This is a genomic window from Caloramator sp. mosi_1, assembly GCF_028622835.1.
In the GTDB taxonomy this organism is placed as follows: Bacteria; Bacillota; Clostridia; order Clostridiales; family Caloramatoraceae; genus Thermobrachium.
Map to the genome: position 1 here is coordinate 284907 of NZ_CP117677.1, position 57671 is coordinate 342577.

The 57671-nt window shown below is 31.3% G+C and carries 63 protein-coding genes, 1 tRNA gene, 26 pseudogenes and 1 riboswitch (1 of these 91 only partly in view); of the genes and pseudogenes, 17 read left to right on the forward strand and 73 right to left on the reverse strand.

Annotated elements, in window-relative coordinates; translation table 11 throughout:
- Positions 1-275: 275 nt before the first annotated feature.
- From PL321_RS01985 to larE, 16 genes and pseudogenes are all read right to left on the reverse strand, one after another.
- Positions 276-983 (reverse strand): response regulator, encoded by a 708-nt coding sequence (locus PL321_RS01985; protein WP_273963282.1) that lies wholly within the window; start codon positions 981-983, stop codon positions 276-278.
- 288 nt (positions 984-1271) lie between these two features.
- Positions 1272-1400: a hypothetical protein gene (locus PL321_RS01990; protein WP_273963283.1), complete on the reverse strand. Its 129-nt coding sequence runs from the start codon at positions 1398-1400 to the stop codon at positions 1272-1274.
- Between the two features lie 23 nt (positions 1401-1423).
- Entirely contained in the window at positions 1424-1891 is a 468-nt protein-coding gene (gene cpaB, locus PL321_RS01995) for a Flp pilus assembly protein CpaB (protein WP_273963284.1), read from the reverse strand.
- A gap of 9 nt (positions 1892-1900) precedes the next feature.
- Positions 1901-2512: a hypothetical protein gene (locus PL321_RS02000; protein ID WP_273963285.1), complete on the reverse strand. Its 612-nt coding sequence runs from the start codon at positions 2510-2512 to the stop codon at positions 1901-1903.
- Entirely contained in the window at positions 2460-2783 is a 324-nt protein-coding gene (locus tag PL321_RS02005; protein ID WP_273963287.1) for a TadE/TadG family type IV pilus assembly protein, read from the reverse strand. Before PL321_RS02005 ends, PL321_RS02000 begins: the two co-directional genes overlap by 53 nt.
- A 10-nt stretch (positions 2784-2793) precedes the next feature.
- The gene (locus PL321_RS02010) at positions 2794-3207 is read right to left on the reverse strand and encodes a TadE family protein (RefSeq protein ID WP_273963288.1); all 414 of its coding nucleotides are present in this window, start codon (positions 3205-3207) and stop codon (positions 2794-2796) included.
- A 106-nt stretch (positions 3208-3313) separates the two neighbouring features.
- The gene (locus PL321_RS02015; protein ID WP_273964342.1) at positions 3314-3484 is read right to left on the reverse strand and encodes a Flp family type IVb pilin; all 171 of its coding nucleotides are present in this window, start codon (positions 3482-3484) and stop codon (positions 3314-3316) included.
- 104 nt (positions 3485-3588) lie between these two features.
- Complete coding sequence (locus PL321_RS02020) at positions 3589-3822, reverse strand: response regulator transcription factor (RefSeq protein ID WP_273964343.1); 234 nt, start codon at positions 3820-3822, stop codon at positions 3589-3591.
- 228 nt (positions 3823-4050) lie between these two features.
- Positions 4051-4260, reverse strand: coding sequence for a response regulator transcription factor (locus PL321_RS02025; protein WP_273963289.1), 210 nt, complete (start codon positions 4258-4260; stop codon positions 4051-4053).
- Between the two features lie 34 nt (positions 4261-4294).
- Positions 4295-4690, reverse strand: a complete 396-nt coding sequence (locus PL321_RS02030) for a sensor histidine kinase (protein ID WP_273963290.1) — start codon at positions 4688-4690, stop codon at positions 4295-4297.
- Positions 4691-4794: 104 nt separating this feature from the next.
- Positions 4795-5004 (reverse strand): histidine kinase, encoded by a 210-nt coding sequence (locus tag PL321_RS02035; RefSeq protein ID WP_273963291.1) that lies wholly within the window; start codon positions 5002-5004, stop codon positions 4795-4797.
- Between the two features lie 49 nt (positions 5005-5053).
- Positions 5054-5296 carry a hypothetical protein gene (locus PL321_RS02040; RefSeq protein WP_337961033.1) on the reverse strand — a complete coding sequence of 81 codons (243 nt, stop codon included), beginning with the start codon at positions 5294-5296 and terminating at the stop codon, positions 5054-5056.
- The gene (locus tag PL321_RS02045; RefSeq protein WP_273963292.1) at positions 5293-5415 is read right to left on the reverse strand and encodes a hypothetical protein; all 123 of its coding nucleotides are present in this window, start codon (positions 5413-5415) and stop codon (positions 5293-5295) included. Before PL321_RS02045 ends, PL321_RS02040 begins: the two co-directional genes overlap by 4 nt.
- 163 nt (positions 5416-5578) lie before the next feature.
- Positions 5579-6718: pseudogene (larC, locus tag PL321_RS02050) on the reverse strand (nickel pincer cofactor biosynthesis protein LarC).
- 2 nt (positions 6719-6720) lie between these two features.
- Complete coding sequence (gene larB, locus PL321_RS02055; RefSeq protein WP_273963293.1) at positions 6721-7482, reverse strand: nickel pincer cofactor biosynthesis protein LarB; 762 nt, start codon at positions 7480-7482, stop codon at positions 6721-6723.
- Positions 7475-8288, reverse strand: a pseudogene (gene larE, locus PL321_RS02060) (ATP-dependent sacrificial sulfur transferase LarE). Before larE ends, larB begins: the two are co-directional and overlap by 8 nt.
- Positions 8289-8517: 229 nt before the next feature.
- Here larE and PL321_RS02065 point away from each other — a divergent pair.
- Positions 8518-9737, forward strand: a pseudogene (locus tag PL321_RS02065) (NupC/NupG family nucleoside CNT transporter).
- 78 nt (positions 9738-9815) lie between these two features.
- Here PL321_RS02065 and groL read toward each other — a convergent pair.
- The 12 genes and pseudogenes from groL to PL321_RS20735 form a co-directional block, all read right to left on the reverse strand.
- Positions 9816-11441, reverse strand: a complete 1626-nt coding sequence (gene groL, locus PL321_RS02070) for a chaperonin GroEL (protein WP_073249484.1) — start codon at positions 11439-11441, stop codon at positions 9816-9818.
- Positions 11442-11461: 20 nt separating this feature from the next.
- Positions 11462-11745: pseudogene (gene groES, locus PL321_RS02075) on the reverse strand (co-chaperone GroES).
- 665 nt (positions 11746-12410) lie between these two features.
- Entirely contained in the window at positions 12411-12710 is a 300-nt protein-coding gene (locus tag PL321_RS02080; RefSeq protein ID WP_273964345.1) for a hypothetical protein, read from the reverse strand.
- Between the two features lie 141 nt (positions 12711-12851).
- Positions 12852-13725: pseudogene (locus PL321_RS02085) on the reverse strand (DNA-3-methyladenine glycosylase family protein).
- A 12-nt stretch (positions 13726-13737) separates the two neighbouring features.
- On the reverse strand, positions 13738-14067 hold the full coding sequence (locus PL321_RS02090) for a hypothetical protein (RefSeq protein WP_273963295.1): 330 nt from the start codon (positions 14065-14067) through the stop codon (positions 13738-13740).
- Positions 14068-14078: 11 nt separating this feature from the next.
- Positions 14079-14381: a hypothetical protein gene (locus PL321_RS02095; protein ID WP_273963296.1), complete on the reverse strand. Its 303-nt coding sequence runs from the start codon at positions 14379-14381 to the stop codon at positions 14079-14081.
- Complete coding sequence (locus tag PL321_RS02100; RefSeq protein WP_273963297.1) at positions 14368-14541, reverse strand: hypothetical protein; 174 nt, start codon at positions 14539-14541, stop codon at positions 14368-14370. Before PL321_RS02100 ends, PL321_RS02095 begins: the two co-directional genes overlap by 14 nt.
- 101 nt (positions 14542-14642) lie before the next feature.
- Positions 14643-15611: a glycosyl hydrolase family 18 protein gene (locus PL321_RS02105; protein ID WP_273963298.1), complete on the reverse strand. Its 969-nt coding sequence runs from the start codon at positions 15609-15611 to the stop codon at positions 14643-14645.
- Positions 15612-15874: 263 nt separating this feature from the next.
- Entirely contained in the window at positions 15875-16033 is a 159-nt protein-coding gene (locus PL321_RS02110; RefSeq protein WP_273963299.1) for an SH3 domain-containing protein, read from the reverse strand.
- Positions 16034-16035: 2 nt separating this feature from the next.
- A complete protein-coding gene (locus tag PL321_RS02115) occupies positions 16036-16275 on the reverse strand; it encodes an SH3 domain-containing protein (protein ID WP_273963300.1) in 240 nt (79 codons plus the stop codon).
- A gap of 218 nt (positions 16276-16493) precedes the next feature.
- Entirely contained in the window at positions 16494-17432 is a 939-nt protein-coding gene (locus tag PL321_RS02120; RefSeq protein WP_337961026.1) for an ISL3 family transposase, read from the reverse strand.
- Positions 17405-17566, reverse strand: coding sequence for a transposase family protein (locus tag PL321_RS20735; protein ID WP_443110716.1), 162 nt, complete (start codon positions 17564-17566; stop codon positions 17405-17407). The genes PL321_RS02120 and PL321_RS20735 overlap by 28 nt, the downstream gene beginning before the upstream one ends.
- A gap of 429 nt (positions 17567-17995) precedes the next feature.
- Between PL321_RS20735 and trxA the strand changes: the two genes are divergently transcribed.
- Positions 17996-18319, forward strand: a complete 324-nt coding sequence (trxA, locus tag PL321_RS02130; protein WP_273963301.1) for a thioredoxin — start codon at positions 17996-17998, stop codon at positions 18317-18319.
- Positions 18319-19148, forward strand: a pseudogene (locus tag PL321_RS02135) (NAD(P)/FAD-dependent oxidoreductase). Before trxA ends, PL321_RS02135 begins: the two are co-directional and overlap by 1 nt.
- 77 nt (positions 19149-19225) lie before the next feature.
- Here the strand turns inward: PL321_RS02135 and PL321_RS02140 are convergent.
- The 6 genes and pseudogenes from PL321_RS02140 to PL321_RS02165 form a co-directional block, all read right to left on the reverse strand.
- A pseudogene (locus PL321_RS02140) lies at positions 19226-20066 on the reverse strand (3-hydroxybutyryl-CoA dehydrogenase).
- An 11-nt stretch (positions 20067-20077) separates the two neighbouring features.
- Positions 20078-21084 (reverse strand): annotated as a pseudogene (locus tag PL321_RS02145) (electron transfer flavoprotein subunit alpha/FixB family protein).
- A 12-nt stretch (positions 21085-21096) separates the two neighbouring features.
- Positions 21097-21876, reverse strand: a complete 780-nt coding sequence (locus PL321_RS02150) for an electron transfer flavoprotein subunit beta/FixA family protein (RefSeq protein WP_273963302.1) — start codon at positions 21874-21876, stop codon at positions 21097-21099.
- Between the two features lie 12 nt (positions 21877-21888).
- A pseudogene (locus PL321_RS02155) lies at positions 21889-23026 on the reverse strand (acyl-CoA dehydrogenase).
- 11 nt (positions 23027-23037) lie between these two features.
- Positions 23038-23766, reverse strand: a pseudogene (locus tag PL321_RS02160) (enoyl-CoA hydratase-related protein).
- Between the two features lie 213 nt (positions 23767-23979).
- Positions 23980-25884 (reverse strand): annotated as a pseudogene (locus PL321_RS02165) (ABC-F family ATP-binding cassette domain-containing protein).
- Positions 25885-26032: 148 nt separating this feature from the next.
- Here PL321_RS02165 and PL321_RS02170 point away from each other — a divergent pair.
- Positions 26033-26677: a redox-sensing transcriptional repressor Rex gene (locus PL321_RS02170; protein WP_273963303.1), complete on the forward strand. Its 645-nt coding sequence runs from the start codon at positions 26033-26035 to the stop codon at positions 26675-26677.
- On the opposite strand, the gene PL321_RS02175 is transcribed toward PL321_RS02170, so the two are convergent.
- From PL321_RS02175 to PL321_RS02220, 10 genes and pseudogenes are all read right to left on the reverse strand, one after another.
- A complete protein-coding gene (locus tag PL321_RS02175; RefSeq protein ID WP_337961034.1) occupies positions 26641-27168 on the reverse strand; it encodes a response regulator in 528 nt (175 codons plus the stop codon). The two genes, PL321_RS02170 and PL321_RS02175, sit on opposite strands and share 37 nt — an antisense overlap.
- Positions 27157-27272 (reverse strand): annotated as a pseudogene (locus PL321_RS19410) (ATP-binding protein); the annotation flags it as partial. The pseudogene PL321_RS19410 and the gene PL321_RS02175, both read right to left, overlap by 12 nt.
- 29 nt (positions 27273-27301) lie before the next feature.
- Positions 27302-27952, reverse strand: coding sequence for a sensor histidine kinase (locus PL321_RS02185; RefSeq protein WP_273963304.1), 651 nt, complete (start codon positions 27950-27952; stop codon positions 27302-27304).
- A gap of 346 nt (positions 27953-28298) precedes the next feature.
- A complete protein-coding gene (locus PL321_RS02190) occupies positions 28299-28691 on the reverse strand; it encodes an MEDS domain-containing protein (RefSeq protein ID WP_337961035.1) in 393 nt (130 codons plus the stop codon).
- Entirely contained in the window at positions 28670-28918 is a 249-nt protein-coding gene (locus tag PL321_RS02195) for a hypothetical protein (protein WP_273963305.1), read from the reverse strand. Before PL321_RS02195 ends, PL321_RS02190 begins: the two co-directional genes overlap by 22 nt.
- 343 nt (positions 28919-29261) lie before the next feature.
- Positions 29262-30283, reverse strand: a pseudogene (gene tsaD / locus PL321_RS02200) (tRNA (adenosine(37)-N6)-threonylcarbamoyltransferase complex transferase subunit TsaD).
- A 613-nt stretch (positions 30284-30896) separates the two neighbouring features.
- On the reverse strand, positions 30897-31457 hold the full coding sequence (locus PL321_RS02205; protein WP_273963306.1) for a glycerol-3-phosphate responsive antiterminator: 561 nt from the start codon (positions 31455-31457) through the stop codon (positions 30897-30899).
- The gene (locus PL321_RS02210) at positions 31432-31683 is read right to left on the reverse strand and encodes a (2Fe-2S)-binding protein (protein WP_273963307.1); all 252 of its coding nucleotides are present in this window, start codon (positions 31681-31683) and stop codon (positions 31432-31434) included. The genes PL321_RS02205 and PL321_RS02210 overlap by 26 nt, the downstream gene beginning before the upstream one ends.
- A gap of 67 nt (positions 31684-31750) precedes the next feature.
- Positions 31751-31957 (reverse strand): hypothetical protein, encoded by a 207-nt coding sequence (locus PL321_RS02215; RefSeq protein WP_273963308.1) that lies wholly within the window; start codon positions 31955-31957, stop codon positions 31751-31753.
- A gap of 2 nt (positions 31958-31959) precedes the next feature.
- Entirely contained in the window at positions 31960-32328 is a 369-nt protein-coding gene (locus PL321_RS02220; protein WP_273963309.1) for an HD domain-containing protein, read from the reverse strand.
- 359 nt (positions 32329-32687) lie between these two features.
- Between PL321_RS02220 and PL321_RS02225 the strand changes: the two are divergent.
- Positions 32688-34023 (forward strand): annotated as a pseudogene (locus tag PL321_RS02225) (IS1380 family transposase).
- Between the two features lie 354 nt (positions 34024-34377).
- Positions 34378-34473, reverse strand: a riboswitch (SAM riboswitch).
- Positions 34474-34825: 352 nt separating this feature from the next.
- Here the strand turns inward: PL321_RS02225 and PL321_RS02230 are convergent.
- Both PL321_RS02230 and PL321_RS02235 read right to left on the reverse strand, forming a co-directional pair.
- The gene (locus PL321_RS02230; RefSeq protein ID WP_273963310.1) at positions 34826-35017 is read right to left on the reverse strand and encodes a hypothetical protein; all 192 of its coding nucleotides are present in this window, start codon (positions 35015-35017) and stop codon (positions 34826-34828) included.
- A 317-nt stretch (positions 35018-35334) separates the two neighbouring features.
- Positions 35335-35694: a DUF5667 domain-containing protein gene (locus tag PL321_RS02235; RefSeq protein WP_273963311.1), complete on the reverse strand. Its 360-nt coding sequence runs from the start codon at positions 35692-35694 to the stop codon at positions 35335-35337.
- Between the two features lie 132 nt (positions 35695-35826).
- Between PL321_RS02235 and PL321_RS02240 the strand changes: the two genes are divergently transcribed.
- From PL321_RS02240 to PL321_RS02250, 4 genes are all read left to right on the forward strand, one after another.
- Positions 35827-36015 (forward strand): sigma factor, encoded by a 189-nt coding sequence (locus PL321_RS02240; RefSeq protein WP_273963312.1) that lies wholly within the window; start codon positions 35827-35829, stop codon positions 36013-36015.
- A gap of 34 nt (positions 36016-36049) precedes the next feature.
- Entirely contained in the window at positions 36050-36259 is a 210-nt protein-coding gene (locus PL321_RS02245; RefSeq protein WP_273963313.1) for a hypothetical protein, read from the forward strand.
- A 233-nt stretch (positions 36260-36492) separates the two neighbouring features.
- Positions 36493-36876 (forward strand): anti-sigma factor domain-containing protein, encoded by a 384-nt coding sequence (locus tag PL321_RS20740; protein WP_443110719.1) that lies wholly within the window; start codon positions 36493-36495, stop codon positions 36874-36876.
- A gap of 193 nt (positions 36877-37069) precedes the next feature.
- Complete coding sequence (locus PL321_RS02250; protein WP_273963314.1) at positions 37070-37312, forward strand: hypothetical protein; 243 nt, start codon at positions 37070-37072, stop codon at positions 37310-37312.
- Between the two features lie 97 nt (positions 37313-37409).
- Here PL321_RS02250 and PL321_RS02255 read toward each other — a convergent pair whose 3' ends face one another.
- Positions 37410-38075, reverse strand: a complete 666-nt coding sequence (locus PL321_RS02255; RefSeq protein ID WP_273963315.1) for a patatin-like phospholipase family protein — start codon at positions 38073-38075, stop codon at positions 37410-37412.
- Positions 38076-38277: 202 nt separating this feature from the next.
- Between PL321_RS02255 and PL321_RS02260 the strand changes: the two genes are divergently transcribed.
- Positions 38278-38532: a hypothetical protein gene (locus PL321_RS02260; protein WP_273963316.1), complete on the forward strand. Its 255-nt coding sequence runs from the start codon at positions 38278-38280 to the stop codon at positions 38530-38532.
- Positions 38533-38559: 27 nt separating this feature from the next.
- Here PL321_RS02260 and PL321_RS02265 read toward each other — a convergent pair whose 3' ends face one another.
- The 8 genes and pseudogenes from PL321_RS02265 to PL321_RS02305 form a co-directional block, all read right to left on the reverse strand.
- Positions 38560-39024: a Ger(x)C family spore germination C-terminal domain-containing protein gene (locus PL321_RS02265; RefSeq protein WP_337961036.1), complete on the reverse strand. Its 465-nt coding sequence runs from the start codon at positions 39022-39024 to the stop codon at positions 38560-38562.
- Positions 39025-39135: 111 nt separating this feature from the next.
- Positions 39136-39771, reverse strand: a complete 636-nt coding sequence (locus PL321_RS02270) for a Ger(x)C family spore germination protein (protein WP_273963317.1) — start codon at positions 39769-39771, stop codon at positions 39136-39138.
- 23 nt (positions 39772-39794) lie between these two features.
- Entirely contained in the window at positions 39795-40073 is a 279-nt protein-coding gene (locus PL321_RS20745; RefSeq protein WP_443110720.1) for a GerAB/ArcD/ProY family transporter, read from the reverse strand.
- Positions 40074-40113: 40 nt separating this feature from the next.
- Positions 40114-40605 (reverse strand): annotated as a pseudogene (locus PL321_RS02275) (GerAB/ArcD/ProY family transporter); the annotation flags it as partial.
- A gap of 101 nt (positions 40606-40706) precedes the next feature.
- Positions 40707-41952: pseudogene (locus PL321_RS20750) on the reverse strand (spore germination protein).
- Between the two features lie 405 nt (positions 41953-42357).
- On the reverse strand, positions 42358-42969 hold the full coding sequence (locus PL321_RS02295) for a hypothetical protein (RefSeq protein ID WP_273963320.1): 612 nt from the start codon (positions 42967-42969) through the stop codon (positions 42358-42360).
- Complete coding sequence (locus PL321_RS02300) at positions 42917-43573, reverse strand: transposase (protein ID WP_273963321.1); 657 nt, start codon at positions 43571-43573, stop codon at positions 42917-42919. Before PL321_RS02300 ends, PL321_RS02295 begins: the two co-directional genes overlap by 53 nt.
- Positions 43570-43749 (reverse strand): hypothetical protein, encoded by a 180-nt coding sequence (locus tag PL321_RS02305; protein ID WP_273962636.1) that lies wholly within the window; start codon positions 43747-43749, stop codon positions 43570-43572. The genes PL321_RS02300 and PL321_RS02305 overlap by 4 nt, the downstream gene beginning before the upstream one ends.
- A 180-nt stretch (positions 43750-43929) precedes the next feature.
- Here PL321_RS02305 and PL321_RS02310 point away from each other — a divergent pair, with 180 nt between their 5' ends.
- Positions 43930-44574, forward strand: a complete 645-nt coding sequence (locus tag PL321_RS02310; protein ID WP_273963322.1) for a BON domain-containing protein — start codon at positions 43930-43932, stop codon at positions 44572-44574.
- 51 nt (positions 44575-44625) lie between these two features.
- On the opposite strand, the pseudogene PL321_RS02315 reads toward PL321_RS02310, so the two are convergent.
- The 16 genes and pseudogenes from PL321_RS02315 to nth form a co-directional block, all read right to left on the reverse strand.
- A pseudogene (locus PL321_RS02315) lies at positions 44626-44975 on the reverse strand (GGDEF domain-containing protein).
- The gene (locus PL321_RS02325) at positions 44972-45634 is read right to left on the reverse strand and encodes a hypothetical protein (RefSeq protein WP_273963323.1); all 663 of its coding nucleotides are present in this window, start codon (positions 45632-45634) and stop codon (positions 44972-44974) included. The pseudogene PL321_RS02315 and the gene PL321_RS02325 overlap by 4 nt, the downstream one beginning before the upstream one ends.
- A 71-nt stretch (positions 45635-45705) precedes the next feature.
- Positions 45706-46227: a hypothetical protein gene (locus PL321_RS02330; protein WP_273963324.1), complete on the reverse strand. Its 522-nt coding sequence runs from the start codon at positions 46225-46227 to the stop codon at positions 45706-45708.
- Positions 46228-46433: 206 nt separating this feature from the next.
- Positions 46434-47328, reverse strand: a pseudogene (gene hprK, locus PL321_RS02335) (HPr(Ser) kinase/phosphatase).
- Between the two features lie 33 nt (positions 47329-47361).
- Positions 47362-48012: pseudogene (trmB, locus tag PL321_RS02340) on the reverse strand (tRNA (guanosine(46)-N7)-methyltransferase TrmB).
- 154 nt (positions 48013-48166) lie between these two features.
- A tRNA-Leu gene (locus tag PL321_RS02345) sits at positions 48167-48250 on the reverse strand.
- 37 nt (positions 48251-48287) lie between these two features.
- On the reverse strand, positions 48288-49043 hold the full coding sequence (locus PL321_RS02350; RefSeq protein ID WP_273963325.1) for a transglutaminase-like domain-containing protein: 756 nt from the start codon (positions 49041-49043) through the stop codon (positions 48288-48290).
- Positions 49027-50499, reverse strand: a complete 1473-nt coding sequence (locus PL321_RS02355) for a hypothetical protein (protein WP_273963326.1) — start codon at positions 50497-50499, stop codon at positions 49027-49029. Before PL321_RS02355 ends, PL321_RS02350 begins: the two co-directional genes overlap by 17 nt.
- The gene (locus PL321_RS02360; RefSeq protein ID WP_443110683.1) at positions 50480-50920 is read right to left on the reverse strand and encodes a hypothetical protein; all 441 of its coding nucleotides are present in this window, start codon (positions 50918-50920) and stop codon (positions 50480-50482) included. Before PL321_RS02360 ends, PL321_RS02355 begins: the two co-directional genes overlap by 20 nt.
- 250 nt (positions 50921-51170) lie before the next feature.
- Complete coding sequence (locus PL321_RS02365) at positions 51171-51545, reverse strand: hypothetical protein (protein WP_273963327.1); 375 nt, start codon at positions 51543-51545, stop codon at positions 51171-51173.
- Between the two features lie 62 nt (positions 51546-51607).
- Positions 51608-52556: pseudogene (locus PL321_RS02370) on the reverse strand (AAA family ATPase).
- Between the two features lie 96 nt (positions 52557-52652).
- On the reverse strand, positions 52653-52886 hold the full coding sequence (locus PL321_RS02375) for a G5 domain-containing protein (RefSeq protein ID WP_273963328.1): 234 nt from the start codon (positions 52884-52886) through the stop codon (positions 52653-52655).
- A 10-nt stretch (positions 52887-52896) separates the two neighbouring features.
- On the reverse strand, positions 52897-53316 hold the full coding sequence (locus tag PL321_RS02380; protein ID WP_273963329.1) for a VanW family protein: 420 nt from the start codon (positions 53314-53316) through the stop codon (positions 52897-52899).
- Positions 53317-53559: 243 nt separating this feature from the next.
- Positions 53560-53856, reverse strand: a pseudogene (locus PL321_RS20755) (peptidoglycan binding domain-containing protein); the annotation flags it as partial.
- 11 nt (positions 53857-53867) lie between these two features.
- A complete protein-coding gene (locus PL321_RS02390) occupies positions 53868-53996 on the reverse strand; it encodes a hypothetical protein (protein ID WP_273963331.1) in 129 nt (42 codons plus the stop codon).
- A gap of 72 nt (positions 53997-54068) precedes the next feature.
- Positions 54069-54718 (reverse strand): annotated as a pseudogene (nth, locus tag PL321_RS02395) (endonuclease III).
- 88 nt (positions 54719-54806) lie between these two features.
- Here nth and PL321_RS02400 point away from each other — a divergent pair.
- The 6 genes and pseudogenes from PL321_RS02400 (at position 54807) to PL321_RS02425 (ending at position 56435) form a co-directional block, all read left to right on the forward strand.
- The gene (locus PL321_RS02400; RefSeq protein ID WP_273963332.1) at positions 54807-54971 is read left to right on the forward strand and encodes a hypothetical protein; all 165 of its coding nucleotides are present in this window, start codon (positions 54807-54809) and stop codon (positions 54969-54971) included.
- Between the two features lie 14 nt (positions 54972-54985).
- The gene (locus PL321_RS02405; protein WP_273963333.1) at positions 54986-55306 is read left to right on the forward strand and encodes a QueG-associated DUF1730 domain-containing protein; all 321 of its coding nucleotides are present in this window, start codon (positions 54986-54988) and stop codon (positions 55304-55306) included.
- Positions 55269-55597: pseudogene (locus PL321_RS20760) on the forward strand (epoxyqueuosine reductase). Before PL321_RS02405 ends, PL321_RS20760 begins: the two are co-directional and overlap by 38 nt.
- Positions 55594-55803 carry a hypothetical protein gene (locus PL321_RS02415; RefSeq protein ID WP_273963335.1) on the forward strand — a complete coding sequence of 70 codons (210 nt, stop codon included), beginning with the start codon at positions 55594-55596 and terminating at the stop codon, positions 55801-55803. The pseudogene PL321_RS20760 and the gene PL321_RS02415 overlap by 4 nt, the downstream one beginning before the upstream one ends.
- Positions 55804-55967: 164 nt before the next feature.
- Positions 55968-56141, forward strand: a pseudogene (locus tag PL321_RS02420) (phage holin family protein); the annotation flags it as partial.
- A 12-nt stretch (positions 56142-56153) separates the two neighbouring features.
- Positions 56154-56435, forward strand: coding sequence for a DUF503 domain-containing protein (locus PL321_RS02425; RefSeq protein ID WP_273963336.1), 282 nt, complete (start codon positions 56154-56156; stop codon positions 56433-56435).
- A 202-nt stretch (positions 56436-56637) separates the two neighbouring features.
- On the opposite strand, the pseudogene epsC reads toward PL321_RS02425, so the two are convergent.
- Positions 56638-57152: pseudogene (epsC, locus tag PL321_RS02430) on the reverse strand (serine O-acetyltransferase EpsC).
- 40 nt (positions 57153-57192) lie between these two features.
- Positions 57193-57671, reverse strand: a pseudogene (cysK, locus tag PL321_RS02435) (cysteine synthase A); it runs 435 nt beyond the window's last position.

Below are 57671 nucleotides of genomic sequence, written 5' to 3' on the forward strand. Positions count from 1 at the left end.
ACATCTTCTGCCTCTTTTTGCCTACCCCGTACTCTGTATTATACTTGTTTATAACTATCTTAACTTTTTATTATCATAACCAAGAGACTTCATAACTGATAATCCAAGTTTAGTATTTTTAAGTGATGCAATATCAAGATTTGATATAAACAATATATAGTCCGAATTATCCAGTATAAAAAGTGTAGAGTCACTAAAGTTAACACCAGTATCAATAACTATAAGGTCGTAATATCTTTTTACTATATTAATAATCTTTTCTATAGTTTCCTTTCCTATATATTCTGCAGCCTCTGGTTTTTAGGTCCAAATAGTATATCCAAGTTTTTGTTGTAGCTGAAAAAATAGGGTTTTAAACTTGAATATGAATCTAATTGTTCATCATCTATTGCATCAAGTATTGTTTTGTAATTTACGCCATCGACAAATATTGAAATATCTCCAAACATTAAATCTAAATCCATTAATAATACCCTTTTATTTTTACTCATCTCAATTGAATAATTAACTGCAAGGGTAGTTTTTCCAACCCCACCCTTTGAACTAAAAAATGTGACTATTTTACCTTCTCTTATTTCATTTACCACTTCACCTTTTGATTGAAGGTTTTTATACCTTTGATAAGTTATCTTAATTGTTTCAACTAAAGTTTCGTAACTAAATGGTTTTATTATATATTCCTTAGCACCATAAAACATTGCCTTTTTTAAATATTCACTCTCTGCCTGAACAGACATTATTATTACAATTACATTAGGATATAATTCTGTAATCTTCTCCGTAGCCTCAAGCCCATTTAATACAGGCATATTTATATCCATTAAAATAACGTCTGGTTTTACCTTAGATATAAGATCTATTACTTCTTTTCCATCCTCTGCTTCTCCAACTAACTCAAAATCATCCTCAAATTCAACTATTTTTCTAACTATATCCCTTGTCTCTTTTACATCGTCAGCTATTAATATTTTTATCTTTTCCATATTATCACTCCTATTACTTTGAAACAGGAACTTTAATAATCATACCAGGTATTATCACGTTTTCGTTTTTAATATTGTTTATTTCCTTTAACAGGTCGTAATTATCTGGATGTCCATAAAAGGCTCTACTTATATTTCTAAGTGTATCTCCTTTTTTACTTTGTAGTAAACATACTTTTCTTCAGTTGATAAAAAAATCTTTTTCGATAGTACCCTTTGTATTTATTGTTTCGTTACTTCTAACTGGTCTTAATGATAGCTTAATTTTTCCTATATCTTCTGCAAGAACTAACTTTTCAACATCCTGTGCAGGAACTGATAGTGTAACAAAAACCTTGCTGGAATTTTTCCATCATCCTTTGGATTGTTTTCACGAGTTAAATTTCTATCAACAGCAAGTACCTGAACATTTTGCAAAATAACCTTTGCTATATCTTGCCTTATAACCCTACCATTCTCTTTTTTTCAGATAAAGAAACTATTATATCAACATAATCCCCAGGTTTTAAAAGATACGAAACTCCTGTATCCCCCGTCACATTAACTGAAACTGCTCTATGATTTTCATCTATAATAAAACTTAATTCGTTTATTTTCTCAGTTTGCAACTTATCAATAATTATAATCTCATCCTTTAATATGTTTTCTTTTGTAATTTTACCAACCACTAATGTATAATCCTTAATGTATCCTTGTTGAACACTATCCTTTGGAAGCTTTAGTTCCTTAAGCATTTTTCTATCTATTAATGTACCCTTTGGTATGTTAGTTGCTGCAATTATGACATTTGTGTATTCCTCCACTTTATTAGGAGTATTTAATTTATTTAAATACACGTATGCAATAGCTGTAATTAATATAGATAGTATAAGTGAAATAAAAAGCAATCTCTTAGCCATAGAATTCATCTTTATCACCTACCTTGAAAGCTTGACACCATATAATCCAGTATCTTCAAGACTCATATCTATGTCTGCATTGGTGACATATTTTATAAATCTTCCTTGTATCTCAGCCTTTCCTGATTTTTTCTCAATATCCTCAACATAAAATTGAGCAAAACCTACTACCAACACCATTTTTCTACCATTTACCTCCATTGTGTTTACAAGTGGTATAGTCCATAGTCTTACAGAATCCCTTTGAAAATTTTCAAAGGTGCTGTTCTCTGAATTTATATAGTTCTTCAAATCATTTACAACACCAGCCATATTACCTGGTTCTGTATCTAACAGATCCCCTACACTTATAACACCATCATATCCATACATTGCATTTATATAAAAAACATTTGAACCCTGCCCACCTATTGCTAAAACATTATAGTTACCCTTATATCCATCTCCTGATTCTTCCTTTAAGGTAACTAAATCACCAAAGGAAAAATCATATGCTACAACACCAAAGGGTCTAACCCCTCCCTTTATACTTTTAGCAGGCCCTAATATAGCCTTTGATTTGGCTCTAACACTGCTTTTATTTACCCCAAATATCTTTGCAAAAATGATTAACCTGCTTTTGTGCTTCAACCTCTATACTCTTATTGTTTTGAGCTATTACTATATTTGCATTTTCTTCATCAACACCGTTTTTCTCAAGATACTCACTTGCAATTTCAAATGCAGATTGTGGCTTATTTGGAAGCTCTAAAGCAGCTGCTAACGCTGCTGAATCTACTGCATTTTCAAGTTTTATCCTTTCTGCATAAACAAGTCCAACATCAATCACATACGCAGCAAAGGAAATTAAAATCGAAAATATTAAGACTACAAAAATAGCTGCATTTCCCTTCTTCTTCATACACTCACCCTCATTCAACCCTCATAGAGGTCTCTCCCTTTAAAATTACACTGCCTCCTAATATATTTTTTATTATGGGTATTATTAAATCATATTGATATTCTATCTTTATCTTAAGTTCATCCCCTGATTTTCTGTTTGTATCACTTGGAGTAATAGTTAAATTTACTTTTGTTTCATCAAGATTTTCTAAACTATCTAACACCACGTTATAAATTTCATAATCATTTGCTCCCATTATTCCCTGCCTTGCCCCTTCCCTTGATGCATTTTGAATGGTTAGATATGAGTTTAGCATAATTCCAAACTCAGCAATTCCCATTATTATCAAAAGAAGTATAGGAAGTATTATTGTAAATTCTATAAGTGCTTGTCCTTTTTTCTTTTTCTCATCACCATCGCCTCTTTTGGCTTTACTTTTCAAGTTAATAAAATGACATGGACATTTAGCAGCTTCTTTACCCCACCTTTGTCCATGTCATAAATACTTTAAATATCCCTTATAAAATACTATCTTACAGTGCATATTATTATAGATTATTCATTATTTCGTTAAATTTTGCTGCAATTGCTGGTCCTAATAGTACAAGCGATCCAATTACTACTATTGCAATAAGAGCTACTAACAGTGCATATTCTACCATACCTTGTCCTTTTTCTTTGAAATCATCAATGACATTAGATTTCTTATCATTTTTAATACCTCCTTAAAATTTTGCTTTTCGATTTGTTATTTGATACTTTTATTATAAAAAATATATCAGTTATAAGTAGAATTCTAAGTCCTTATATTTAATTTCTATAGTCATAAAAAATAGGGACTAAAGTCCCTTTTATAATACTCCTCTATATTATTCTCAATTGCAACAATAGCTGCCTGTACCCTATCCTTTACATTAAGCTTGTCAAAAATATTCGTTGCATAGTTTTTTACTGTTTTCTCCGATAAAAACAGCTGCTCTCCAATTTCTTTGTTGCTATAGCCCTGAGAAATCCTTAGTAAAACTTCAACTTCACGTTTTGATAAACTATCGAAAATGCTGCTTTTTTGTTTTCCCTTGACTTAATACCACTAAACACTACTGAAACAAGTGATTTATCTATATATTTTTCACCACTATAAACTGTTTTTATTGCATCTACTATTTCATTGGCTGCTGAATCCTTTAGTATATATCCATCTGCACCTATATCTATTGCCTCAAATAAGGTTTTTTATCACTCTCTACTGTCAATATTATTGTTTTTATATCAATATTATCCTCTTTTATTTTTTCAATACATCAAGCCCACTTAAATTCGGCATATTTATATCTAAAAGAGCTATATCTACTTTATTGTTTTGAATAAATGTTAATGCTTCCTTGCCATCCTTTGCCTTAAATATAACTTGCATATTCTCTTCTAAACTAATTATCTTTTCAAGTCCTTCCCTAATAAGTGTATGGTCATCTGCAATAACTATTTTAATCTTCATCCTTTAGTACCCCCTATTTATAGGAAGTTTAATTTTAAATTTTGTTCCCATTCCTTTTTGATGCAATTTCTATCTCGCCCTGTAGCTGATTTACCCTTTCCATTATACCCAGCAGCCCATAATTAGTTCCTTGTTGCTTTACTCTGTTTAAAGTTTCTTCTATATCAAATCCAATTCCATCATCGGATACAATCAGCAATAGATATTTAAGTCCATAGTCTAATTTGATTTCAACCTTTTTTGCCTTTGAATGTTTCTTTATATTATTTAGTATTTCTTGAACTATTCTATACACTGCAACTTGAATTATATTTTCTACTTCATCTTTTATTGGTTTTAATTTTAATTCAATATCTATATTGGTTTCTTCCTTTATTGTTTTTACATAGTCCTGTATTGTCTGTATTAATCCTAAATCATCAAGGGACATTGGTCTTAAATCAAATATTATAGACCTAATCTCTTTGAGTGCTGTTTTTAGAACATCCTTAAGTTCTGCAAGTTCATTTAATCCCTTCTCTATATCCTTCTCTATTACCTTTTAGTAAAATCAATTCGCATTACAGCTGATGCAACATATTGGGCTGGTCCATCGTGTATATCCCTTGCAATCCTTTTTCTTTCATACTCTTGTGCCTCAAGTATCTTAATACCAACCATCATCTCCGACTCTTTATCCTCAAAACCTATATTTGATATTACCTCTCCTTCAAGATATTTTAATGCAACACTTATTTGGCTCATTATTTTTGGGCATTGTTAATATTTTCCTCAATATTTTTAAGTTGAAGTTCTAATCTATTTCTTTTTCCCTTAAAAGTTTTTCTTCATTTCTTTTAGTCATAAGCTGAAGTCTTACTTCATACGTCTTATCATATACTTCTTTAATATCCTTCTCTGTATATTTATCAAATTTACTTGAAACTTCAGCTAATTTTTGTCTCATCCTTTTATCCATTTCCTCAAGGTCATCAACTTCTTTTATAACCCTTTCAATATCCTGCTTTATCTTAGTTATTTCAACTAATAAATCTATCTGCTCTTTTTTATATTATCTATTATATTTACTATCATTTCCTTGCTTGACATTATCTCGTCTATAACCTTTTTAATTATGTTGTTTATTTCCTTCAAATCTTTGTTGGTCTTCCTCATTAAAACCACTCACTTTTTTAAATTAATATTTTAATTTAATTATAATTTTTATTTAATTTGCAATCAATATATTTTATGATAAAAATTGTTAACAAACCTCTATAATTATTATTCCTCAAAAACAAAATAAGTGTACCTTTTTAAGTTAGGTACACTTATTCCTTCATATTGTTCTAATTATTTTTTCTACATTTTTTATAGGTACATTATTCTCTACTGCAATCCTTTTAAATCCTCATATTCCGCTTTAATATTTACTATTCTATCTTTATATTTTGAAACTTTAACCTTAATATCTCCATAATCCGTTGATATTGTTTTTGTCTCTCTTTCTAACTCCACCCTATCTAATTTAATTTTTCTAACTCCAATTGTTGTAGATTCTGTAAATATAATATCTAAAATCTTATCTTCAATAGATTTAGAAACAATCACATTCAATACTACAGCAGGTCTATTTTTTTCATATAGATTGGAGTGTAGTATACATCCTTTGCCCCTGCCTCTAAAAGTTTATCCATTAAATATCCATACATTTCACCTGTCATATCATCTATGTTGGCTTGAACTAAAAAATCTCATCCTGATTATCATCTGACAAAATTACTCTTAATACATTTGGTTTTTCTGTTTCCCTTTGCCTGCACCATAACCAACAGACTTTATTACAATAGGACACTCCATTTTAAATTCGTCTGAAACAGCCTTTATTATGGCAGCACCTGTTGGAGTTGTAAGTTCAAGCTCCCTCTCATCCGAATACATAGGTACCCCTTTTAGTATCTCTGCTGTAGCTGGAGCTGGGACTGGAAGTATTCCGTGTTCACATTTTACAAATCCTCTCCCTGTATTAATATAAGAGGATATAATCTTATCTATTTTTAAATAGTCAAGGCATATAGAAAAGGCTACAATATCTACTATTGAATCCGTTGCCCCAACTTCGTGAAAATGAACATCATATAACTTTTCTCCGTGAACCTTAGCCTCTGCCTCTGCCACTATCTTAAATATTTTTTTGAAAGTTCCTTTACTGATTTGTTTAATTCGCTTTTGTCTATAATCCCCTCTATATCAAAAAGGTTTCTTGAGTGATGTCTATGTTCTGTTAGTATAACATCAAACCTTGTTGCATCAATTCCTGCCCTTTTTACTCTACTTATCTCTATTTTATACTCCTCATCTATATTTAATTTTTTAGTTCGTTTAATAGGTACTCCTTGGAAACACCAAGATCTAAAAGCGAAGCAACCGCCATATCTCCACTTATTCCAGAAAAACAATCAAAATATAGTATTCTCAAAATTACTCAACTCCCTTTGCTACTCTTTTGTTTATTGTAGATGCTATATATCCTGCCCCAAATCCATTATCAATGTTTACAACTGAAACACCTGCTGCACAGGAATTTAGCATTGTTAAAAGTGCTGAAAGACCATTAAAATTTGCACCATATCCTACACTGGTTGGAACCGCAATAACAGGAACATCAACAAGACCTGCAACAACCGAAGCAAGTGCTCCCTCCATTCCTGCTACTGCAACTACAACATTTGCTCTTCTTATTCTTTCAAGATTATTAAATAGCCTATGTATTCCTGCAACACCAACATCATATATTCTATCTACATTATTTCCAAAGGTCTCTAATGTTATTGCAGCCTCCTCTGCAACCTTTATATCTGCTGTTCCTCCTGTCACAACCGCAACAAGCCCTATTTTTTCTATTTCTTTTGGATTAATTACACAAACCCTTGCCACTTCACTATAAACAAGATTATCTGTTACCTCCAAAATAGCGTTATAGGCTTCTTTACTAACTCTTGTAGCAAGTATGTTTCTATCTTGTTTAAGCATATCTTCAACAATTCTTTTTAAATGTTCAAGCTCCTTGCCTTCACAGTATATAACTTCAGGGTACCCTACTCTAATCCCTCTGTGATAATCAAGTTTTGCAAAATCTAAGTCCTTATACGGAAGATTAATTAACTTTCTTAAAGCTTCATCTAAATTAACCTCTCCATTTTTATATCCTTCAAGTAGTGTAATAATATCCTCCTTATGCATTACTTACCTCCCCATCATAGCTTCCTCTTTTATATCCTGATAAATCAAGGGTTACAAATTTAAATCCTATCTCCTTAAAATATATATTTATATCCCTAATTAGTTGTTTATCGAATATTTTATCCATATCCTTTGCATCAACTTCAATTCTTGCTAAGTTGTTATGACATCGAACTCTTACCTGTTTAAATCCTTTTTAATCAAATACACCTCTGCCCTATCTATCATAATTAATTTATCTTTAGTTATTGTATCACCATAGGGTATTCTTGTAGCAAGACAGGCATAAGAGGGTTTATCGTGGGTTTTTAAACCCATAATCCTTGATAGTTCTCTTATTTCTTCCTTTGTTAATTCAGCCTCTAAAAGGGGACTTTTTACACCAAGCTCCTCAAGTGCCCTTTTGCCCGGTCTATATTCAAACAAATCATCATAGTTTGTTCCATCACAAACATAATTTATTCCCATATCCTTTGCATAATCACACAGACTTGAAAATATATGTTTTTGCAGATATAGCATCTATCCTGTGGATTGTTTTTAAAACCCTCTACTTCTTTTATAGGATCAACCTTTATATTTACGTATTCCACACCTATTTTTCTTGCAAATTCTGATGCTTCTTTTAGTTCCCAAGAGGGGTAAATATATGATACGGCAGTTGCTGCAACCACCCTATCTTCTAATACATCCTTTGCTACTTTTAACAAAAATGTACTATCAACACCTCCAGAAAAGGCTATCATAACACTTCCCATATCATTTAAAATTTCTTTTAACCTATCTAATTTATTTTGCAATATCATACCTTCACCTCTTCAAAACCTTCTTCTTAAATTATACTATAAAATAAAAATATATTCATCTACTTAATATATGACTTAAATTTACCATAAAAATTATTTCATTTGTTTATTTTGCGTAATAATTAAAAACACTTTTAAATTTATAACTATTTATATATGTATTGAAATTTGTCGAATTCTGTATTAAATTATAATTTGTCGTTTTAATAAAACAAGAAAGGAGATACGTATGGAAAAATTAATGAGTTTAATCGGGGTCATTGTTCTTATTGGTATTGCATTTTTACTATCCGAGAACAAGAAAAAGTAAATTGGATCTTAGTTGCTAAGGGTCTTACTATCCAAATCGTATTTGCTCTTATAGTTTTAAAGTGGCCAACAGGTCAAAAGATATTTGATGTTTTAAGTAGAGGAGTTACAAAACTTCTTGGATTTACAACTGAAGGTACCTCCTTCTTATTCGGAAGCTTAGTTGATTCAAGCAAATTTGGTGTTGTATTTGCACTGCAAATTCTTCCAACTATAATATTCTTTTCAGCACTAATGAGTGTACTTTATTATCTTGGAGTAATGCAGGCTGTTGTTTCATTTTTAGCTAAAATAATGCTAAAGCTGCTTGGAACTTCAGGTGCTGAATCACTATCAAATACTGCAAATATATTCCTTGGTCAAACAGAAGCACCACTGTTAATAAAACCATACGTAAACGATATGACTCGTTCAGAGCTTCTTACTATAATGGTTGGTGGAATGGCAACAGTTGCAGGTGGTGTTATGGCAGGATATATAGCAATGGGTATGGATGCAGGACACCTAATTGCAGCAAGCCTTATGGCTGCACCAGCCAGTCTTATGATATCAAAGATTATGATTCCTGAGACAGAAGAACCAAAAACAAAGGGCGAAGTTGCTATGACATTTGAGAAGATGGATGCAAATGTTATAGATGCAGCTGCACGTGGTGCTGCTGAAGGATTACAGCTTAGCCTTGGTGTTGGTGCTATGCTGATAGCCTTCGTTTCATTAATTGCACTAATAAACTATATTATTACTAAGTTAGGTCTACTTGTAGGTATAAATTATTTAAGTCTTGAATGGATATTAGGAAGACTATTTGCACCAATAACATTTGTAATAGGTGTACCATTTAAGGATATAATACAAGCAGGTAGCTTAATAGGTCAAAAGATAGTTATTAACGAATTTATAGCCTTTGCAAATCTTGCTGAACTTGTAAAAGCAGGAGCACTTGACAAGAGAACAATAACTCTTTTAACTTACGCTCTTTGTGGTTTTGCAAATATAGGTTCAATAGTAATTCAAATTGGAGGAATTGGTGGAATTGCACCAAATAAACGTTCTGATATAGCAAAGCTTGGAGTTAGAGCTCTAATTGGTGGAACACTTGTTGGACTTTTAAACGCTGCAATAGCAGGATTACTAATATAAAAGGATTGCTTAAATGCAATCCTTTATTTAAGAATGATATAAAAAATGGATTGCCAAATGGCAATCCATTTTTTATTATTAATACATATCTGGCATTCCGCCTGGCATTGCTGGAGCTTTTTCCTTTTCTGGAAGCTCAGCAACTACAGCTTCTGTTGTTAGGAATGTTGAAGCAACTGATGCAGCGTTTTGAAGTGCTGATCTTGTAACCTTAGTTGGGTCAACTATTCCATTTTCAATCATATTGATGTATCTTTCGTGTAGAGCGTCAAATCCTACACCCTTATCTGAAGCCTTAACTCTTTCTACTACAACTGCACCGTCAAATCCAGCGTTTTCAGCTATTTGTCTAACTGGTTCTTCAAGTGCTCTCTTAACTATGCTTATACCAACCTTAACGTCTTGTTCAGTTTCCTTTTCAGCAAGCTCTGCTACTGCTGGAATTACATTGATGTATGCTGTACCACCACCTGGTACTATACCTTCTTCTACAGCAGCCTTTGTAGCATTTAGAGCGTCTTCTATTCTTAGCTTCTTTTCCTTAAGTTCTGTTTCTGTAGCAGCACCAACCTTGATTACTGCAACTCCACCTGCAAGCTTTGCAAGTCTTTCTTGAAGCTTTTCTCTATCGAAGTCTGAAGTAGTTTCTTCGATTTGAGCTCTTATTTGTGCTACTCTTGCCTTGATTTCTTCTTTATCTCCTCTACCGTTTACGATAGTAGTGTTTTCCTTAGTAATCTTAACTCTTTCAGCACGTCCAAGCATTGTAATGTCTGCTTCCTTTAGGTCTCTTCCAAGTTCTTCTGAAATTACTTGACCACCTGTTAGGATAGCAATGTCTTGAAGCATTTCCTTTCTTCTGTCACCAAAGCCTGGAGCTTTAACAGCAACACAAGTGAATGTTCCTCTTAGCTTGTTAACAACAAGTGTTGCAAGTGCTTCACCTTCAACATCTTCAGCTATGATAAGTAGCTTTCTTCCTTGTTGAACTATTTGTTCAAGAACTGGAAGAATATCTTGAATATTTGATATCTTCTTATCTGTTATTAATATGAATGGATCATCTAAAACAGCTTCCATCTTTTCAGCATCTGTTACCATATATGGGCTGATATATCCTCTATCAAATTGCATTCCTTCAACAACTTCAAGTTCTGTTCCCATTGTCTTTGATTCTTCTACAGTGATAACTCCTTCGTTACCAACTTTTTCCATAGCATCAGCTATAAGTTGACCGATTTCTTCGTCAGCAGCTGATATTGAAGCAACTCTTGCTATATCTTCCTTACCATTAACTTGCTTTGATATCTTCTTTATTTCGTCAACAGCAACGTCAACAGCCTTCTTTATACCAGTTCTAACTAACATTGGATTTGCACCAGCTGTAACGTTCTTTAAACCTTCTCTTATTATAGCTTGTGCAAGTAGTGTTGCAGTTGTAGTACCATCACCCGCAACATCGTTTGTCTTTGTTGCAACTTCCTTAACAAGTTGAGCACCCATATTTTCATATGGATCTTCTAATTCAATTTCTCTTGCTATTGATACACCATCGTTAGTTATAAGTGGTGCACCAAACTTCTTATCAAGAACAACGTTTCTTCCCTTTGGTCCAAGTGTTATTTTAACAGTGTTAGCAAGCTTATCAACACCTCTTTGCATTGCACGTCTTGCTTCTTCACCGAACATAATTTCCTTTGCCATATGTCTCTACCCCTTCTATATTATTCTACTATTGCAAGGATATCATCTTGTCTTAGGATTGTGTATTCAACACCATCAATCTTAACTTCGTTTCCTGCATATTTTGAGAATATTACCTTATCTCCTACTTTTACTTCCATCTTTACTTCTTTGCCGTCAACATATCCCCCTGGTCCTACTGCTATAACTTCTGCCATTTGTGGCTTTTCCTTTGCTGAACCTGGAAGAACAATTCCACTCTTAGTTGTTTCTTCAGCTTCAATCTTTTGATTACTACTCTGTCACCAAGTGGTCTAAGATTCATTCTAACCCCTCCTTAGACTATATTTTATGTAAATTTTATTGTTATCTTTACTTGTTAGCACTCACTATGTTTGAGTGCTAATCACACTTATAATATTAAATATTTTTTATTTTATAATCAACTCTGTAAATATTAGCTAAATCTTTGTGTATTCCATATTATCTTAATTTTAGTTTAATTATCTACTAATTTCACTTGAATTTGAATTTTTCTTTTTATTTTTATATTATCCATTTCATACACACCTAATATTATTGCCATATTTTATTAAGTTATTCATTTTTATTATAGTATCTATATTCTTATATTTGCCTACTTTATAATATAATTAAATCCTAATATAAGAAGCCCTATATAAAGGCCGAGATTGAAGACAAACATAAAAAATGCTCTATATATAAAAATGTCCCTTGAAGGATTTTATTGGCTTTTCATAAGCTTTAGTAAATCTTGTTTTTCGAATTTGAAAATAGTCCGTAAATTGGCACACGACGTGCCAAGCCAAGCGACTCTCAAGGACGAGTACATCGCGAGAATAGGACTTTTTCAAACAAAGAAAAACTTAGACTTGCTTAAGCCATAAAAGGAATACCAAAGAAAATCCTTCAGGGGCTAATCTTATCTTGGCTTTTTCAACAGCCTCAGACCTCTATAATGGCCCTTTACTACTTTATAATCTGAATCTTCCTTACACCAGGCAAATTCTTAATAATATCAATTAACTCATCTGGATTTTGATTTAAGGCTACTATATCAATTGACATTGAAACCATAGCAAAATCCTCTTGCGGTATGCTCTGGTTTATTGTAAGTATATTCCCATTTGCCTTTGCAACAACATCTAATATTTTAGAAAGAACACCAGATATATGGTCAAGTATCATTGCCAGTGTCAATATTTGAGTTTTGTTTTCATAAAACTCAAATATGCTGTCCTTGTATTTATAGTATGTGCTTCTGCTTATTCCAACTTCTTTAACCGCATCATTTACTCTATTATACTTTCCTTGATTTAAAAGCTTTTTACCTCCATAACTTTAATAAATACTTCAGGCAAAACTGTTGCTTCTACTATGTAGTATTTTTTATTTTGCATTGTCCCCTCCTTAAAATGCATCCTTCCCTTTAAATTCTCTTGCATAATAAAATAAATACTGCTGTGCAAAACCAGCATAAAATTTAAATTTATCTCTTCCAAATTGACGTATTTTGTTAAGGCTAACATCAGGTGCAAGATAAAAATGCTGCATAACTCTTTTACCCATACATCAACCGGAAAAGCATCATATTTTTGCATTGAAAATAGTAAAATACAATCTGCAACCTTAGGTCCTATTCCCTTCAACTTAGTAAGTTCTCTAAAGGCATCATCTGTATTTTTTCCTTTTATATAGTCTAAATTAACTTCACCTTTATATATTTTAGAAACTGTATCTACAATGTATGGTGCTCTAAACCCTACACCACATTCCTCTAACTCCTTTACGCTTGCTTTACTTAGTTCTTCAGGAGTTGGAAAAGAATAATATACGTTTTCCTCAAAATTAATTTCTTTTCCGTATCTTTTTGATATATTTTCAACTGCTCTTTTAATCATCGGTATTCTGTTATTAGCAGATATAATAAAGGATACTACTATTTCAAACATATCCTGATTTAATATTCTAATACCTTCTCCATATTTTATTGCTTCTTTTAATATTTCATCCCTTGAAAGTTCATCTTTAATGTAACCATAATCTCTTTTTAGGTCAAAATAATACTCCCAAAATTCCTTATCATTAATTCTTCCACCCTTTATATATACGTCTTTATCTTTTTGAATAATTCTAACAGCCCTGCCATAGGCTACTCCAACATAGCTTCCATCCTCTTTTGATTCCATCTAAAACATTGACCGCAATCAAATATATGTTTAATATTAAAATCTGATGTGTTTTTTATTACTATTCCTTCTTCATATTCTTCAAATCTATACATAAAAACACCTACCTAAGTTCTCAAGTCCTTATAAACAAACCTTATAGTTATAATATTTATTCCAGTTATATGCTCAAATTCTTCTTTTATCTTCTTTATAAGTGTTTCTGCCAGTTGATTTAGGTTGCATAGCTCCTTTACAGTTACAAATACTGCTACTTCTATTCCTTCATCCCCGTTGTTTAGTTTAATTGAATCAACCTTTAAGGCCTTTGTCTCCCTTTCAACTATGTATTCTATTATATTTTTTATGACTGCTTCTGACACTGTAAATTTTCCAAGATAACTAAAGGTTGGTCTAACTATAGTCTTTTCTATATTTTGTTTCTTATTATCTCTCACTATTATGTTCTTTATTGAATCAATAAAGTAGCCTGAAAAACTTTTTTTATCTCAAATACAGGAACAGGTATAACGTGTTTTCCTTCCTTTAACCTCTGCCTTCTTGCAATTTCAATTTCTTCTTTTGATGAAATATCTTCTATATTTATGACTTCATACTTTTTAGGAAGATTTAAAGCTTCTATTATATGTTCAACCATATTTAAAGATGTTGCAAGAATCAATATCTTATCTACATTTAATATATTTAGTTTTTCCTGAACTTCTCTTCTATGACTTTGGTCATAAAAGATTGCCCTTTTAACCGCTGCCATCTTTGTTTTTTCTTTTTGCAGACACTCCCGCAACAACTTTTCCTTTATAAATTAACAATCCATCATCTATTATGCAATCTATATTATAGGTACTTGCAACCTGCATCGCTTTATAGCTTTTACCTGTTCCACTTTTCCCAACAAGGCATATTATTTCCATACTATCACCTTTTTTATCATTTATTTTATTATATACGATATGTTACACTTATGAAAGATTCAAATTTTAGAATTTATACAATTTAGAAAAAAGCTGAAGCACTACTGCTTCAGCTTCTGTTTAACTACATCCCATATATCTGCAGTTTCAAAATTTAGCTGCCAAGCTGACATTCCCTTTAAGTCATATTTATTTATAAGATCTAATCTATAACCCATTGATTTTGCATTTTCAAGCCAAACAAGATGTCTAACTCCATCATTATCAAAATATTCTCCTACATCCTGTTTTGCATTATTATCAAAGTAGATATTACCACCATTTTGTTTTATAATATCCACTGCCTGTTGCATCCTTAAAACACTTGAATCAATTGCTTGGTTTGTACTTGTTGCCACTTTAAAATCTCTTAGGTAAAATGGTACACCAAGTATTAACTTGTCCTTTGAAACCCCAAGAGCAAGTATTTCCTGTATTCCTTGTTCTACCCAAGGAAGTGAACCAACTGAACCTGCAACTGGTGAACCCTTATAGAATTCATCGTAGGCCATAAACATCATATAATCAACTATGTCAGCTAATGCCTTTCTGTCATAGAACCTTGACCATTTATCCGATGTTGAAGGCTTTGTTACATCGATTGAAACTTTAATCAAGGGATTTTTAGCCTTTAATTTATTTGTAAGTTCCCTTGTAAACACAACAAGCCCCTCTTTGTTTTTAAGTCCAAGGCCTTCAAAGTCAATATTAATACCATCGAGGTTATATTTTTCTGTATAACTTACAATTTGGTTTATTACTCTATCCATTACTGTTTTATTTGTAAACATTGCATAGGCCCTGTCAGCATCAAACTCTGCAAGTAGTGCCCATACTTCATATCCATTTCTATGGGCAATTTTAACATATTCTGCATCAGCCTTATCTAAAACATTTATGCTACTTAAACTACTTGGTGAACCTGTCATATCAAACCAAGTTGGAGATATAACGTCTAATCCTAAAATTGCAGAATTTGTTGTAATATATTTACTCTCTGGGAAACGCAAGTCATAGTATTTTTTATTCACAGACTTGTCATATACATAGTGCCAAGCTAACGTTATCTTTTCCTTTGGTGTATAGTTTAAAATCTGTGTATTTTGTACAGAAATATACCCCTCTACCGCACCTTGCCTTATTTTATAATGTGTTCCTATGTCCTCAAGAATTTTATATGTCTTTCCCTTAACTGCATATCTCTCATCTGCTATTCCATTTATAGTTCTATAAATTGGCGTATCTTCTTTTATTACAACATACTTACCAGTGTTATTATTTAGAGATATACTTTCTATTTTTTTGTATATCCACTGTGGATATAACCTCTACTTGTTTTATAAAAACTTCCTGTCTGTCCTATTATGTCTAATACTTGTCCCTTAGTGTAATAACCTACTACTTTAGTACTTGTAGATGCACCACTTCTTATGTTTAATTTACTTGCTGTCACCTCTACCTTAAATGGAATAAAGCCTCTGCTTGCAGTATTTTGAATTTGAACTTTTTTGTATAAGCACTATGAATATAGCCCTTGTTTGTTCTATAATAGCTTCCAGTTTGTGCTATTACGTCTACTACTTGTCCCTTTGTGTAGTAGCCTACTACTTTGTATTTCGTAGATGGCCCACTTCTTATGTTTAATCTACTTGCTGTCACCTTTACCTTAAATGATGCTGCTTGTACCTTTGGCATAAAAACAAAAATGTTGAAATAATAAAGGTAAACAGCAAAACCCAAGATATTTTGGCTCTTTGTCAATAGTTGGGGCGGGCATTAGATTAGAATGCCTGTCCTTTCTTATTTGATAATGATTTTAGCAAGATAGATAGGATGAGGGAGTTTACCCTTAAAAATTGCACGACAAAAAGACCAACGATAGTTGGATTTCCTAAAATACAATATTTAACAGATTATTTATTACAACAATGAAGAATTCTATTCCTGAATCTATCAAAATTTCTATAGCCGAAGGCTATTCTTTTAATAACTTTGATTTTATTATTAAATCCTTCTATACAAGCATTTGTATAAGGAATATCAAAAGAATTACAAATCTCATTAAAATATCTGATATAGGTATTTGCACATCTTTTCAATTCATTGATACCACTATTTTGTGCAAGTTTAATCCAATCTTTTAAGAGGACACGAGCTTCGTTAGAAGAAGGTGAAGCATCAATAATACTCAATAACTTTTCCTTTAAAGTGTGGGCAATTGCTAATTCACTATTATAAGAAAACATAACTTGTAAAGCTAACTTTGAATCTGTATCAAGTAAGCCATATCTTTTTAAAATAAGCTTTTTACTTCTTTTAAAGTATTTTCTTAATTTAATTGATAGTTCTCTTTGGATACGTTTTCTTACCGCTTCTACTGCCCATATGACTTGTCTAATATAGTGAAATTTATCTATAACAATTACAGCATTTTTGAAATAAGTTTTAGCTAAATCAATATAGGGTTGCCACATATCACAAATAAAGTGTGTAACGCTATCGCGATTTTTAATTTTTCTAAAATAATCTATAAGAATATGCTCTTTTCTATCTTTAATAATGTCTAGTATTTTATGATTAACAGGATCGACTATTGCACAATGATATTTAGAACCACCAGAGTTACCTTTAAATTCATCTATAGATATTATTTTAGGTAAATTAGTAGGAGAAGAGTAAGATACATTATCAAAAATACGTTTTATAGTATCGATAGATAGATTAGTTTTTCTAGCAACTGATGTCATACTATATTCATTAGATAATTCATAAATTACAAACATAGCTAATCTATTAGTTATTCTATGATAACGAGGTAAAAATTCTATATGTTCATAAAATTTTTGCCGCAGGCATTACAACGATATCTACGTTTTTTAAGAATGATAAAAGTATGTTTAAAGAATAAGGGTATGTCTTTAATACGCTGAATTCTATAATCGTGAACTCTTGTAACTTTGGAATTACAATTAGGGCAAGTACAAATTTTTTCTTAGTTTCTAAGTATATCTCAATGTACGTGTCATTATGAATAATCTTTTTATAATAACATCTTTAAAACCTAATAAATTTTTGATAGAATTATTAGTGTGCACTTGATGGATGCCTCCTTTCAGGTAAGGTTTTTGTTTGGTTATTTTAATTTTACCAGGTGTCTAATCAGGTGCACATATTTTTTGTAAAAAATATGCTGGGTCTACGCCCCAACATTTATTATAGAACCGATATTTTTTCATCAGAACACCCCTTATGTAAATTATCGAAAAAATCAAATTTACTTTACATAATAAATTATGGTAAAATTTAATCATAATTTAAAAATCATATTGACATTTTTTTATATGAAGAGTATTATAATATTAAATATACCCCTTAAGGGTATTAAAATAGAATATTAATTCAGGAGGTAATATATATGGTAATGCACGTAACTGATAATAATTTTCAAAATGAGGTTTTAAATTCTGATGTTCCAGTTCTTGTAGACTTCTGGGCTACTTGGTGTGGACCTTGTAAAATGCTTGCTCCAGTTATAGAAGAAGTTGCTCAAAAGATGGAGGGAGAAGTAAAGGTTGTTAAACTTGACGTAGATGAAAACCCTGTAACTGCAAGTCAATATGGTATAATGAGCATACCAACACTTGTTCTATTCAAAGATGGTAAGCCTGTTGGAAAATTAGTTGGATTTAGACCTGCTGATCAAATAGAATCAGCTATAAGAGGAGCTTTAAATCTATAATGTACGACATAGCAATTATTGGTAAAGGCCCAGCTGGTATTTCTGCTGCTATAAATGCCTATGCAAGAAATAAGAAGGTAATTATCTTTGGGCAAGACAGCAAGAAAATACTCTGGGCTCCTTCTATTCCAAACTATGCAGGCTTGCCAAATATAACAGGAACTGAATTTATGGGAAGGCTAAACGACCATCTTAAAACAACTGATGCCTTTGTTGTAAATCAAAATGTTCTTGCTGTTTATTCTCTTGGAACACACTTTAGTATTCAGGCTGGAACTGAAATGTATGAAGCCAAAAAGTTATACTTGCAACAGGAGTTGATTTTAAAAAGACAATAGAAAATGAAGACAAATTTTTAGGTTCAGGAGTTAGCTATTGTGCAACCTGTGATGCTCCACTTTACAAGGGAAAAGTTGTAGCAGTAGTTGGATACAATCACGAATCCATTGAAGAGGCAAACTTTTTAGCAACAGTATGTAGCAAGGTGTATTTTATACCTCAAATGAAGGAGGATTTATCAAACCTTGATGAAAAAGTTGAGGTTGTAAATTCTAAACCATTGAGATTTGAAGGTTCCTTTAGTGCTGAGAAGTTAGTTCTTGAAAATGGTGAAGTTGTTGCGGATGGTTTCTTTGTTCTAAAAGACAGTTACCCATTAACATCCCTTGTACCTGGACTTGAGGTAGATGGACCACACGTTAAGGTGGACAGAAATATGGAAACAAATATAAAGGGACTTTATGCAGCAGGAGATGTCGTTGGAAAACCATATCAAATCGCAAAGGCAGTAGGCGAAGGACAAATAGCAGCCCTTAATGCCTGTGAATAAAGGTGCCACCCAGGTGAAATGTGAAATTGTAAAATTTTGAAATCACATTCACCTGGTTAGCACCTTTTTATATTTTATTATTTATAGATATAAAATCCTCTACCTGTCTTCCTTCCTAAATATCCTGCCCTTACCATCTTTCTCAATAGAGGATGAGGTCTATATTTTGAATCTCCTGTTTCATTATATAGAGTTTCCATAATAGCAAGATTTACATCGTTTCCTATAAAATCCGCAAGTTCAAGGGGTCCCATAGGATGATTTGCCCCAAGCTTCATTGCTTTATCTATATCCTCTGCAGTTGCAACTCCTTCTGCTAAAATTGCTACTGCTTCATTTATCATAGGAATTAAAAGTCTGTTTACTACAAATCCTGCCGATTCTTTTACTTCTACTGGCTCTTTCCCAATCTTTATTGATACATCCTTTATTTTTTCAAAGGTTTCATCTGATGTTGCAATACCTCTTATAATTTCTATAAGTTTCATTACAGGTGCAGGATTAAAAAGTGCATTCCTATTACTCTATCTGGCCTTTTAGTTGCTGCTGCAATCTCTGTAATAGATAACGAAGATGTATTGGTAGCAAGCACTGTCTCTTCTTTACATACAGAATCTAATTTGTTAAATATATCCTTTTTAACATCCATATTCTCAAAAACAGCCTCAACAACTAAATCTGCATCCTTTGCATCTTCTATATTGTTGGACTTACTTATATTATTCAAAATACTATTTTTCTTATCTCCGTCTATTTTTCCCTTTTCAACAAGTTTATTTAGGGATTTATTAATTATGTTGTACCCCTATCAACATACTCATCTTTAACGTCGTACATCGTTACACTAAAACCACTTTGGGCAAAACATTGAACTATTCCGCTACCCATTGTGCCACAACCCACAACAAATACCTTCATAAACTATCCCCCTACATAACTTCACAGGACTGCCTATAGGCCTTAATTTCTTTAATAAGCTCTGGAACTACCTTAAATAAGTCTCCAACAATTGCAAGGTCTGCAACTGCCATAATTGGTGCATCAGAATCCTTGTTTATGGCAACTATATATTCACTCTCCTGCATACCTGCAAGATGTTGGATTGCACCTGATATACCGCAGGCAATATATAACTTTGGTCTTACTGTCTTTCCTGTCTGCCCAACTTGTCTATCCTTTTCAATCCATCCAGAATCAACAGCTGCCCTTGAACCTGCAACTATTCCTCCAAGTGTATCTGCAAGTTCCTTAAGTAGAGTAAATCCTTCTCTGCTTCCTACACCACGTCCACCTGAAACTATTATATCTGCCTCTGTTATATCTATCTTCTCCTTCATTGACTTTACTATCTCTTCAATCTTAACCTTTATGTCCTCTTCCTTTATATCAACATTAAATCTTTCAACTATTCACTCTCTTCCGTAGTCTGCACAAGGAACGCTAAATACCCCTGGCCTTACTGTTGACATTTGAGGTCTGTGGTTTGGACACTCAATTGTTGCCATAATGTTTCCTCCAAAGGCTGGACGAGTCATAAGAAGGTTCTTTGTTTCATCATCTACATCAAGCCCTGTACAGTCTGCTGTAAGTCCTGTCTTTAGCCTTGCGGCAACCCTTGGTCCTAAGTCGCGTCCTATATATGTTGCACCTATGAATATTATCTCTGGATTCTTTTCCTTTGCAACTTCACATATTGCCTTTGTATAGGCATCTGTTGTATAGTGCTTTAAGTTTATGTTATCTATTAATATTACTCTATCTGCACCGTGGTGTATTAGAGTATCTGTTAACTTTTCTACTTCATATCCAAGAAGAACTGCAACTACTTCTCCATCAAGCTTTTCTGCAATCTCCCTTGCCTTACCTAAAAGCTCAAGGCTAACCTTTGAAGATTTCCATCTCTTTGTTCCGCAATAACCCAAACGCCCTTTTTCATACTACCGCCTCCTTATATAAGGTGCATACCCTTTAGTTTTTCCGTAATAATGTTTGCCGCCTCAAGGGCTGGAACATCATACTTTTCACCCTGAGCTTTAGGCCCCTTTGTAAAGGACTTTTTAACCTTAGTTGGTGAACCTATAAGACCTACCTCTTCCTTTTGTAGTTCTAAGTCTGAAAGACCCATAACCTTTATTTCCTTGCTGTAGCAGGTAAATATGTCATATATGTTCATATACCTTGGATTATTTAACTCCTTTATACAAGTTAAAAGGCAGGGAAGCTTAACACGTAGTGTTTCATATCCATCCTCTAAGGCACGTCTTACTCTAACTTCACCATCTAAAACTTCAACCTTTTCAACATATGTAACCTGTGGAAGGTTTAAATGCTCCGCAATTTCAGGCCCTACCTGTGCTGTATCTCCGTCTATTGCCTGTCTTCCTGCAAAAATCAAATCATAGCCTAACTTCTCTGCCGCCTTTGCAAGAACAAGGGAAGTTGCCCAAGTATCTGCTCCCGCAAAGGCTCTATCTGTTAGTAAAACTGCCTCATCAACACCCATAGCAAGTGCTTCTCTTAGGGCCTTTTCTGCCTGTTGTGGTCCCATAGTTACAACAGTTACCTTAGCACCTACCTCCTCCTTTATTCTAAGTGCCTCCTCTATTGCATTCATATCATCTGGATTTATTATGCTTGGAACACCTTCACGAATCAGCGTTCCTGTCTTTGGATCTATTCTAACTTCATTAGTATCTGGTACTTGCTTTATGAAAACTAATATATTCATACCCTCACCCCTCTACTTTAGAATGTTTGCTGAAATAACCATCTTTTGAACCTCTGAAGTTCCTTCGTATATCTCTGTTATCTTTGCATCCCTCATCATTCTTTCAACAGGATAGTCCTTTGTATATCCATATCCTCCAAATATCTGAACAGCCTTTGTTGTAACCTCCATAGCAGTCTCTGAAGCATATAGCTTTGCCATTGAGGCATCCATACTGTAGTTTTGTCCTGTCTGCTTCTTCCACGCAGCCTTATATACAAGGTTCTTTGCTGCCTCTACCTTAGTTGCCATCTCTGCGATATAGAACTGAAGACCCTGGAAAGTTGCAATTGGTTTTCCAAACTGCTTTCTCTCCTTCATATACTTTACAGCCTCATTTAAGGCACCCTCTGCAATACCAAGTGCTTGGGCTGCAATACCTATTCTTCCTCCATCTAATGTTGACATTGCTATTTTAAAGCCCATACCTTCTTTTCCAAGTAGGTTTTCCTTTGGAACTTTGCAGTCTTTAAAGATTAATTCTGCTGTTGAAGAAGCACGTATTCCCATCTTCTCCTCAATTTTTCCTGTTGAAAAGCCTTCAAATCCCTTTTCTACTATGAAGGCTGATATTCCCTTTGTTCCTTTGCTTCTATCTGTCATTGCAAATACTATAAATACATCGGCATATCCTCCGTTTGTGATAAACACCTTGCTTCCGTTTAGTATGTAATAGCCTCCCTCAAGCTTTGCTGTTGTCTGCTGACTTGCTGCGTCTGTTCCTGCGTTTGGTTCGGTTAATGCAAAGGCACCAAGATATTCTCCCTTTAAAAGTTTTTGAAGATATTTAGCCTTTTGTTCTTCTGTACCATAGGTGTATATTGGCCAGCAGCATAGGGATGTGTGGGCAGATAGAATAACTGATGTTGTAGCACAGGCCTTTGCAAGCTCCTCTACTGCCATTATGTAGGTGATAAAATCGCCCCTGCACCTCCAACTTCCCTTTCAAAGGGATTCCCATCATACCAAGCTTTGCCATCTTCTTTACTGTTTCGATTGGAAACCTCTCTGTTTCATCAATCTCTGCTGCTATTGGTCTTACTTCATTTTCTACAAACTTCTCAAACATCTCCTTTGCAAGCTGCTGTTCTCTTGTTAATGAAAATTCCATATCTGTTACCCCTATCTGTTTTTAAACTTGTCTATCTTTCTTTTTTCTAAAAAGGCTGCCATAGCATCCTTTTGATCCTCTGTTGAAAAACAATGGGAAAATACTTCCGCCTCATAATTAATTGCAGTTTCTATATCAACATCTACTCCTTTATTTATAGCAACTTTACACATTCTAACAGCAAGTGGTGCATTTTTGATATTAAATTTGCCAAAGCCATAACCTCATCCATTAAACTTTCTTGAGAAACAACTTTATTAACCAATCCTATTTTTTCAGCCTCTAAAGCGTCAATTATTCTACCTGTATATATAAGTTCCTTTGCCTTTGAATTTCCTATTATTCTTGCAAGCCTTTGAGTTCCTCCAAAACCTGGCGTGATTCCTAAGGTAACCTCAGGTTGTCCAAATTTTGCATTTTCTGATGCAATTCTAATGTCACAGCATAGACTTAGTTCACATCCTCCCCTAATGCATATCCATTGACTGCTGCTATGGTTGGTATCTCTAACTCTTCAATTTTTCTAAAAACACTGTTGCCTAATATCGAAAATTCTCTTGCCTCAAACACTGACATATTTGACATTTCCTTTATGTCTGCACCTGCAACAAATGCCTTATTACCTTCTCCTGTTATAACAAGAACATAGATATTCTTGTCCTTTTTATTTCTTCAATAATACTGTTTAATTCAATTAGAGTATTAGAATTTAAAGCATTGAGAAATTTAGGACGTGAAATCTTTAGAACTCCAACATTATCCCTTTTTCAAAAGATATGTTCTCCATATTATCCCCCATTGTTAAATAAAAAACATTTTTTTATTCCCCATTAACATTATAATATTTTCGAAATTTTCTATCAACTTATAGTTTTAGATAAAAATTTAGAGCACCTTAATTATGTGTACTTTGCTAACTAAATCTACCATTTACACATAATTAGGTGCTCTATTTATTCTTCAATATTTGCTAAAAGTTCTTCCCAAATCTCATAGCATTTTTCTAATTCACCCTTTAATTTAATTATTTGCTGATTAATATCCCTTGTCCTTTCTGGATTTGTATAAACTTCCTCTTTACAGAGTTCCTCTTCTAACTGAGCTATTATCATTTCTTTATTTTCTATCTCTTCCTCAACCTTTTTATTTCTTTTTTATGTTTTTTATCTTGTCCCTCTCCTGCTTTAACTTTTTCTTCTCCTTCTCAATTTGTGTTTTTGTTTTCCCCTCTTCATTTACAACTATTTCGTCTTCCTTTGCATTCTTCTTTGCTATATAGTAATCGTAGTTTCCTAAATATTCAACAATTCCATTTTCCTCTAACTCACATATTTTTGTACAACTTTATTTAAAAAGTATCTGTCGTGGGATATTACAAAAATAGTGCCATCATAATCTAAAAGAGTATCCTCTAACTCTTCTCTTGTTAATATATCTAAATGGTTTGTAGGCTCATCAAGAAGTAAAAATTCGCCCTCCTTAACATAAGTTTAAGCAGGTTTAATCTGCACTTTTCTCCACCAGATAAATCTTTTATTTGTTTAAAAACGTCATCACCTTTAAATAGAAATGCCGCAAGGGCGTTTCTTATTTCCCTAACTGTTTTTGTGGGAACTCATCCCACACTTCATCAAGAATAGTTTTTCAGGATTCAAATCCCTTTGTTCTTGATCATAATAGCCAATTTCAACGTTTCTTCCAAGCCTTATATACCCATTGTCTGGCTCAACTTCACCCTTTATTATCTTTAAAAGAGTACTTTTTCCTCGTCCATTTTCTCCTATGAGTGCAACTTTTTCGCCCTTTCTAATCATTAAATTGATATTATTGAAAAGAATCTTTTCACCATAAGCCTTAGAAAGTTCTTCTATTTGTAATACATCGTTACCACTTTTAACCCTTGTATCAAAGCTTATCTTAACATTTTCTTGGTAGGTTATAGGTTTATCTCCTAAGCTTTCCTCAAGCTTCATCAACATTTTTCTTTACTTTCTGCTTGCTTTATACTTTTTCGCGATTAAAGGATCTAAACCTTTCAATCATCTCTTCTAATCTTTTATTTCCTTCTGCTTAAGTTCATATTCCTTTACTCGCTGTTCTATTCTATTTTTCTCTCCCTTATGAAGTATGAATAATTTCCTCCATATTCTTCAACTTTTCCATTTAAAACTTCAACTGTTTTATTTGTTATAACGTCAAGGAAATATCTATCGTGGGAAATAATAAGAACCGTTCCCTTATATTCCTTTAAGAAATTTTCAAGGAAAGCTATACCTCCTAAATCAAGGTGGTTTGTCGGCTCATCTAATAATAAAACATCTGGGCTCTTTAAAAGGAGCTTTGCAAGTGCTACCCTTGTCTTTTGTCCTCCAGATAAATAACATATTTTCTTATTTATCTCCTCCTCCAGAAGACCTAATCCTATCAAAACTCCCTTTGCATAGCTTTCACAGCTATAGCCATTTTTATTTTCAAATTCCGCCTGAAGCCTTCCATACTCCTTTAAAAGCCTTTCGTGGTCTGAATTAGGATCTGAAAGTTCTCTTTCAATATCCCTCATTCTTTCTTCTATCTCTTTTATATCTAAAAAACCTTCATAACTTCTTCAAAGGCAGTAAGGTTCTCATCTATATCTAAATTTTGCGAAAGATATCCAAGTGTTTTTCCTTTTTGAAGAATTATTTCTCCTTCATCCTGCTTTATATTACCTGTTATTATTTTGAAAAGTGTAGTTTTACCTGCACCATTTCTTCCTACAAAGCCAATTTTATCTCCTTCATTTATAATAAGGTTTACTCCATCTAAAATTACATCTACTCCATAGGATTTTTTATGTTGTTAATATATAGAATTGCCATTTTTTCACCTCGACTTAAAATAGCTTAACAGATTAATTTTAATATTAACCTACCATTAAAGCAATAGTTTTTAGGTGATTGACATTAATTCTTGCATATTATAACATATAAAATAGGGGAAAATTATAAGGATGGGAAGTGAAGCTTTATGGCAAAGGAAACTAAAATTTCAATGGCAGTTATCAGAAGATTGCCAAAATATCACAGGTATTTAGGTGAACTTTTAAGAAAAGATATAGATAGAATATCCTCAAAGGAGCTTTCTGAGAAAATCGGATTTACTGCTTCTCAAATCAGACAAGACTTAAACTGTTTTGGTGATTTTGGACAACAGGGATATGGATACAACGTTAAGGATTTATATGACCAAATAGGTAAGATACTTGGACTTGATAAAAATTACAAAACAGTTATTGTTGGTGCAGGTAACATAGGGCAAGCTGTTGCAAACTATGCGAAATTTGAAAAATTGGGATTCCATCTACAGGCTATATTTGATAAAAATCCAAAGCTTATTGGAATTAAAATAAGGGATATCGAAGTTAAGGATGTAGATTGCCTTGATACATACCTTAAAGAAAATACAATAGATATAGGTATTATATGTGTTCCAAAAGAACACGCTCAAACAATTGCAGATATAATGATTAAGAATGGTATTAAAGGTATATGGAATTTTGCTCCAACAGATTTAAGTGCACCAGATGATGTTATAGTAGAAAACGTACATCTAAGTGAAAGCTTAATGATATTAAGTTATAGACTAAATGAATCTGAATTATTTAAAGAATAAAGTGGGTTAATTACCCACTTTATTCTTACATACTTTTGAATTGTATCTCTTAACTCCTCAATTGAAAATGGCTTTTGTATTATCTCATCTATATATTTCTTATCTGATTCATTTAGATTGCCCAGCCATCCTGTCATTAATATAACTGGTATCTCCTTTTTCTGTTTTATCTTTTCAGAAAGCTCTGCTCCTGTACAGTTTGGCATAGCAAGGTCGCACATTACTGCATCAAAGTCATATTTATCAATAAGTTCAAGTGCCTTAGTATCATCTACCACATAAATTGAATCGTGTCCAAGATTCTTTAACATCTCAGATACTGCCTCAGCAACTGGCTCTTGATCATCTATAACCAATACTTTATAGCTTTCCTTTTCTTCACAATGCTCACTTAAATATTCTCTATTCAATCCTGAACCCTTTGCAGGTAACTTAATCTCAAACTCTGTCCCTTCATTTACTTTACTTGATACATCAATATATCCATCCAATTCCTTTATTATTGAGTATACAATGGAAAGTCCAAGCCCATTTCCACGCTCATTTTTGTTGTAAAGAAGGGCTCAAATATCTTTTCTTTAACTTCCTCTGTCATACCCACTCCAGTATCCTTTATCTTTACTACTATATTTCCCTTTTATTAAAGGACTCTATCTTTAAAAATCCACCATTTGGCATAGCATCTATAGCATTAGAAATTATATTTACAAATACTTCCCTAAGCTCTGTTGCTGTACCTTCTACAAAACCCTTTGCCTTTAAATCTAACTTTACTTCTATGCTCTTTTTGCTTATTTGAGATTCGTAAGTCCACTTTGGTTTTGTAATCTCAACAGATTGAATTATTATTCTGTTTATATCACAAAGCTCTTTTTCCTTGTGCTTTGTTTTTGAAAACTCCTGTATTCTCTTTACTATTTTTGCCCCATCCTTGGCACTTTCCTCAATAAGTTCAATATATCTATTAAGTATAGGATCATCTATGTTATTCTTTAAAATTTGTATATATCCTAATATAGGAGTAAGTATATTATTAAACTCGTGAGCTATACCTCCTGTTAGCTCTCCAAGTGCCTGCATCTTTCTTGATTGAATTAAACTGTCCTGTATCTTTTTATATCTTCTAAATTCAACAAGCATTTTACCTATTGTTTGGCATACCATATATAAAAATTCTGAACTATCTTCAAAGGAAAAGTATTTATCTTGACTTGATAGCCACATACAACCTAATATATCATCATCGAACTTTATAGGAATTATTATAAAGGACAATAAATTATTTTTTCCATTACTTCCTTTATTGGACCCGACACATTCTTTGTATGGTATACCAAGCAATTTAATTTAGAAAACGTAGCCTTTGGATTGTAAATTCCTCTTTCTAACTGTTCCTTATAGGTGTTAATTAAATCCTCAGTGATATTATAGGATATTATATAATCTGATTTAAAATCCCTTGGAAGTTCATTTTTCTCAAATAATACGATAAAACCTCTATTTGCTGATATAGAACTGCATATTATGTTTAATGCCGTCTCTAATATCTCACCTTCGTCCTTTTTATAGGATAGTTCTCCTGATAATTTACTTATAAATTTATATACTTTGTTTTCTCTTATTACCTTTTCTCTCTTTTTAAAAATTCCTGTACAATTCCTAAAGTTTCTTCCTTTGTAAAGGTTTCTTCATCACTTAAGTGTACATATACTTCATCGTTGTTTTTATATATAAAATTTGGGTTTAAATGGGTTATTGCAAAAAGTGCATCTACTCCGAATTTATCTATGTTATAACAGCTTATAGCCGATACTGGATAACTCTCGAATATATCACTTAACTCCTTTTCGTAGTTATATAAAAATTCTTCGTCATAATCGCTATGGCAAAAGGCCTCTCTATCTGAAATAATTGCTATTCCGTCATACCCGTCCACTACTGCATCCTTTGCCATATCTTTTATGTTTTGATAAGCTGAATTAATACTATTATTTACAAAAAGAGCTGTGAAGATTGAACTATTAACCTATTACTTGCAATAAGCTCAATCATATCTAAATTAACCTGTTTAAGATAAAAATCAAGGCTTGCTAAAACATCTCTATCAACAAAATAATAACACTTTCTATTATTTCTGATTCCCCACGATATAAACGCCGCAATTACGTCATACGCATAGTCATCGTCGGTGTTAATTAGGGTATACCTAACACCTCTTTGGAAGTATTTATCATAATCCATTCGATTTCCCCTAATTCAACACAAGAATAAATTATTATTTTACAAACACACTAATTATATAATATAACATTTTTGCTAAGATGGAAGTTTTTTTGTACTTTTTAGACTATTTTCTATGATTTTCTCTATTTTTCTTGTATTACTTAATAAATTCTTTTTATTTGATTTGAGTTTTAAAATGTAAATTTGAATAAATTATATTTTGTTTATTCAAAAATTAAGTTATATCCACATTGTCCACAATATTATCCACAGCTTTTGTGGGTTATTTTATGTAATTTTTCAGGGTTTATCCACTTTATCCACATATATAATGTTAACATATCCAAAATATCCACAATTTCTACAATCTTTGTCCTATTTTTAATGAGGGATATGCATTAAGCCCTAAATTCGACACATAACCAGCATTATAATTATAATATCCTGCACTTGCTATCATTGCAGCATTATCTGTACATAGACTTATTGGAGGATAGTAAAAATTAATTCCATTTTTCCTGCACTCTTTTTCTAATGTATCTCTTAGCTTGGAATTTGCTGCAACACCACCTGCAAGACAAATTATATTCATATTGTACTTTTTAGCTGCCAATACCGCCTTTTCAGTTAATATTTCAACAACAGACCTTTGAAAGCTTGCTGCAACATCCTCCCTCTTTATTTCTTTTCCTGTCATTTGCATCTTATTTAAATAGTTTAAAACTGCAGACTTAAGTCCACTAAAGGAAAAATCAAAACTTTCATCCTCAAGATATGCTTTAGGGAAGTCAACAGCATACTCGTCTCCTTCTTTTGCTAATGCATCAATTAAAGGTCCACCAGGATAACCAAGACCTAAAGCCCTTGCAACTTTATCATAGGCCTCTCCAGCCGCATCATCCCTTGTTCTTCCTAATACTTCAAACTCAGTATAATCCTTAACAAGCACAAGATGTGTATGCCCACCAGAAACTATTAGACATAAGTACGGTGGTTTCAACTCTTTATGTGCTATGTAGTTTGCTGCTATATGACCTTCTATATGGTTTACACCTACAAAGGGTTTATTTAAAGAAAGTGCTAATCCTTTTGCATAGGACAACCCTACAAGAAGTGCTCCTACAAGACCAGGGCCATAGGTTGCAGCAATTAAGTCTATATCTTCAAAGGATATATTTGCTTTATCAATTGCCTCTTTTACAACGTTACTTATAACTTCAACGTGTTTTCTTGAAGCAACTTCTGGAACAACACCACCAAATTTTTATGAATATCAATCTGTGAAGATATTACATTTGATAGAACTTCTCTTCCATTTTTAATTACTGCACAAGATGTTTCATCACAGCTTGATTCTATTCCTATAACAATCAAATCCTTCATCTGTATCTCTCCTTACTTATTTTCATTTTAATTATACCCCAAAATGCTTTTTATACAACCTTTATTTTATGTGAAACTAAGAATACTATAAGCAAATTTGTATTTTCTATTTCATCCCCATTTATTATATTTAACATAAATTGATTTTGTTCGACATTTTACATCAAATTTTTACAAAAATTAATACACAAAGTTAATGATTTATGTTATTATAATTATGCGGCAACAAACAAACCCCAACCCATTTACCCATTTCCGGGATCCCCCGGGCTTTTTTATATAAAAATAAAGGTGTCAAATTTGACACCTCAGATTGTTGACAAACACAAAAGATGCATTGATTATGAAATTGCCCCTTGAAAGAATTTCAAATTGGCATATTTCATAAGCTTTAGCAAGTGTTGCTTTTCGACTTTGAAAAGTCCGTAATTCGGCACACGATGTGCCGAGCCGAGCGGCCCTCACGGATGAGGGCATCGCGAGGGTAGGACTTTTCAAACAAAGAAAAGCTTAGACTTGCTTAGCGAAATGAAGGAATGCCAAGGAAATCCTTCAAGGGGCCAAACATATTATAGCTTTTTCAACAGCCTCAGGTGTCAAATTTGACACCTTTTCACTCCTCCCAAAGATCTCTTTTAGAAGTTGAAATCGCAACAGCTCCATTTGAAAGAGCACTTATTATATCAGTTTTATCACATATGAGCCCACCAACTATAACAGGTATATTTATTTTCTTATGTATAATTCCAATAACTTTGCTTGCAAGTCCTGGCATAATCTCAACTGCATCTGGCCTCTCATCTAAAATACTCTTTATTCCAGTGTCTAAAGAGCGAGAATCCAGCATAAATAACCTCTGAATAGCTACAAGTCCCTCATTTTTAATTGATTTTATAAGAGAAGGCTTTGTTGTAATTATTCCATCCACTCCGGCTCCCTTTAAAAATTTTACTGCCTCCTCATCCCTTCCTAATCCATCAACAAGATCTATATGTACATAAACCTTCTTGCCAGCATTCTTCAATTTATATACTACATCCTTAATCGTTAATATACTACCGAACAACATAAAAATTACCTTTACATCTGTTCTTATAACATATTCTATATCTTCTTTATCCTTTATAGCTGCAATTATCGGATTTTCATCAAGATATTCTATTATCCTGCTCATTTTGCTCCCCCAAACTCTCATTATATTCTTCTATAAGCTTCTCAATCTTATCTTTACATCTTCTCCCTTTACAGGGGCCAGTCGTTGCCCCTGTAACCTTTATCACATCATCCAGTGTTTTTGCTCCATTTTCTATAGCCTTTTTAATGTTCAATCTTGATATAGACTTACACACACAAACTTTTGTTAACTTATCCAATATTGAATTATTTAAATCGTTATTCACAGTTACACTCCTTTAATGTTAATTTTATCCACATATGTTAATAAGTTTGTGGATAATTTTTAGAAAATTATTTAAATATATAATTAATCTTATCCTCCAACTCTTTATACATTTGATATGAATTTAAATCTGAAAATACATCTAATATTTCTAAATAGTACCACTTCTGTTCATCATACCCTGCGTTAAACATCGTCCATAGTTTATCCTTCATATTGTTATAATCCTCTACCATACTTCTTACATTACTTAATTTATCTGCACAGGATACCATCTTTACATCAATGGAAGCTTTTTAAGTTTTTCTATTGCATCCTGTTTTCTTTTCTTCCACGTGCTTATCTTTTCACTCCTGGTTAAACTTCTATTAACCATTAATTTTTCCTGCTCTGTTACAGCCAAAACTAAATCAACAACTCTCTTTGAAAAATTTGTTTTTATTAATTTTAAAAGTTCCATTCTTCCTGTTGTTATATCTTCTAATGTATCGTGAAGTAGGCCTGCTGTTACTAAATCATCATCCCCACCATTTTCCAAAAGTATTACTGCCACCTCAATAGGATGAATTATATATGGTGCACTTGAACCTTTTCTCCTTTGATTTTTATGAACATCCCAAGCAATTTTAAGTGCTAAACTATTCATATCCCCACCACCAACGTTTTATAAAGCACTCAATTTTTTTATATACTATATATTATTCAAAATAGTACTTAATTCTAAAACTTAGACCAAATACAAAGTTTTTAAATTTATATATGAAGTACACTTTTTATTATTATATACCATAATTTACTAAAATAAAACTTTATTTTCCCATAAAATATTACTTATATCTTGTATTCGGCAAGTAATGCCGAAAGACATTGGAATTAAAGGATTTTTGTTCAAAAATTAAAAGAAATCATCCCTTTTAAGTGTTAAAATATAATTGCAAAACTAAAACACAAAAGGGTGATTTCTATGGATAGTTTACAACAAAATCAAAAAATTTAAAGAAGAAAATTAGATTTTTGAACATGAAAGCAAAATTTAATGATACCAAAGTTACTTCTGTAGCAACTTTTTCTTATGTGGAATCCTTTAAACAAATAATAGGATTACCAACTATTTTAGAAAAAGGCGTAACCTATAAGAAGGCCGCTAATTCTACTTTTAATACTGCAGAAATTATAGAATACATGATTGATGCAAATATTCTTGGTTTCTCAAGATTTATGCACATTGAAACATTAAGAAATGATGAAGGATATAAAAAGTTTAAAGGTGTAGATAAATTACCCAGTGAAAAAGTATGTAGAGATCTCTTAAAAGCTTTACCAACAGAAACTTTAGAAGAATTAAGAACTATAAATAAAAAATACTTGACTTAAAGTCTTCAACTGAAGATGTACGCGAGGTTTGTATTAATATTGATGATACTGTTATAACTATCTTTGGTAATCAAGAAAAATCAGGAATAGGATATAATCCAAGGTACAATGGAAGACCATCATTTAAAGAAAAAGTTGGGTTTATTTCAGGAACTGATGAATTACTTAACATTACTCTTGAAAATGGTAGACACCATAGTAATTATAAATTTTTAGATTTCTTTAAGAGTTGTGTAAACCAGCTTCCTTCAAGATATATTCTTAAAAGAGTTAGACTTGATAGAGGTTTTTTGATGAAGAAAACTTTTTATATTTTGAAGATAATGGAATAGAATATGTTGTTAAATGTAAAATGTATTCTACTGTTAAAATGATAATAGATTTTATAAATAATAATCCAAAGGATTATATATGGCACGATATAAGTTCTACTTTATCTGTTACAGAAATTACAGTTCCATTGCCTAAATGGCAAAGAGCAAGAAGATTTGTGATTATAAGAGAAAAAATTATTCCAAAAAATATGAATCAGTTAATGTTCGAAGAATGTAAATATAAATATCAAGCAATAGTAACAAATATAAATTATTTAACACCTGAAGAAATATTTCAAGATTATAATCAACGATGTGATGTTGAAAATAATATAGATGAAATAAAAGAAGGCTATGCCTTTAGCGAAAATAGTTTAGTAAATCATAAATGCAATGAATTGTACCTTTTAATAAAAATGATAGCATATAACATTCATAACTGGTTTAAACAAGCAATCATGCCTAAGGAAGTACAACATCATGAAATTAGTACATTAAGAAGAATATTTTATAGAGTTTGTGGTAATGTTTGCGGCAGCAAATATTATAGATATTTAAGTTTTTCAAATAATTGCTTATTAGAAAAAATCATTACTCATATTCAAAAACAAATACATATTTTTAGTAGAAAAATGATAACAGTTTATACTTAATAGTAAAATAAAAACAATAAATTCCCTTAAAAATCCAAATGTTATTTGGGTTTATTAAGTATACTCAAAAAAGACCTAACGGTATAAAATATCATAATAAATGTAAATTTATTCATAAAGAAAACAAAAATGGCAAGTAGAAACTTTTTTAAAATTTACTTGCCGAATTCAAGTTAAATTAATTCCCTTTAGTGCATCACTTTTTGTATCATTAATACAATAACTCTTTTTCAAATTTTTAATTTCAATCACACTAACACTCCTTTACAAATATAAAATTGTTATTTTATTGTATAAATTATATATTTTTCCTAAATGTATAATAAAAAACCTCTTGATGAAAGAGGCACTCCTCTCTCATCTTTCAGCTTTCGCTGCAGGATTTGGCACCTTGCCTTCGCAGGTTGCCGGGTTTCATCGGGCCAGTCCCTCCACCTCTCTTGATAAGAGCATTTTATTTAATTCTTGATTTAGATTATATAAACAATTGCAGGTTTTGTCAACACTATTTTTCATTTTTTGTTTTTTATGATTAAAAAATCATTCTATAAATTTTAGCCCCTTGAAATGAATTTCAATAGGCTGTTGCTTTAAATGCCAATAAAATCCTTCAAGGGGCTACTCAAATCAAAATCATTCAGTTTTATATTATTCCTCTTTTCCTTGATCTTCTGTTGCATTATTTTGCTGAAGATCTGTTTTCATACCTTCTTTTTACTTTTTCTTTCTTCAAACCTCTGTTTTATTTTCTCCCTCTTTTCCTTTACCTTTTCCTTTATCACTTCTTTTCTTACTTCTTCTTTTATTTCATTTTTACTTCCTTAACATCCTTTTTATTTATTAAGTTTCTGTTTAGTTCTCTTTCAACCTGCTTTGCTTCTTCCTTTGTAATTGTTCCATTCTTTACTTCTTCCTTTAAAACTTCCCTTGTTTGCTTTCTTAATTCATTTCTTGTTTTTACAACTTCCCTTGCCTGTTCTCTTAGTTGTTTCATTTCCTCTTTCTTAGACTCAAGTGCTGTTTGAGCTTGTTTTAGAGCTTCTTCTGCCTTTTTATTTCCTCTTCATTATTTGATTCCTTTGCTAACTCTAATGCCTTTTTGCTTCAATTGCCTGTTTTCTTATATTAAACATCTCTTGCTTTTTGTTTATTATACTTAATACTGTCTCCTTTTTTGTGTCTGAAGTTCAATAACATTTTGTATTGTTGGCTTTGCATTGTCTGATACCTTTTCTTGTATTTTAGTTAAAACTTCAATTGAATTCTTATATCTTGTTTCTATTCTATTTTTTAATTCATTAACTTTTTCTTCTACTTCTTTTTAACTTCCTCATCCTTTTGTTCTTCAGATACTATATTTTGTACTATCTCCTGTGCATCATTCATCTTATTTTGATACTCTTCTACAGTGGTCTTCACAAGCTCTTCCTTACCTTCCTCTGCCATAACCTGTGCCTCTACAAGTCTCTCCTCTGCAACATCCGCTGTAACTTCTGCCTTTTTCTCTTCATCAAAAGTTAATGAGATTTTTACTTCATCAATAAGCTTATCTACAGGATAAAGAATGCTGTCTGGTGTTATTCCAGCATCTACACCTTGAACATCCGCCTTTGCTATTGTAATATTAAACATAAGTAATAGTGCTGTTGAAAATGCTAAATACTTTTTCAATTTTATCTACCTCCCTAAATTTTAGTTTTCACCTATTAATACGTCTGTTTTATTTTTTTAGGGGGCTAAAATAAATTTTTTACCCTATAAAAAATTATATTTTTTCGTATTATTTAATGAAAGGGGAAGAAGATGCTGCAGGACAGAGACAAATTAATAGAGCAAAATAAAGATTTTATATATAAAATCGCGTCAAGTATATGTAAAAGAAGACTCTCCTGGGAAAATGATGATGAGCTTAGTATCGCACTTATTGCTTTTAACAAATCTATAGAAACCTACGATAAAAAAAGGGCAATTTTTTCTCCTATGCAAAAATGATAATTAAAAATGCACTTATAGATTATTTCAGAAAATGTACAAAAACATAAGTGTTTATCTTGGAGATGAAGAACTTATTACATTAGAGCATAAAAGTTCAATTGAGAGGTATGAAATAGAGGAAGAAAACAAAATAAGGGCTCAGGAAATAGCATTATTCACATTAAAGCTAAAGGAGTATGGAATAAGTTTCTCTGACCTTGTTAACAATTCCCCAAACATAAGGATACAAGAGAGGAGTTAATTAATGTTGCCTTTTTAGTATCAAGGCAACCTAATATTGTTGAAAAACTAAGCAAAACAAAACAACTTCCAATTAAGCAAATTTGCCTATTAACTACAAAGAGTGAAAAATTTATAGAAAAATGGAGAAGGTATTTAATAGCACTTATTTTAATTTTAATAGATAGTGACTTAATGTATTTAAGGTCATACCTTAATATAAAGGTAGGTGATAAAAATGATTAAAAAGGAATTATTGTTGAGGTTAATGGGAAAGACGCTGTTCTATTTACTCAAACAGGTGAATTTATAAAATTTAGGTCTAAAGAAAAGGTAGAAATAGGTCAAGAGTACACATATAAAAAGACTGATTTAAAACCACTTTTAATAGCGGCTTCGCTTCTTTTATGTATATTACTTGGTTCTTTTGTTACAATATACAACCAAGTTTATGCGTCTATAACCGTTACAATAAACCCTCAATTTAAAATAGATGTTAATAGGTTCAACAGGATTATAAATGTAGTTCCCCTAAACAAAGATGCAGAAAATATATTAGCTTCTGTTAAATTAAGAAACAAAAATGTAGACGATGGGCTTATCTTAGTTATAAAAAAGCCAAAGAAAAGAAATATATAACCGAGGAATACTATAACAATAAAAGTAAAAGAATTAATATAGAGATAAATAAAGGTGATGTAAAATTAACTAAATTTACATCGGAACTAAAAAGAGAAAAATTAAATTTTGAAAAGGTTTATGTTAAGCTACAAAAATCCAAGAAAAAAGAAATAACCGTGAGTTAATAAAGGAAAAACTGCAGGAAAAGAATATGCCTATTCAAAACCGTAAAAATGATAATAATCAGAAGGAAAATAATAAGAAGAAGGATCTAAGAGATACTACGAATAGTTTCAATAAAGGAGATAATGCCGATAGTTCAATTAAAGAAAAAGTAAAGGAAAAGATAAAAGATAAAATTAAAGAAGAGATAAAAAATAAAAGAAACGAAACCATACAAAATAAGATTCCACCAAAACTTCAAAATAGATTAAGGGACAAAAAGCAAAATTAGGATTAAGGGGTTTAAATAACCCCTTTTGCATACTGATATCCTAAATTAAATAGGTTGGTACAAAACTCACTTGTGAAATTTACTGTATCCTCTGGTTTTACTTCAAAATTAGGTAATAAAACAACAATGTCTTCTTTTTATAAAATTGGTATATATACTCTGGTACTTGAAAATCATTGGATAGTGCAATTATAAAAATTTTATCTACCCTATCATTAATAAAGGGTTTGAGTAAACAATTATTAAGTATTCCTCCATCTAACTTATATCCATCATATTTGCCCTCCTGAAGGTCTATCTTAAACTGTTCAAATAATATTTTAGCACTAACCTTATCAGGTTCACCATCATAGTTGTAGGGCAATAACGAACTTGCCTTTACAGCCTCTAAGGCCTTCTCTTTATCAAAATTTTTAATATCTACAACAACTTCACTTATACTACAACCCTTAACCTCAACATAATTTACATAAAAAGAATCAATACTGTTATCATATCCCTCAAGTTTTTCTAATTCCTGAATAACTCTTCTATTTTCTACAACCATATTCAAAGAATCGAAATATTTGTTCATACACATACTAAGCCAAAAACTATACATCTCTTCATAGGCATTCTTTAGCATAAAATACCCATTTACTGCACCTATAGAAGTTCCTGTAACAACCGAAAAGTTAAAACCCTTTTCCTTAAAATATTTTAGTATTCCTGCTTCATAGGCGCCCTTTGCACCACCACCTGTTAAACATAAGCCATATCTCATTTTCTCACCCCCATCTTTCTTAAGAATATTATATCAAATTTATGAATTTTTGTAATGATTGGTATAACTTTTAACTATTTGTTCATAAAAATATGTCGAATTGTGTGTCAAAAACACAGAGAACGAATAATATGTATTAGGAAAAAGTAATAAACTAAAAAGTTGTTAATAGAACATAGCTAAAAGAAAGGTGGTGAACAGTATGAACAACTGCTGTGATTTCAGTTATAATCCTTGCTGCTCTATTAAAAATATACTTGAGATGTTAAGAGGACAGTGCTGTATAATTGTATTAAAAAATGGTAGAGCTGAATGTGTAAAGGTTTTAACAGTTTGTGATAATATATTAGTATGTGAAATTGCAGGATGTGGTTGCCCAGTTAAGTTTGTAGACATCCACTGTATATGTGAGGTAATCACTGACTGTAGAAAGGTTTTAGGTGCTTTCCTTAAATAACACTTAAGCGGCAATAATGCCGCTTTTTTATTTATACCTTCCTGTAGACCTAATCTTTGTATTAATCACAACCTCTATTTCACTATCCTTAAAGGATTCTCTTATCTTATCTTCATTTTCACGTCCATATTTTGCTATTGCATATTTTTGTATATCAAATACATCAATTTCATAATCATTCTTTGCTCTCTCTACTATTTTATTAAGATTTTCAATTAAATTATTCGTTAATTGCACTTCTATTTCATCTAAAATCTTCTCTACGTCATTCTCTTCATTAAAATTAAATGTATTAAGTTTGATTTCTCCTTGAAGGCTTAATTTAATTGTGTATTTCAATTTTCCATCTGCCTTATCAACATAAACCTTCCTCTTAGTAATGCATTCAACATCAACGGCACTTTTATAATCCTCCATCACTAATGAAATATTTCCTTTTACATCAGAATTTCTAAGCATATTTACATAAACAGCCTCTTCAATAGGAATTATTTTTTTAGTCTGTCTTTATCAAAAACAGCTATTCCTGCTATCCTTATTGTTGAATCTTTTTTTCGATAACAGGTATTACAATATTTCTTCCCTCTTGATAATACATATTGGCTAAATCCTTAACACCCGCATTATTGGTAAAAAGTTTGCACTGTAGGAAGCCTCAATAAGCTCCTTAACTTCATCTGCCATTGTACTTTCTTCCTTTGGTGTTTGTGCAAATATATCTTTACAGCTTCCCTTTGACACAACCATAATTGTATTTAGGTTTCTCTCTTGATCTCTAATGCAGGTATCAATTATATCTTTAATACCTAATTTAGCCCTCTCTTCACTTATAACATAGGCTCTAATTGTACCTAATAAGTAATTCTTCTTTAAATTTAACTGCCTATAGCTGTTTGCATCATATATAGTTTTTCCAACCTCTAAGCTAACACCTCTATCAATTTCCCTTTGACCTCTAAAGACTAAATACTCTGCAATATTTTCTATCTTCTTTTTATCATCTGAAGTATCAAAACCAATTCCTACTATAACAGATAGCTTTTCAACAGGTACTTTGTTGTAGCATCCAGTAAGTAACAACATAAAAATTAGTACTATACATATTTTACTTTTTTCATACCTTTTCACCTTCTTATATAGGCTCAACACATACGCAACCACAAGCCAAATTAATATGAAACCTACTAAGTAGGGCATTATTTTATCAGTTAAATTACTTCTTTTGTATTCAGGAACCATTAATAAAGAGACAGTTGCAACAATTAAAGAAGATATAATGCAGGATTTTTTATAGGATATCTTGGTTGCCTCTGAAAAAAATATGTTGCTCCAAAGTGCATACAGGCTGCAGTTTGGAATATTTTATTACCCCAAATAAATATAAAGAGGGGTTCAAAATTTGAGATAACTGGGATCTCAGTTGTTGCAACAAGATATAAGAAGGGGTATTGAAGTTGTGAAGTAAGCCTCCAGCCCATATAAAGTATAGTTACAATTGTAATAAAGGTATATAGAACTGTTGTAAATATGCAGGCTGTAATTCCTGCCCCTTTGCTCCAATTTTATTTGTAATCATTGGTATTATTGCAATGGAAAGCTCAACTCCTGAATATGCAAAAAGGTTGTAGGTACTGCAGTAAACAATGAACCATAGTTGTTTACTAAAGGTAGAACATTTGTAACATCACCTTTGTTTATAAAATAAATAGGAATTAAAAATATAAATATAGTTAGATAAAAAACGAGTTCACTCAACCTTGCAACTATCTTTAGTCCATCAACTGAATTGTAGTAAATTAAAAGGGCTGTTAAAAATATGAGTACATATGGTGACAAAAATTTAACAGTAGAGAAGGTAAGCTCATTAGCAAGTCCTGATATTACTGCACCTTCAAGAAATAAAAAGTTTAAAGAAAATATAATTGTAAATATCTTTGTTAAAAACTTTCCAAAAATCTCTTCACTTGCCTGTGTGTATTCAACAAAATTTAAGTTTTTATATATTTCGTAGCTTAACACAACACAAAGTATTGGATATATCCCTGCGATAATTACAGCAATCCACCCAGACTGCTGTGCCTTTTTGTAACACCAGCTGCTAAACTAATTACCCCAATTCCTATCATTGCACTTTGAATTACAAAAAGTATTGGTTTCTTGTTATTGTATTATTTTTATTCATCTTTATTCCTCCTAGATAAACTAGGTTTTAAACTAACCGGCTCACTAAATACTTTTCTTATATTGGCTCTTATAAATACATCTCCAAAGTCCTTAAATCTTGATGGTGCCATAGGTGAAAAATATGGAATTCCAAAGGAATCAAGCTTAACTAATGCTACAAGTAAAATGTAAAATCCAACTAATATACCATAAAATCCAAACATTTGTGCAAGTATAAGCAAAGGAAATCTTAAAAATCTAATACTTAAGGCCATTTGGTAATTAGGAATTAAAAATGTAGAGACAACTGTTATTGCAACCACAAAAAGTGTTGCGTGACTAACAAGATTGGCTCTTGTTGCCGCATCTCCAATAACAATACCACCAACTATTGCAAGGGTTGTTCCAACAGGATTGGGAAGCCTTACTCCTCCCTCTCTTAAAATTTCTATACAAAGTCCCATAGCAAGTATTTCTAAAAAGGTGGTAGTGGAATACCCTTTCTTGAGTCTATAATTACCATCATAAGCTGATATGGAAATAGCTCTGCATTATATAAAAGAAGGGTTAAATATATTGGACCTAATATCAAAACTGTAATTACTGCCAAAAATCTTGTTATCCTTGAAAAGTTTGATATTACTAACCTTTCAGAATAATCCTCAAACCCTTGGAAAAACTCAACAAAAGTCGCAGGTACAATTAATGCAGAGGGAGATTCTGCTGTAAATATTGCTGCCTTACCCTCTAATAAATCAAATACAACCTTATCAGGTCTCTCTGTGTTTTTGACTGGGGAAACAGATTATAGGGCCTTCTTTCGATAAATTGTTCAAATACTCCTGTTGTTAGCATTGCTGGTGCCTTAACAGTCAATACCCTTGAGCGAATCGTGCTTAAAAGCTCTTTATCTATTACATCGTCTAAATATACCAAGGCACATTCTGTTCTTGTCTTTTCACCTACAACAAACCTTTCAATCTTTAAGGAAGGGCTTTTTATCTTTCTCTGTATTAATGTTAAATTTAAGTTTATATTTTCTGTAAAACTCTCTCTTGTACCTAAAATAGATTTTTCTGATGTTGACTCCTGTATATCCCTATATTTTGGATTTATAGTATCTACAATCATTGCACTTTTTATCCCATCTACTATAACAGCAGTTTTACCGCTTAGCAATTCTTCCCCAATTTCCTTTGCATTGTTATTTAATCTAAAACTACTGATAATGAGGTATTTCTTAGATACTTCATACAAATCCTCTTCCTTTTTTATGTCTTTATCTACTTTATATAAAAAGGTTTTATAATTGCTTCTTCAACATAATTTTTATCAGCAAGTCCATCTAAAAAAAGGACGTAGGCACTTATTTTACCATTTATCAAAATTTCCTTTTAATAAAATTGGTGTTTTGAGCAACATAATTTGATATCAAAGTTAAATTTTTATTGAAGTCCTCCACCAAAACCTGCTCAATCATAATATCACCTCTATTTTTAGTTTTCCATTAAATTTCAAAATAATACCATAGAAATAAATACGAATTAAAATTTCACTAATGCTAAAAATATAGATATGAGCATAATTAAATAAAAAATAAAACAACAAAAGTTAAATTATTACAATTTTTATTAAGCGTAGCTTAACTATCAAAAATGGAATTTAAATTGAAATGAAAGAAACAAAAAAGGGTAGACTATCCCCTTGGTGAAATTGATGCTTAAAAATTTTGATATAACTTAGTTTAAGCTGTCCTTTTAATCCCGATAGGGATTTGTATTTATCAACACAGCCAGATTTTATAGCAGCAATTGCAATAGTTAAAAGACAAATATGTCCGATTGTATTTAGATTAGCAACAGAGTTAATATTTTTAACATAAGCTTGCTCAGTATTTAGATTCTTCCATCTAGAATTGTATCTTTCAGATTCAGTTCTAAGACTGTATATTTTCTTGAAAAATATAGAATCACGATTTATGGAAGATCTATAATCAGTGCCAATACTTATGTATTTTACACAACCTCTGTTTTTCTTACCGTTAAAGAATTTTTCGTGGTTACATGGACATAAAGAATCATCTTTAGAAGTTCTAAAAGGACAGCAAAACTTTTGTTTAATATAGGAATCAAAATATTGTTTGCCATCTTTATGCATTGCTAATCCAGCATCGCATATTACATTACCTGTGGATGTTAAGTCTTTAGGCTTTCTTCCACGTTTATTTAATGCAATGAAAGCTATGACCTTTAAGGGTATTACGAATAAAGTCATGATTTTGCTTTGAATCATAGCCTTTATCAGCAATAATATAACTACCTTTGAGTGGGAACCACTCATTTGTATCAGATAGGATTTCTGTAAAGTTAGAAATTTCATTGACATCAGCGGTTGTAGTAAATTCAGCAATGGGAAGACCAGAGATAGCATCACAAATAACATGATTTTTGTATCCCCAGTAGAATTCATATTTTTTCTTTGAATTATTAGGTTTATCTTCTGAAACTTGAACATTCATAGAGTTATTAGCAGTATGAACACCTAATTTACAATCTTTATCAGAAGAAGGCGGGTTATTTTTAGAAAACTTGTTATTTGCGAAGCATTTAGGATTATTAAATTTAGTGTTAGCTTTAACAGGCGTTGCATCAACTGATATAAAGTTGTTGTCAATAAATCCTAGTTCTTTAAGAATATTAACTTGATTTTTCATGATTTCCTTAAGATAAGAGTTAGATAAATTTTTAATAAATCTCTGAAAAACTGAGTATGAAGGCAAAGGCTTAAGAATATTAAAACCACAAAGCTGAGCAATGATTAGATTATTTTCTAGAAAATCTTTTAGGTCAGTAATTTTGCCGAACTTCTCACATTTCATAACAATAAAGGCTCTAAAAGAGCATGGCGAGAATAGCCATTAGGACCATATTTAGAAGGAATCCTATCGGGTAATATAGATAAATCAAGACTATCAAAGATTTTAGTATAAAAATTGATAAGTTTTTGAGAAGTAAAAAGTTCAATTATATTAAATATTTCTTGACGTTGGTACATAGAGATTTCCTCCTTATTGTTTTTGTATTATGTGTGGTTATATAGTATAATTCGACAAAAAGAGAGGAAATCCTATGACATAAATTTGAGTGATAAAAAATTTGGCCCTATCGGGCTAGTAAAATCAAGGTCTTTGAGTTATGCTCAAGGCTACTAAAAATATTATAAAGGGGTGATATTATGTACAACGATTCTGAAATAGTTGAAAGAATCAGAAATCTTTTAGAGGATGAACTGCAAGAACTATCCTACGATATAAAGGTGAGATGTGTTGACGGCCACGTAACAATTTCTGGAATAGTGGACACTCTATCGGAAAAAACTAAAATCGAAGAACTTGTGAGAAGAGTAGATGGAATTAAAAAGCTTGAAAATTCTCTTACAATATCTACCGATGGGACATTTACAGATAAAGAGGCAGAATTTGAAGTTATAAACAAGCTTAGAGATAACCCAGACCTTAATTCTGTAGGTGTCAAGGTTGAGGGTGGTACAGCAATACTTATGGGTACTGTTGATACAGCAAAGGTAAAAAGACAGGCTATGGAAACTGCAAAGGAGGCCTTTGGCGTAAAGGATGTAGTATCAAATATGAAGGTAAAGGATGCTGGCCAAATCGATGATATCACCTTAACTAATAAAATTGTAGAAGAACTTAGAAATCACGGTATAAGCAACAATGACCTTAATATTTCTGTAGAGGATGGATTGGTCAGGCTTTCTGGATTTGTAAACGGAAGAAATGAAATGGAGATGGCAGTAGAAATAATAGAGGAGATTGAAGGAGTAAAGAAGGTAAGAAACCTCCTAAGAACAAGAAAATAAATAGGGGCTCTAATTAGCCCCTAATTTATCCACTCAACTTTATTTTTACCATTATTTTGCTCTATATAATGCAGAATCTGCAAGTTTAAGTACATTAACAAATTCATCTTTATAATTAAATTCAACTGCTCCTATGCTTACTGTAACTTTTATGTCCTTTTCACCTATCTCCTTTGACCAATTATATCTCTCAATATCTTGTCTTATGTTTTCTGCCAACGAAACAGAAAAGGCTTTCGTTTTTTCACAAAATACAACAAATTCCTCACCGCCATATCTTGCTGCTATACAATTTTCTGGGAGCCTTCTATTTATAATATTTGCTGCATTTTTAATACTACATCACCCACAATATGTCCAAACCTATCGTTTATGCTTTTGAAATTATCAAAATCAATTATAAAAAGTGTATAGTTATCTTTTTATTATATGCATTTAATACATAACTATCTAAAAATCTTCTGTTATATAGTCCTGTAAGTGGGTCCTTTATTGAATTTATGTAAATACTGTTTTGCTCTGCTGAAAGCTCATAGGCCATATAAAATAATATAAGCATTATTGCATAGCTGTTATAATGAAAAGCATTGTATTTCTTAATTATTGATAAATCTATCAATATATCGTGCAGTATCATTAATATAGAAACAGAATATACAATTAAATATATATACCTGTTCCTTAGAATATATCTTTTATAGGCACAAATTGAAATATAAATTATATAGACAATAGCAATTAAAACAATAAATTCAAACTTTTTTCTATAATATGTTAATTTGTAAATATCATTTGATAGTAGCATCATAATGACAATTACAAATAAATATGTAGTTCCTAAATATTTAATTATCCCATTATCCTCTATTCCATAATTCTTATTTAAAAACAAAACATAAGATATTACTGATATATAAAGAGCTGAAAATATAAGCTTTTGAAACCCTAAATATCCAAATATACTACTTGTAACAAAATAATTTGAGTAATATATAGCAATGCAAATTAGTGTTAAGGAAAAATATAGGTATTTTTTATTAAACCTATTTAATCTATACATATTGACAAAATATGCAGCAACTATGAAATTTATAAGAGCTAATGAAAAATATATAGCCATAAAATAACTATTTACAAACTTATCCTTTTTATCAAATCCTTTACTGGACCTATATAAATATCTTGACTTGAACCATATTCATAGGAAGATTTCATAAAAATTTCTATTACATTTTCTGAATCTAAATTAATAAATTCTTTAGGTATAAAATATGTATATCTAATATTCCAATCATTATATATAAAATCATCAAAGGGTGATTCTCCTATTAAATGTCCATTAATATAAACTTTATGTCCTAAAGGTATTCCTCCTAAAGACAATGCTATATTTTCACCCTTTAATCTATCAGAAAAATAAAAACTTCTTTTAAATTTAACTATCTTGTTTTGCTTTTCCTTCTCATTTAAAACACTTTTAATCTGTATATCTTGTTCAAAATAATTTGTTCCATCAAAGGTAACCTTCCAATCATCCCTTAAATCTATATATGTATTTTTTCTCTCTATCACCTTATTTTCATACCTATAAAAAATTAATAAAATACTCGATAAAACCATTACTATAGCAAGTACCTTGAATAGCCTCTTCAAGAAATTCTTCCCCTTAAAAAATATGGTTATATTTAATTAATTCTATAATTTCATAAAAATTCCTTCTAAAACTACAAAAATGTTAAACAACCTATAAGGGGAAGCATATCTTTTTGAATACAATATAAAGTTTATACATTCCTTTAAGAGGATTTTCAAATAATAACTTATTTTACAACCTTAAGGGTACTAATTACTATTTTTTATTATTCTACCTTTCCCTTCATAACATCATCTATTCTTCTATTTATTGTATCTATAGGTGCCTCTAACATCATCCTCCCATATCTAAAATTCTGCAGCTGCTGCCTCTATTATAACCGCTAAGTTTCTACCTGGTTTAACTGGCATTCTGAGTCTTCTTACTGGTATGTTCAAAATGTTAATATATTCAGGCGTACCTATTCTATCAAAATCATCCTCATCTCTCCATTTTTCTAAATGGATAACTAAATCAATTGTTTTTTCCTCTAAAATTGAACTTAATCCATATAGGGATTGTATATTTATTATCCCAAGACCCCTAACTTCTAACATACCAGATGTTATGTATGGGCTCTTGCCGTATAAAACTCCATCCACCAATTTAATTTCAACAGCATCATCACTAACAAGCATATGTCCTCTTTTTATTAGTTCAAGAGCAGCCTCACTCTTACCTATACCGCTTTCACCTGTAATTAAAATTCCTATTCCATAAACATCCACTAAAACTCCGTGCATTGTAGTAGTTTTTGCCAATGCTCTATCTAAGTAGTTAATTACCTTATTAACAAGCCTTGTTGTTACTCTTGTACTTCTTAAAACCCATATACGTTTTTCTCTTGCAAGTTCCATAAACTCCCTATGTGGTTGTAAATTTCTTGAAAATATTATACAGGGTAAATCATATTCAAAATATTTTTCCAGCCTTTCTCTTCTAACTTCTGGTTCTAAGTTATTTAAGTAGTGCCATTCGGCATTTCCTACTATCTGAATTCTTGTATTGACAAAATAGTCATAGTAACCCACAAACTGCAGACCCGGTCTTATTATATCGTTGCAGTTTATCTCTCTATCTTCATTTCTCTCCACTAAAACCTCAAGATTTAAATCCTCAATAAATTTTTTATGGTAATTGGCATAATATTCCTCCTATTTTAATTTTGCTATTAAAAACATTATCTTCATTCCCATTGATGAAAATTTTGTTTCATATTCTGTCATAATGTTTTCCTTAAAATCACTATTATGCAAATCATAGGTTAAATATCGAATATCAAACCCTGCCTCTTTAAAATACTCAATCGAGTCATTAAAAAATCCTCTTGGTCTGTCTTAAACCAAATCTCACTTTCACTTTTAAAAACTTCTTATATCTTTCTAAGAAAGTTGTATACGTCAATCTCCTTTTATTATGTCTTTTTTAGGCCAAGGAGTAGAAAAATTTAAATATATTCTTGATACTTCATCTTTGTCAAATATATTTTCAATAAAGGCAATTTCCATTGGAATAAGTGCCACATTATTTATTTCTTTGTTATTTTCTGCAAAAACTTCTTCAACCCTTCTTTTTGCATAAACAAGTACTTCATCCTTAATGTCTATTCCTATAAAGTTTTTATCTTCCTTCTTTACTGCATTTTCTGCAATAAACTTGCCGCGTCCACATCCTAATTCTAAATATATTTCATTATCGTTTTTAAAGAAATCCTTCCATTTACCTTTATATTGAGATGGATTTGTCACAACAAATTTGCAAGCCTCAAGTTCTGGCCTTGCCCAAGGTTTCTTTCTTAATCTCATATATTCCTCCTATAGTAAAGTAATAAAAGACTGCACCTTTATTATATCAAAAATTCATTTTTTAGTGTATTAAAACATATATTAATTTTGATTATTTTGTCGAATAAAAATGCTATGAAAAGTTTTATTACTTTTCATAGCATAAATACTTGTTTGGTGCGGGTGACAGGATTCGAACCTGCACGTTTAAAACGCTGGAACCTGAATCCAGTGCGTCTGCCAATTTCGCCACACCCGCCTTTTAGGTATTAACTTAATTTGTTTTTATATCATTATTATATTACATTTTTTCTTATATATGCAAATATATAACAAAATGGTTTTGCTAAATGATATATTGTTTTTCTAAAATAATATTTAATTTTTCCCTTTTTCTTTGTATTATTTGCAATTAACCTTTTCTTCCTCTTTATTACATTTAAATCGTGTTGACTTAATTTTCTTCCACCATAATAATAGGAGTCAAGAATATCCTTTACCCTACTTAAATCCACTTCAGTTTTTTCTTCCACTTTACCAATATACTCTATAAGCGTTACATCCCTTGAATATTTTATATTGTTAAGCTCTCCATAAAATATAATTTCATTAACGACATTTGTTATACTATCTACTTTCAAAGCTACAAATATATAGAGACTTAAATATATTAAAATTATAATCAATATAGAATATACATAACCTGGAATTTTTAACTTTATTTTTACTTCCTTCTTCTCTTTTTGTTCTGTACCCTTAGATTCTTCTTTTTCTTTTACTTTTTCCTTATCTTCTTTTTGTTCAATTTCCTTTTCTTCTTCTGAAGTCTCCTTCTGTTCTTCTACAATAAATAAAGATTGTGGTAGATAATCTGATATACTAATATGTCCTGGGGTTGCATCAAAGGTAACCCATCCTAATTCTTCTGTATATACCTCAACCCAGGCGTGAGCATTTTTATTATAGACGATATTTTCTCCTTCAGTTACCTTAACTGTAAAGCCCTCTACATATCTTGTAGGTATACCTACAATTCTACACATTATTGCCATAGCACTGGCATAGTAGGTACAGTATCCCCTTTTTCTTCAAACAAAAATAATCTACAAAATCTCTGTCATCAGGAACAACACTAACATTTTTATCATATGAAAAATTTAATTTAAGGTATCTTTCTATTAATGCTGCCTTTACAAGATTGTTTTTATTTTTGTGTTCTTTTATAATTTCATTTGTTAAACTATATACCCTTTGTGGAACTGAGTTTGGAACATTTAAATACTGTGAAAACTGACTTAAATTATATTTTCTATTTAGGTTGTTTTTCAATATATCTTCTAAATTATTATAATCATAATAAACAGAAACAACTTTGTAGCTATCCTTAGAAAACAAATTTTTATTTGAAACAACCTCCCAGTCCTCATCCATAAACAACTGTTTATTGGAACTTATATTCAAACTTTGCAAATAAAGAGGCGTAAAAACAGTCTCTGTATTAATATATTTTGGGGTTATCTCTAAGATAATTGTTCTTAGTTTGTCCCTATTAATTACCTTTGCTTCTCCTAATCCATTAACATCTGGAACTTCATTTTTTATCTCTAATTTTGTAAGTTCTGGTTTAGTCCACATACTTCCATTATAGATTGTCTTTACTGTACCTCTTAAATGAACCTCTCCTAAGTTAGATGCTGATTTTACAATAAAGGCCTTTGAATTGTCATCCTGTATTGGCCCTCCTAATTTTTTATCATTCCTCTGATACCCTGTCATAGATAGTGAAAAAATCTTAGGTTCATAATTTACAACTCTATTTATTATTGAACCTGATTCAAAATCCAACTCATCAATATATATATATGGTTGATTTTTAAAGGGAAGTAATTTAATAAAAAGGTTTGTTGCCATTGTAAATATAGTTATTAAGGTTAACCACCTTATAAAGTAACCCCTTTGATATTTAACATTAATTTCAATACTTTCGGTGTTTTTACTGAAATTGTTATATCCATACAGCATCAAAAGAACTGTAAAATATAGTACTGCCCTGTTGATATTAACTAAGTCATAATAATAGAGTCCATAAAAAACAAATAAACCTACTATAAATAAAAATAGTGAACTATTTTTATTCTTTATCATTTGATAGACAATAAAATACGTTGGAATAAATAGTATCGTTACTAAATTTAAAAAATAGGTATTGTAGGTTTCAATAAGCCCACCATATTCTACTAAGCTTTGAACAAATGGAATAAATCCCCTATACAATTCAAAAACTATATTATTTATATAGGGATGAAAAAATAATAATAAAAGTGCTAAATTAAAAATTTTATATCTATTTGCAATGAATAAACAAATAACTATAAAAAGATAAATATAAATTAATACATTGGTAAAAAGCTTCACCTTAAACAAATCCTGAAGGTTTAAAAGAATTATTATAAAAAGGACCGTTTGTATAAAATTGTACCATACAAATTCAAGGGGTCTGTTTTTCATACATAAATACCCCCTTTATATCCTCTGAATTCATTATATAAATTATATTGCTGTGTCTTTCCTCTGCCTCATCACAGCTAACTATATAAAAATTATCTATATGTTCCTGTATTTTATTCAGTCTATTAGCTTTACTACTATATATTTTGCCTGTAATGTAGATAGTTGTGCAGTGTTTGTTTATTTTTATCCTGTCCTTTACTGTATCAAGCACATCAAAGGTACCCTTTGCCCTTACAGTAGCAACTAAATTACTCATCTTTTTTAAATCATTTATGTTTTTCCCATCTGCAGAATAAAATTTATTAGAAACAATATATAGCATTGTCTCTATTTTATTTCTTAATAAATACTCAATTATTGATATACAGACCTCTGCAGCTGTTTCCTCAAAATCTTGATTTTTATAAACCTCTGTCATATCAAGTACAATATTTACAGCATTCGTTCCCGATATATCATATTCCTTTATCTGAAGTTCGCCCCTCTTTGCGGATAGTTTCCAATGAACCCTTTTAGGTTATCCCCTAAAATATATCCTCTTATATTCCTTATGCTTGTATAATCTTCATTAGTTGATGCCTTTGCCCTATGGGTTCCAAAGGGCCTATAATTTGGTAGTTTTAGATTTTCTAAATAATGAATTTTAGGATAAACACATATATTTTTGCCTATCTCAATACTTTTTTAAAACATATAATACCAAAAACATCCCATATCTTAATTTCAATAGGTCCTATATTATATATACCTCTATATTTAAAATTTATTTTGTTATTCAGGGTTATCTTTTCAAGAGGCATCAATGAAAAATATGATTTTTTAAAATCTTCTTCCAGAAGAAATACTTTATCAACTTCAACATATGGTATAGGTAAAACAGATTTATTCTCTACAACTGTTGCTAAATTTATTTCATCCTTTGTTGTACAGTATGTTTTATCTACCTCTTGATTTGCTGTAATGGTATTCCTGCTTATAACACACCAAATTATCGAAAGAAAAATGCTAAAAAAATCAAATAAAAAATCCTGTAAAAATCTCACTCCCAACAGTTGCGACAAGCCAGAAAGATATAATTAAAATTACTACTGATGACTTATTTAATTTAAACATATACCTTAGCTCCAGGTACAGCTACTTCACTTAGTATCTCTTGTAAAACTTTTTCTTCAGAATTACCTCTTATTTTTACTTCTGGTTTTATCGCTATCCTGTGGGATACAACTTCAACAAAAACCTGTTTTACATCATCTGGCGTAACATAATCTCTGTTGTGTATATATGCCATTGCTTGACTTGCCTTTAATAGATGAATTGTAGCCCTTGGGCTTGCACCTATTACTATCTCGTCTCTATTCCTTGTTTTTGATACCAATGATACTATATACCTTTCTAACTTTATCATCTACATATACCTCATTTACTTCCCTTTGCATTTTTATAATGTCCTCTTTATTGGACACTTCTCTTAAATCCTCCAATGGATTTTTACCCTTAAACCTTCTTAATATAATAATCTCTTCATCTTCATCAGGATAGCCAATACTTATCTTCATCATAAACCTATCAAGCTGTGCCTCTGGAAGTGGAAAGGTTCCTTCATATTCAATTGGATTTTGTGTTGCAAGTACTATAAAGGGTTCCTTTAGTTTGTAGGTTTTGTTATCAACTGTAACTTGTTTTTCCTCCATTGCCTCCAGCAAACTTGACTGAGTTTTAGGCGATGTTCTATTTATTTCGTCTGCTAATATTATGTTGCTCATTATTGGACCAAATTTAAATTCAAACTCTCCTGTTTTAGGATTTATAATAGTAACCCCTGTTATATCTGATGGTAGTAAATCTGGTGTAAACTGTATTCTACTAAATTCACAACCAATAGACTTTGCTAAGGCTTTTATGAGCATTGTTTTTCCTACACCAGGTACATCCTCTATAAGTGCATTACCTCCAGATAATAAACATATTAAAACCTTTTCAACTACATCCCTCTTACCTACAATAACCTCTCCAACATTTTTAATAATATCCTCTATTTTTCCCCTATAACCCATAATAACCTCCTGTATATTTTTGAATTTGATACATTTTTTACTTATATTCGTAAATTAATTTCCATTTTGGTGCAGTCCACCAAAATGGAAATTATATTAATCTGCATTTTCTGTATTAGTTGTTTGTTCATCCTTTATATCATTTTGTGTTTGCGTATTTGTAGTTACTTTTTTAGTACCAACTCTAACTTTTCCATTTAATACTTTGTAGGTGTCATCGCCAAGCTTTTCAGTCTTTACAAGCTTTCCGTTTTGATATACCTTCCTATAAGTTCTTACCTTCATACCTGCAATTGGTTTTATCTCAACAACCTTTTGTCCCTCTGGCAAATTTGGATCATTAATGTACTCTATTTTTGGTCTCTGTTCTTTGATAAACTTCAGAAACAATCTCTACATATTGACCTTCTCTTTCATTAGCACCATATATATTAACGGTAATTGTTGAGGTTTCTACTACTGCTTCTATATATATAGGGTTGTTATAATTATTTTTAAATTGAAAGTCAATACTATCGCCTGCAATAGTTGCATCTCTACCAGGTGCAACATAAGCAACTGCAAGTCCGTGAGCCTTTCTCTTTACTATTTCAAAATTACCAAGCAATGCTGCATTATACATAGTTGTAGAAACCTGACAAATACCTCCTGCAAGTCCTGGTTCTAATTTACCATTTATAATAACAGGTGCCTCCTTATATCCTTGACTTGCATTTCTTGGTCCTAAAACCTTTAACATAGAAAATACATCTCCAGGCATTATCACAATCCCTGTCAGATACTTTGCAGCTATTTTTATGTTATCTGTTCTATTTACATCTGATGGCTTAAAGGAGGTCGTAAATGAAGAAACCTTTGTTGTTATGCTGGATAATGCTTTAGCCTTTATTTTAGCTTCAACTACCTTTGTTGGAACTTCAATCCTATTTATTTCTCCCTCTGGTTTTATCTCATTTTTTATTAGTTCTATTAATTTTGGTTCATCTACTGCAATACCTGATACCTCTTCAGTTATTACAAATTTACCAGAAATTTTAGAGATTTTTGCGTCTTTAGGTTCTTTATTTATGTCCTTTGAAATTTTTTCAACTTCTCCCTTTATTATTGAGGTATCTGCAGCAAAATTTAAAGGAATATTGTTTGTATTTCTCTTTAATTTATATCTTTCAATTGTTTTCTCAATTATGTTACCTGATTTTCCTAAATTATAGGCTATATCAACTGCCTCCTCAACATCATAATGTGCCTTTAACCTTTTAAAATCTATAGAGTAATTTTTATTGTCATAAAATATATCTATTTTTCTATTTTCTAATTTACTATTAAACTTTTCATTAAGTAGTTTTTTGCCTCCTCTTTAGTCATACCACCTACATATTCATTATTAATATAAATACCTTCAAAGATTTTATCCGATGCTTTGCTGGTAGTGTTTAGCAAAAATATAACTGAAGATACAATAAATAGAATTAATAAAGAAAAAATATTATAAGTCCATTTCTTAATCCTTTTTCACCTAAATTTCCCCTTAACTTGCTTGTTATTATAAAAATCACAAAGGTCATTAATTGGACACTCCAAACATTTAGGATTTCTTGCAGTGCATAAATTTCTTCCGTGCCAGATGAGTAGATGATGGGCACTTGACCACATATCCCTTGGTATATTTTCCATAAGGTGCTTTTCTGTTTCAAATACATCCTCTGATTTGGCAAGCCCTATTCTGTTGGAAACTCTAAAAACGTGGGTATCTACTGCAATTGCATCTTTTCCAAAGGCATTTGAAAGAACAACATTTGCTGTTTTTCTCCCTACACCAGGAAGTTTAACTAATTCCTCCAATGAATCTGGTACTTCTCCATTGTACTTTTCTACTATTATTTTACTTGCAGCTATTATATTTTTGCTTTATTTTTATAAAATCCGCAGGTTTTTATGTATCCCTCTAACTCACTTTGGTTTATGTTTGCAAAATCTTGAGGTTTATTATATCTTTTAAACAAAACATCTGTAGCTTTATTTACAGTAACATCTGTTGTTTGGGCTGAAAGAATGGTGGCCACAAGTAATTCAAAGGGAGTTTTAAAATTTAGTGCACAGCCTAAATGTCCATATAATTCGTTTAAAGTTTCAAGTATCTTTATTACTCTTGTTTTTTCCATTATAATCACCTAAAATAATTTTATATCAAAACTATTTTAACATAATAGTTATTTTTTTCAACAAACACTTTTAAGGATGGTGTTTAGTTTGTCTATAAAAAATCAAATAATTGAATTTGCTAAAACCATAGGAATTGAATATATTGGCTTTTGCAGAGCTGAGTTTACAGATAATTTTGTTAAAAGATTGCAGTACAGTTATCTTAAAAATTACAACTGTGAATTTCAAGAGTCTGACATTAAAAAAGAATAAATGTTAAAGAATATATGGAGGAAGCCAAAACCTTTATCTCAATAGCTCTACCCTATAAAACTATTCAACCTGATAAATCAAAACCTTATTTTTCAAAATCTTCTTTAGGTAAAGATTATCACATTGTAGTAAAAAATAAATTAAAACTTATTGAAAACTTCTTACAAAATAATTACAATGCAAAAACTGTATCCTTTGTAGATACAAGTCCTTTGCACGATAGAGAAATCGCATATATGTGCGGCATATGTTTTTACGGTAAGAATTCAACCTTAATTACAGAAAAATATGGTTCCTATGTTTTTGGGAGAAATACTAACAAACATAGATATTGAACCTTCTACTCCAAAGGCTTCACTTTGCGGAAGTTGTGATAAATGCATCAAAGCCTGTCCTGTTGGTGCAATAAAGGAAGAGTATTTTGTTGATGCAAATAAATGTTTATCCTATATATCTCAAAAAGGGATGAATTATCTGAACAAAATCAAGAAAAATTAGGACTTAGAATATATGGTTGCGACACCTGTCAAGATGTATGCCCCTTTAATATTAAAGCACAAAATTCCACTATAGAAGACTTTTTACCTGAAGATTGGAATATTAATATTAATGAGGAGGCTTTTTGAATTTATCTAATAGTAATTTCAATAAAACCTTTAAAACCACCTCTGCTGGCTGGAGAGGGAAAAAGGTACTTCAAAGAAATATGGTAATAGCAATGGGGAATTCCAAAAACAAAGAATATTTAAATATACTTAAAGGTTTGAATCAAAATGAATATCTTCAACAATACATAAAAAATGCTATTAAAAAATTGGAGGTGGAAAAATGAAAAAGGGAATTTTAACTAAATTAATACTTAACGCTGCAGCTATATATATAACTGCTTCCTTTGTAAAGGGGTAGAAATAAGGGATTTTTAGCCGCTATAGTTGCTGCAGTAATACTTGGTCTTGTTAATGCACTAATTAGGCCTATTATTTTACTTTTTCACTACCTATTAATTTAATGACCCTCGGACTTTTTACATTTGTAATAAATGGATTAATGCTGTCTATTGCTGCATCAATTACAAAGGGTTTTTATATCTCTAATTTTGGTGCTGCTGTAGTTGCATCTATTATTATATCCATTGTAAGTGCCATATTAAACTTTCTATTTGTTGAATAAAGGAGATTATTTATGATTATAGGATATGCTTCAATAACTTTGATGCTGTACTCACCGACTTCATTAAAGGAAAAAAGGCAAATAGTAAAAAGCCTTATAACTAAAATTAGAACTACCCTTAATGTTTCCTGTGCAGAGGTTGATTTAAACGATAAGTGGCAACTTGCCCAAATTGGTATTGCGACAGTATCTAATGATAAGAAAATAGTCGATACTCAAATCAATTCAGTTATAAGCTTAATTGAAAAGGATGGAAGAGCTGAAATTGTAGATGTAGTGGTAAATACAATATAATATTAGAGGTTGTTGAAATAGCTATAATATGCTTAGCCCCTTGAAGGATTTCTTTGCATCCCTTCAAAGGGGCTTTAACAATAAAAAATTTATACTTATCAACAATATAATAATAGCTTATCGGATTATGTGGTGAGCTCTGAAAATTATAGAAGTTGTAGCTTACTTTTATCTATTTAGTATTATTAACTGTATCTAAAAACTATATTACATAATCCTCAAGATACACCACATTCTCTTCTTTATTTCTTACTATCTTTGCTGGGATTCCTACTACTGTAACATTAGGAGGGACATTTTTAAAACAACTGCATTAGCACCAATCTTTACATTATCCCCAACAGTAATAGGCCCTAAAACCTTTGCCCCAGCACCAATTATTACATTATTTCCTATTGTTGGATGTCTTTTCCCCTTATCTTTACCTGTTCCTCCAAGGGTAACACCGTGATAGATTGTCACATTATCTCCAACTTCCGCTGTCTCTCCAATAACAACTCCCATACCGTGGTCAATAAAAAGACCTTTCCCTATTTTAGCACCTGGGTGAATTTCTATACCTGTTAAATTCCTTCCGATTTGAGAAATAACCCTCGCCAATACAAACATTTTCCTTTTATAAAGTCTATGGGATAATCGATAGAAAAGAACCGCATACAACCCAGGATAACATAATATTACCTCAAGCATATTCTTTGCAGCTGGATCCTTTTCCATAATATTTTTGCTTCTCTATAAAGCGTTCTAAACATAACAATCACTCCTCATCAAACAATTCTGTTGATAAATATCTTTCTCCTGTATCTGGAAGTAATACAACTATTTTTTTACCTTTTCCAAGTTCCTTTGCCTTTAAAAGTGCTGCATATAGAGCTGCACCTGATGAAATACCAACTAATATTCCTTCTTTTTAGCAATTTCTCTTGCATATTTCATTGCATCCTCATTTGAAACAGTAACAATCTCGTCTATTATTTCTCTTTTTAAAATTTTAGGAATAAATCCTGCTCCAATTCCTTGTATTTTATGTGATCCTGGATTACCACCAGATAACACTGGAGAATCCTTTGGTTCTACTGCTACGATCTTTATATTGTCTAATCTTTCCTTTAAAACTTCTCCAACTCCAGTTATAGTACCTCCTGTACCAACACCTGCAACAAACATATCTATATTTCCCTTCATATCTTCAAGAATTTCTATTGCGGTTGTTTTTATATGTGCCTTTGGGTTATA

Excerpts from the sequence above, each read along its gene's own strand:
- PL321_RS02220 (WP_273963309.1), bottom strand. The coding sequence starts at position 32,328 with ATGAATAGTTTAGCACTTAAAATTGCTTGGGATGTTCATAAAAATCAA.
- PL321_RS02115 (WP_273963300.1), bottom strand. The coding sequence starts at position 16,275 with ATGCCAAAGGTACAAGCAGCATCATTTAAGGTAAAGGTGACAGCAAGT.
- PL321_RS02240 (WP_273963312.1), top strand. The coding sequence starts at position 35,827 with ATGCTGCAGGACAGAGACAAATTAATAGAGCAAAATAAAGATTTTATA.
- cpaB (WP_273963284.1), bottom strand. The coding sequence starts at position 1,891 with ATGAATTCTATGGCTAAGAGATTGCTTTTTATTTCACTTATACTATCT.
- PL321_RS02245 (WP_273963313.1), top strand. The coding sequence starts at position 36,050 with ATGTACAAAAACATAAGTGTTTATCTTGGAGATGAAGAACTTATTACA.
- PL321_RS02215 (WP_273963308.1), bottom strand. The coding sequence starts at position 31,957 with ATGGTATCCTGTGCAGATAAATTAAGTAATGTAAGAAGTATGGTAGAG.
- PL321_RS02100 (WP_273963297.1), bottom strand. The coding sequence starts at position 14,541 with ATGGAAATAATATGCCTTGTTGGGAAAAGTGGAACAGGTAAAAGCTAT.
- PL321_RS02045 (WP_273963292.1), bottom strand. The coding sequence starts at position 5,415 with ATGAGGAAGACCAACAAAGATTTGAAGGAAATAAACAACATAATTAAA.
- PL321_RS02255 (WP_273963315.1), bottom strand. The coding sequence starts at position 38,075 with ATGAGATATGGCTTATGTTTAACAGGTGGTGGTGCAAAGGGCGCCTAT.
- PL321_RS02230 (WP_273963310.1), bottom strand. The coding sequence starts at position 35,017 with ATGAAACAACTAAGAGAACAGGCAAGGGAAGTTGTAAAAACAAGAAAT.
- PL321_RS02425 (WP_273963336.1), top strand. The coding sequence starts at position 56,154 with ATGATTATAGGATATGCTTCAATAACTTTGATGCTGTACTCACCGACT.
- PL321_RS02035 (WP_273963291.1), bottom strand. The coding sequence starts at position 5,004 with ATGAGCCAAATAAGTGTTGCATTAAAATATCTTGAAGGAGAGGTAATA.
- PL321_RS02170 (WP_273963303.1), top strand. The coding sequence starts at position 26,033 with ATGGCAAAGGAAACTAAAATTTCAATGGCAGTTATCAGAAGATTGCCA.
- PL321_RS02195 (WP_273963305.1), bottom strand. The coding sequence starts at position 28,918 with ATGGATTATGATAAATACTTCCAAAGAGGTGTTAGGTATACCCTAATT.
- PL321_RS02325 (WP_273963323.1), bottom strand. The coding sequence starts at position 45,634 with ATGTATAGATTAAATAGGTTTAATAAAAAATACCTATATTTTTCCTTA.
- PL321_RS02310 (WP_273963322.1), top strand. The coding sequence starts at position 43,930 with ATGTACAACGATTCTGAAATAGTTGAAAGAATCAGAAATCTTTTAGAG.
- PL321_RS02300 (WP_273963321.1), bottom strand. The coding sequence starts at position 43,573 with ATGAAATGTGAGAAGTTCGGCAAAATTACTGACCTAAAAGATTTTCTA.
- PL321_RS02150 (WP_273963302.1), bottom strand. The coding sequence starts at position 21,876 with ATGAATATATTAGTTTTCATAAAGCAAGTACCAGATACTAATGAAGTT.
- PL321_RS02005 (WP_273963287.1), bottom strand. The coding sequence starts at position 2,783 with ATGAAGAAGAAGGGAAATGCAGCTATTTTTGTAGTCTTAATATTTTCG.
- PL321_RS02360 (WP_443110683.1), bottom strand. The coding sequence starts at position 50,920 with ATGACAGAGGTTTATAAAAATCAAGATTTTGAGGAAACAGCTGCAGAG.
- PL321_RS02205 (WP_273963306.1), bottom strand. The coding sequence starts at position 31,457 with ATGAGCAGGATAATAGAATATCTTGATGAAAATCCGATAATTGCAGCT.
- PL321_RS02305 (WP_273962636.1), bottom strand. The coding sequence starts at position 43,749 with ATGTACCAACGTCAAGAAATATTTAATATAATTGAACTTTTTACTTCT.
- PL321_RS02380 (WP_273963329.1), bottom strand. The coding sequence starts at position 53,316 with ATGCCTGGAGATGTATTTTCTATGTTAAAGGTTTTAGGACCAAGAAAT.
- PL321_RS02405 (WP_273963333.1), top strand. The coding sequence starts at position 54,986 with ATGGAGGAAGCCAAAACCTTTATCTCAATAGCTCTACCCTATAAAACT.
- trxA (WP_273963301.1), top strand. The coding sequence starts at position 17,996 with ATGGTAATGCACGTAACTGATAATAATTTTCAAAATGAGGTTTTAAAT.
- PL321_RS02295 (WP_273963320.1), bottom strand. The coding sequence starts at position 42,969 with ATGACTTTATTCGTAATACCCTTAAAGGTCATAGCTTTCATTGCATTA.
- PL321_RS02260 (WP_273963316.1), top strand. The coding sequence starts at position 38,278 with ATGAACAACTGCTGTGATTTCAGTTATAATCCTTGCTGCTCTATTAAA.
- PL321_RS02025 (WP_273963289.1), bottom strand. The coding sequence starts at position 4,260 with ATGAAGATTAAAATAGTTATTGCAGATGACCATACACTTATTAGGGAA.
- PL321_RS02270 (WP_273963317.1), bottom strand. The coding sequence starts at position 39,771 with ATGGTTCCTGAATACAAAAGAAGTAATTTAACTGATAAAATAATGCCC.
- groL (WP_073249484.1), bottom strand. The coding sequence starts at position 11,441 with ATGGCAAAGGAAATTATGTTCGGTGAAGAAGCAAGACGTGCAATGCAA.
- PL321_RS02350 (WP_273963325.1), bottom strand. The coding sequence starts at position 49,043 with ATGGCAATAATGTGTAGAATTGTAGGTATACCTACAAGATATGTAGAG.
- PL321_RS02095 (WP_273963296.1), bottom strand. The coding sequence starts at position 14,381 with ATGGCAGCGGTTAAAAGGGCAATCTTTTATGACCAAAGTCATAGAAGA.
- larB (WP_273963293.1), bottom strand. The coding sequence starts at position 7,482 with ATGCATAAGGAGGATATTATTACACTACTTGAAGGATATAAAAATGGA.
- PL321_RS02250 (WP_273963314.1), top strand. The coding sequence starts at position 37,070 with ATGCCTATTCAAAACCGTAAAAATGATAATAATCAGAAGGAAAATAAT.
- PL321_RS02355 (WP_273963326.1), bottom strand. The coding sequence starts at position 50,499 with ATGAAAAACAGACCCCTTGAATTTGTATGGTACAATTTTATACAAACG.
- PL321_RS02030 (WP_273963290.1), bottom strand. The coding sequence starts at position 4,690 with ATGTCCCTTGATGATTTAGGATTAATACAGACAATACAGGACTATGTA.
- PL321_RS01985 (WP_273963282.1), bottom strand. The coding sequence starts at position 983 with ATGGAAAAGATAAAAATATTAATAGCTGACGATGTAAAAGAGACAAGG.